The sequence below is a fragment of the Sulfurospirillum sp. hDNRA2 genome (assembly GCF_024206095.2).
In the GTDB taxonomy this organism is placed as follows: domain Bacteria; phylum Campylobacterota; class Campylobacteria; order Campylobacterales; family Sulfurospirillaceae; genus Sulfurospirillum.
The window spans coordinates 2,297,049-2,354,719 of the sequence record NZ_CP159800.1 but is presented as its reverse complement, the minus strand read 5'-3'; the positions used below and the strand labels follow the sequence as shown (position 1 = coordinate 2,354,719).

The following is a 57,671-nucleotide window of genomic DNA, read 5'->3' as shown; positions in this document are numbered from 1 at the left end:
GATCTTTCGCATTTTGCAAGATATTTAAAATCGCTTGCATAAATTCATTGGCGTTTCCTAACAGTATCGCGTCGCTTTGGATACGCAGTTGTATTTCGATACCGAGATTTTTAAAGGAGAAGGAGAGCATATTGAGCAAAATTTCCGTTTGTTTGGAGACGCAAAACGTTTGATCGTTACTTTTGGCTTTCAATAAAAATCGGTAAAAAGTATCGATCGTTTCGGAAAGGTGTTGGAGTATTTCGAAACTCGTGTCGAGCGACTCGAGAAGCGGTTGTTTTCGCACCGTATTGTGCAAAAGAAGCGAAGCTTTGACGTGTGTTAAAACGGCGCCTAAAGCATTGAGCGGTTGTCGCCATTGGTGGGTGATGTTGCCGATCGTACGGCCGATCGAGATAAATTTGGCATTAGTGAGTTGTTCTTGCTCTTTTTCACGGATGCGCATCAAAGCGCTATGGTACTGCTTTTGCGTCTGTTTGCTTTTTAAAACCAATATCCAAATAAAAAAAATCATTTCCCAAAAACTGCCGATGACGATAATACCCGTTTTTGCCAACGGGAAAAGCGGTATAAATCCCATTTGCGTTAACCAATACACAAGCATTCCCGCGTGGAAACCGAAAAGTCCGATCGTGTATAAAACGGCAAATCGGATACGCTTTAAAACGGCGAAAAAAGCGATCAAAAGGGTATAAAGCGGAATGATGAAAGCGCTTGTTGCGAAAATCGCAAAGAGCATACGGTGTGCGAGGAAAAGCGGAAATAAAAATGCAATGACAAAGCAAAAAAGATAGGTTGATTTTAGCCAGAATACGGAAAAGCGTCGCAAATCCAGTACGTGAATCGTAAAGAGCAGCATGGAAACGTATACTCCTGTAATACTGAGCGTTTTGAACCACTGATCTAAATTCTCCGACGCGTGCAGGGCATAAACGATAAAGTTATTCACGCATAAGACAAAGAAGCACACACTCATCAGGTACAGTGCATAATAGCCGTAAGCTTTCATCTTAAATTCGTAAAAAAGCATCAAATTGACAAAAAAAACCAAAACAACGCCGCCTAAAAAAAAGATGATCGGCAAGACGTTTTGATACGTTTGATAGTCCAATTCGGCTTGCGTTCCGACGAGAAGCGCAAGGATTAAGGGGCGGTGGGAGTTGATTTTAAAGAGATACGTCAGCGTTTTTTCCGAGCTGAGAAGCATAAAACGGGTAGAGGGGTATTGTACTTCTCGTTGCTCGATAGGGACGCTGTTGCCGTTGATCGACGTATGCACGAGTCGATCGTCGTCGTAAACGAAGCTTTCGACGCGGCTGAGTTGGTCGTAAAGAAATTCCAGATAAAAACGTTGCGAAGGGTTGGGCGGGAGGGTAAACGCAACCCAATACGTCGCATCGTCGGCACCGAAGCTGATCGCTTTGTTCGGTAAAGCTCGATACGTACCGTAGCGAAGGAGCATCCGTGCGTCATCGTGGGATAAAGCGGCGGTGTCGCGTAAAAAAGAGACGTTTTCAAGACGTGGGCGGGTCGGTTGCGGATTTTCAATTCCGTATAAAAAAGGTGTCAGGAAGCAAAAAAGAAAGACCCAAGAGTTCATAAAAACGGTCGCTTTTAATGTGAAGTGTTCGGCAATGAAACGCCCGCTACCCCATATCGCCGAAATACCGTGTGTCGTTGATGTTGATGCGATATCCAAGGCCTCTTTGTGAAAAAATAAGCGTATCTCCGAGCTTTTTTCGAATGCGCAAAACCAAGTTCTTTACGGCCGATTCGCACGGGATGTCACGGTTCCATAACGAGAGTTCAATGGCCTGTTTGGAGAGAATACGGTGGTGATTGTCGATTAAGAGCTCGACCAGTTCTAACTCTTTGGTACTCAGACGATAAATCGCATTATTATAATAAAATTCTTTGGTGTCGCGGTTGAAAAAGAGATGCTCGTTGAGCGTGATCATGTTGGGCGTGTTGTGCATGCGCTTGATTGCTTGCGAAAGCGTCTTCACAAGCGACGAAAATTCGACCGGCTTGATTAAATAGCCGTCTACGGCAAGATTGGCGGCTTTTAAAATGAGGTGTTTGTCGTCGTATCCGGTTAAAATCACGATAGGCGTCGCATAATCGATGCGGCGAATCTGCGTAATTAATTTCATACCGTCTTGACGAGGCATCTGAATATCCGTCAAGACGATATCGGGACGGGAATCTTCGTACATGTTAAATCCCTCTTCGCCGTTTTGTGCGCAATAAACGTTACGAAAGAGCATTTGTAGCGTGCTGGCGATATGCGTGCTTACGATAAGATCATCTTCAACGAATAAAATCGATTTATGTTTCATCATAAGAAGATTGCTTTGCACGGTAAGTCCTTGAGTCCAAATTCGGATAACAATTATAGGTGGATGCTCTTAAATTCTAGCATACGAAAGTCATATTAAAGTCATAACTCAAATAAAAATCAATGACGCTTTTGGGACGAAAGTACATGTATGATTTTTCAATGCCTTTCAGAAGAATAGCGTTTTAACATGTAAGCTTAAAAATGCGTTTTAACGTTGCAATACATGAAAAAACGACCGTTCAAACCTCTCATCGAAGGACTTCTATGCTTCAGACAATTCGTGCTAAATTGATTTTTTTGTTCTTGGTTTTTTTAGTGGCTATCGTGAGTTTAGGGTATTTGCTTTCGCACAATACCGACGGAGCCAAAGTTGCGGCGGATAAGATCAAACGCGCCGGAGAGATGCAGATGCTTAGTTCCCAACTTGCGGTGCATACGAGGGGTTATCAAATTTTTTACGAAGAGCGAATGCTCGATAATTACACCAAAACGTACCGAGCGGTTTTACAACAAGCCGAAGCTTTGCTTCCTTTATTGAAAAGCGAAGAGACGCAAAAAATGCTTCAAGACGCGTATCAAACGCTTGAGGCGTACCACAAAGTCAACCTTGCGCGTTTCGCACTGGTCGGACAGTATAAAGACGCAATTAAAACGGCGGAATTTCGTGCTTCGGCGGACGGAAAGAAGTTGGAACAAATCAATCAAGACGCCAATACGTATTATTATAAAACCTTGGAGTCGGTTAAAGCCTTAGTAGAACAAATCGAAAAACGTTCGTTTGACGAGTTGGACCAATCCAAAACAACGGGACTTTCTTTCGCGTTTGCGGTTTTTATCGTTGCGTCTTTCATTTTTTTCGTGATTAACCGAGCGATTCGTCGCGCCATCGAAAAAGCGATCGAGGGGTGTCGTTATATCGAAGAGCATAAAGATTTGCATTACGTGATCGACACGGGAAATAAAGATGAAATTTCGCACATCACCTCCGTGCTCAACCACCTTTTGAAGCAATTGGCAAAAGCCTTAGACGACGCCAAAAAGACGGCGGTCGAAAATGCGGCGGTCTCCGAAGAGCTTTCGAGTACGTCGATGCAAATAGGCGTTCGAAGCGAAGAGACCGCTAAAGACGTTGAAGAGACGACGCAAGCGACCAAAGCCGTCGCGGAGATTTTGCTTAAAAGCGAAGAGAGTTCCAATCATTCGGGATTGCTGATTACCAAAGTCGCTACCGAACTGCAAAGCTCGGCACAGGAAGTTTTAACCGTTTCGACCGATTTGCAAGAGGTCGTAGTTACGCAAATGGACTTATCGACGCGCTTAGAACAGTTGGATCGCGATGTCGAACAAGTCAAGCAAATTTTATCGGTCATCGCGGATATTGCCGAACAGACAAATCTGTTAGCACTGAATGCCGCGATCGAAGCCGCGCGTGCGGGAGACCACGGACGCGGGTTTGCGGTAGTTGCCGACGAGGTTCGTAAATTAGCCGAGCGAACGCAAAAAAGTTTGATAGAAAGCAACGCCACGGTGGCGATTATCGTTCAGTCGGTCAACACGACGGCAGAGATGATGAAAACGGGCGCGGCGCAAATCAAAGCTTTGGGCGAGAAGGCGCAAAGTGCGCAAACCATGATGCTTCAAACGGTTAACAATATGGACGAAGCAAAAGCGATGGCGCATCAGACGGTAGAAGATACCAAAACGGGACGCATCAAAACGTCCGAAGTGATCGCGCGTATCCAAAATATCAGTCAACTCTCCAACACCAACGCCCGTAGTGTTGAAGAGGTTGCTTCCGCCGCCGAACATTTGGCAAAGTTGTCCGAGGGACTCAGCGTGACGCTTTCAGAGTTTAAAACGGCGTGAGCGTGAGGCTATGACGACGCCGTATACGACGGAAAAAGCACGGCAAACAGCGTCGCTTGAAGAAACGGCGGAAGAGATCGTCGCTTCTTGCGATGCGATGCCCGAGCTCTTTTGTGAGGGTGTCTTTGTTTGCGACGAAGCGTACCGCGTGCTGGCACTCAGCCGGTCGCTTCAAGACGCTTTAGCCTCTTTTGACAAGACACGTCCGTATCCAAGCGTTCTCACGTTTTTTGCGGACGCTTGCTTGGTCTTTCATAAGGATCGTCCGCAATACTCGACCTTATTGGACCTACGGGGCGAATGCGTTCCCGTCGTCGTTTATCAAAGACTGTTGCATCCAAGCGGGTCTACTTTAATGCTTTTGATGTTGCAACAAAAGACGCAGACGCGTTTTCCTTTGAAGCGTTATTTTTTAGCGCAGTTTCCTAACCGTTTTTTATTTTTACATGCGATGCTGCAAGAAGCCATGCGTTATAACGCGTTGCATCAAAGCTTAAGTGCGTTATGTCTACTCGATATCGACCATTTTAAAACGATCAACCACGTGCACGGGTATGCAATCGGCGATGAAGTGTTGTCGCTGATAACGAAGCGCTTGGCGTCTCTGGTGAAATTTTCGGAGTTGGAGCATCTAAACGGCGACGAGTTTGCTATCGTGTTGCACTCTCAATTCGGTACTTTTGACGATACGGTAGCTCAAATGCATCGGCACGCCGCCTCATTTCTCAAAGTGCTTGCCGAACCTTTAGACGTGCAAGGGCATACGTTTCTCTTAACATCTAGCATCGGTATCGTCGTTTTCGACCAAGACGAATACACGGTCGATCAAATCATCCAATATGCTGATAACGCGTTATACGAAGCAAAAAAAGCAGGACGCAATACGATCGCTTTTTTTGATCCATCGATTCAACGCAAATTGGAAGAAAGGGTCGATTTATTGGCGCAATTGCGCGATGCGATTGCTTTGGGTCATATGCGTTTGGTGTACCAAAAACAGTGGACGAGCGACGCAAAAGACGCACCTATGAGCGTGATAGGCGCGGAGGCTTTGGTGCGTTGGTACAAAGAGGGCGAAGGCGAGGTCGCGCCCGATCGTTTTATTGCGCTCTCCGAAGAGAGCGGATTGATCGTGCCGCTTGGAAAATGGATATTAAGCGAAGCGTTTCGCGAGCTAAAACGTTGGGAAGAAGACCCTTTCAAATGCCGTTGGCAACTTTCGATCAATATCAGCGTCAAACAATTCGAGCAAGAAGATTTTATTTCCACCGTCCAAGCATTGCTTTCACATGTGCAATGTGACCCGACCAAAGTGCGTTTTGAATTGACCGAGAGCCTTTTGATTCAGGATTTGAAAAGCTCGTTGCGTAAAATTCATACGCTAAGCAAACTCGGTATTTCGTTCTCGATCGACGATTTTGGAACGGGGTACTCTTCCTTAGCCTATTTGAAACGTTTGCCGATTCATGAGCTCAAAATCGATAAAACTTTTATTCGCGATTTGACGTTTGATTCTGCCGACGTTATTTTGGTGCGGACGATTTTGGGTATCGCTCGGCAATTTCACCTCGACGTCGTTGCCGAGGGCGTGGAAACGTACGAGCAATACGCCCTCTTATGCGACATGGGGTGTCGTTTTTTTCAAGGCTATTTTTTGAGTCGCCCCGTTCCTTCGGCGGCACTTTGAGACTGCTTAATTTTTACGATCTTTTTTGGGCGCAAGCGTGCTATACTTTTCCATTTTCATCAAGGAACAAAAGATGCGCGTTGGAATTATCGGAGCGGGCGGCGTGGGCGTCGAATTGGTTAATTACCTCTTAACGTTAGGCAGTACGAGCGAGATCGTTTTGGTCAATCGCAACCAAGAAAAAGCACAAGGCGAAGTGGCGGATTTTTCGTTCGTCGAGTCGTTTACCTATGCCCGCAATACGCATTTGCATAGCGGCGATTACGTCGATTGTGCGCATTGCGACGTTATCGTCGTTACGGCGGGCATTACGCTCAAAGAGGGACAAAGCAGGGACGAGCTTTTGGGTGAAAACGCCGCGCTGATTCAAAAAATCATTCGCGAACTCTACATGTATGCGCCGCAAGCGATCGTCATTATGGTCACGAATCCCGTCGACGTCTTAACGCACATCGCTTATAAAGAGGGATTGTATCCTAAAGAGCGGTTGATCAGTGCGGGAACGTTGGTCGATACGGCACGTTTTATGAAAATCGTGAGCAAAAAAGTAGGCATCGATCCTAAAAATATCAACGGCTACATTTTAGGTGAACACGGCAAAGGAAGCACGCTTCCGTGGAGTATTTGCAATATTTGCGGACTGGACGTCGATACGTTTTGCGAACTCAACGGTTTAGCCTTGCTCGATCGCGCGCAGATTTACCAAGACGTGATTAACGCGGGATTTGAAGTTTTCAAGCATAAAGGCAACACTAACCACAGTACCGCCGCAAGCGTGTTTCGCATTATTCGCGCAATTGCCAACGACGAACATTCGGTGCTTCCTTTGGGGGTGTATTTACAAGGAGAGTACGGTTTAACTGACGTTGTGCTAAACGTGCCGGTCGTCGTGACGCGCAAGGGTGCTACGAAAATATTAAACTACAAGCTCCTCCCCGAAGAGCTTGAAGCCTTACATGTCAGCGCAAAAAATATGCAAGCGTTGGCGCGCACGGTTTTATAGGCCGATGGTTTTAAGTTCGTTTTCGCTCATCGGAGTTTTGGAGCCTTTGGCATCGTAGGCAAAGCCTTTGATCGCGACGCTGTGTTCAAACGTTACTTCGTAAGATAGCTTACCGTTTTCGTCAAAAATCTTAGCGACGCCCTCGGCTTTATTGGCGTGAAAAGGCGTTTGGCTTTGGATTTTTCCCGACTCGTAGTACAACGTGGCGATTCCCTCGGCTTGGTCGTTTTGAAACGGTGTTTCGCTTTGGAGGCGTCCGGAGGTAAAATAGCTCTTTTTAACGCCTTCGATCACGTCGTTTTTAAAAGGTGCTTCGCCTTGTAATTCGCCGCTTTCGTAATACGTTTTTCCCATTCCTTCGCGTTTACCGTCTTTAAAGGGCGTCTCACCGCGGAGTTTTCCCGAAGCGTAGTAAAATTTTCCGACGCCGTTGGCAAGGTTGTGGGTTTTAACCTCGATTAAAAGGCCGTCGTGTCGCTCTTCCAAATCGCCGTATTCGTAACTTTTATCGGCGGCGAAGAGCGTTAAAAAGGCAAAAAGCAGTATAAACATTGATCTCATCGTGTATCCTTGACGTGTTTTGAAGAGCGTATCGTAGCATATAACATTAAAGTTCTTGCAAAAACGCAAAAACTTTTGACACGCCTTTAGAGCTAAGCTCCAAAGACTACGTTAACACTGGGTTCTCTTCGGAAGAGTGCCCACGCACCTTCGGTGCTTTTTTATCTTTGACACGCCTTTGAAGCAAAGCTCCAAAGACTACGTTAACACTGGGTTCTCTTCGGCAGAGTGCCCACGCACCTTCGGTGCTTTATCTATTAAAGGTAAGGTTTCCATTGCCATTCTCGGATTTCGGGCATATCTTGACCGTACGTTTGGATGTACTCTTTATGACATGTCAGTTTTGCGTGCATCGACGCTTTGATTGTTTCGGCGTAAGGGTGCATTTTATCGACGCGTTCCATGACGTCCATGACCAAATGAAATCGATCCATATCGTTTAAAACGACCATATCAAAAGGCGTCGTGGTTGTTCCCTCTTCTTTGTAGCCTCTGACATGTAAGTGGTCGTGAAACGCTCTTTTGTACGTTAGGCGGTGAATCAACCACGGATAGCCGTGATACGCGAAGATGCACGGTATGTCTTTGGGGAAAAGCGCATCGAACGCCTCGTCGCTAAAACCGTGAGGATGCTCTTTTTGCAGGCACATCAAATCGACGATATTGACCACGCGCACGATCAATTCCGGCACAAGCGTTCGTAAAAGCGTCACGGCGGCAAGCGTCTCTAAAGTAGGAACGTCTCCGCAACACGCCATCACGACGTCGGGTGTTTGGTTGGCGTCGTTGCTAGCCCATGCCCAAACGTCCATTCCTTTTTCGCAATGAAGCACCGCTTCTTCGATGCCCAGCCATTGCAATTCGGGTTGTTTTCCGGCGACGATGACGTTGATGGCATCGTAACTGCTTAAGCAACGCGAGGCGACATGTAAGAGCGTGTTGGCGTCGGGCGGAAAGTAGACGTTGATAATATACGCTTTTTTATTGACGACGACGTCGATAAATCCGGGGTCTTGGTGCGAAAAGCCGTTGTGGTCTTGTCGCCAGACGTGTGAGCTCAAAAGGTAGTTCAGCGATGCGACGGGTTTGCGCCACGCAATTTCGCGGCTCGTGACTTTTAGCCATTTGGCGTGTTGGTTGAACATCGAGTCGATAATGTGAATAAACGCTTCGTAACATGAGAAAAAACCGTGCCTTCCCGTGAGCAAATAGCCCTCAAGCCACCCTTGACATGTATGTTCGGAGAGTATTTCCATTACCCGTCCGTGCGGTGCTAAATGATCGTCGGTGTCGAGGCGTTCCGCCATCCATGTGCGTTCGGTAACTTCAAAGAGGGCACTGAGACGGTTCGATGCCGTCTCATCGGGGCCGAAAACGCGAAACGTGTCGGAATTGCCTTGCATAACGTCACGTAAAAAGTTGCCCAAAACGCGGGTGGATTCGGCGGTCGTCGTACCGTGTGCGTCGATGGAAACGCCGTAATCTTTAAAAGGAGGCAGGGCTAAAGGTTTTAAAAGTAAGCCGCCGTTGGCGTGCGGATTGGCTCCCATGCGTCGCTTGGCTTTGGGGGCTAAGGCGGCAAGTTTTGCTACGAGCGTGCCGTTTTTGTCGAAAAGCTCTTCGGGGCGATAGCTTTTGAGCCAGCGTTCAAGAAGAGCGATATGTTCGGGATTTTGATCGAGATTGGCAAGCGGGACTTGATGTGAACGCCACGACCCTTCGGTTGGAAGTCCGTCCACTTCTTTGGGACCGCTCCAGCCTTTGGGCGTTTTGAGCACGATCATAGGCCACATAGGACGCGCCGTTTTGCTTTCGTTTCGTGCTTCATGCTGAATCGTTTTAATTTTTAGCGTAACGGTTTCGAGGATGTGCGCCATTTTTTGATGCATGCTCATAGGCTCGTCGCCTTCAACGAAAAAAGGCTCGTACCCGTAGCCGATAAAAAGCTTTTCAAGTTCATCGTGCGAGATGCGTGCCAAAACGGTCGGATTGGCGATTTTGTAGCCGTTGAGATGTAAGATCGGAAGAACGGCACCGTCGCGTTTGGGGTTTAAAAATTTGTTCGAGTGCCATGCGGTCGCTAAGGCTCCCGTCTCCGCTTCGCCGTCGCCGACCACGCAACACGCGATCAGATCGGGATTGTCGAAAACCGCTCCGTAGGCATGCGAAAGCGCATAACCCAATTCACCCCCTTCGTGAATGGAACCGGGCGTTTCGGGTGAGGCGTGGCTGGGAATACCTCCGGGAAAGGAAAACTGTTTAAAAAGCTTTTGAAGTCCCTTTTCGTCACGAGTAATATCGGGATAAAATTCACTGTACGTGCCTTCCAAATAGGTATTGGCGACGAGGGCGGGACCTCCGTGTCCTGGACCTGCGATAAACAGGACGTTAAGGTCGTATTTGAGGATCAGTCGGTTCATATGCGCGTAGATAAAATTGAGTCCCGGCGTCGTTCCCCAATGCCCCAAAAGGCGCGGTTTGATATGCTTTGACGCTAAAGGCTCTTTTAAAAGCGGGTTGTCCAAAAGGTAAATTTGTCCGACGGAAAGGTAGTTTGCCGCGCGCCAATACGCATCGATAGCTTCTACTTCGGATAAAGAAAGCTCGTGATCGTTCATCGTATCTCCTTTATGTTCACGCGTCTGTATGCTACTTCGATTCGGCTTAAAAGAAAAAGAGCGTGAGGCTTTAAAGCTATGCTACAATGCTTTTTTTGATTTAAACGGAAAGGGTCGGCATGGGAATTAGCAGGAAAAATCTTGAGGCATTGGTAGACGATGTGGTTTTACCTTTTGAAAAATTTATTATCGAAGATCCGAGGCTTTCGGAGTACCTTTTAGATCCCGAAGTCGCCAAAGTTCATAATCTTGCCGTGTCGAAGCTGACCGTTTATATTTACGCGAATCTCAAAAGAGCGCGGGCTTACATCCAAGAGGGTGCGCTCAGGCATAAAGAGAAGTTTATTCCGGTTGAAAACCTAAGAGAGTTTTATTCGCTCTATTTTACGTTGTGCAAAGAGTGGAACCAAAAGCATTTCGAAAACGAAGACCGCTTCGGAAAAAATATAGAGAGCATCGAGCAGTTCGTTTACGAATCGTTCGCCAAAGAAAACGAGAGCAAAGAGGAGTTTTTCATCTACGATTCGGAAGTGCTCTCTTCGGATATGCAAAAGATGCACTACGAAGACGCGGTGAAAATAAGCGCCGTTGATTTTTGTGCCGAGGGTAGCATCGACGAGTTGGATATTGAAGATATCTTGGAAAGTTGCGACGATCTTGCTCAAAGCGTACAAGACGAAACGATTGCGCATGATGAGGCGTATTTCTTACATGTCAACGAACGATTTCAATCCTATGCCGCCGTTTTGGAAAAAAATATGGAATTTCGCGACTTGGGATTCACCCTCTCGAAACTTTCTGCGTTATTGTCGGTGCATATGCCTTTGTTGGCGACGCACGGCGATCAAAAGAAAATTATGGTGATATTAAACGCGATCGTCGAGGATTTAATCGCGTGGACGGACGCGGTGTTGAAAGAAAAAACCGCCGTGGATATTCACTATCTAGACGCATCGCTTTTTTCGAGCATTATTCAATTTGAGATGCTGCTCACGCCTTCGAATGATGAAGAAGAATTGGAGTTTTTTTAATGTTTTACGCCATAACGCACCTACCTTCCCCAAAATTGCAAAACTGTGAACTCACGTTTTTACAAAGCGAACCCATCGATATGCCAAAAGCGACCGCCCAACATGCGGCGTATTGCGCGATGTTAGAGCGATGCGGTGCAACCGTCGTCGTTTTGGACGAAAATCAAGATTGTCCCGACAGCGTCTTTGTGGAAGACCCCGTTATCGTCTTTGACGAGATCGCCGTTTTGACCTCCATGGGCGTGGCGTCGCGAAGAAAAGAGAGTGAAGCGATGGCACGAGTTTTTGCGAAGTATCGCACGGTTAAACGCATCGAACTTCCCGCCAAAATCGAAGGCGGCGACGTGCTTAAAGTCGGCAAGAAGATTTTCGTAGGGCTTTCGCCTCGCACGAATAAGGAAGGTATCCAAGCCTTGGAGTCCATCATTAAACCTTACGGCTACAGCGTCATTCCCGTCAACGTCACGGGGTGTTTGCACCTCAAAACCGGATGCACCGCGCTCGATGACAAAACCGTACTGATCAACGCCGCGTGGGTGGACGCTAATGCCTTTGAAGGTTTTACGCAAATCGCCGTGCCAGAGGATGAACCTTTCGGCGCAAACGTCCTTAAAATGGGCGGCGTCCTTTGCATGAACGAAGCCTTCCCCAAAAGCATCGCCCTTGTAAAATCGCTCGGCTACAACGTCGACTCCTGCGACATCACTGAATTTGTCAAAGCCGAAGCGGGGCTTACATGTATGAGTGTACCGTTTAACGGTTGAGGTGGTTGAAAAGAAAAGGATTTTGGTTTCTTACATGTAGGGATTTAGGGTTGAAAAAAATTAGAAATTTGGCTCCGAGTCTTTTTTATTTAAAAGATTAAGTTATTTCTTTTATAATGATAAAAATGAATTGTTTTGTATTTTTTTGACATGAAATCAATTATACTACACTAATAAAAAGGCCAAAAGAATGAATGAGCTTTCTGTAAAAGACATCAAAACGCAATGTTTTAATGACAGTGATCTAGTAAGACTTATAAAGTTAATAGCATCGGGTAAAGCCATTTTATTCGCAGGTGCAGGATTTTCAACGGGAGCTATCAATATTCAAAACGATGATGTACCAATAGGCAATGTACTGGCAAATAAGATTGATCAAATGACAGGAGAAGAATCACATCAAAATCTTTTAGTAGCATCTCAATATGCTATTGATAATGACATGTCAAATGAACTCATTGAACTTATGAAAGATACATTTACCGTAAAAGAGATCAAACCTTACCATAAAACAATTATTGCTCTACCGTGGAGAAGATTTTATACAACAAATTATGATTTTGTCATTAGAGATGCTGGGGTACAAAATGGTAAAAGAATAAAATGCGTTACAACTTTCGATAGCCCAACGGAACATCTGAAAGAAAAAAACTTATGTGTTCATATTAATGGACATATTGATTGTCTCAATAATGAAACATTGAACACTAGCTTTAAGCTAACAGATTCTTCTTACTTATACAATGATGCACTCAATGATTCTATATGGGTTGATCACTTTCAAAAAGAATTAGCCTCATCTTCAGCAATCGTATTTATAGGTTATTCGATATATGATTACAATATCGAAAAATTACTTTTCAAAAATAAAGATGAGCTAAAAAATAAAATATATTTTATTACGCGAGAAAAGCCGTGCGATAAAATTAAAAAAGAACAACAATACGGTAAAGTCATTAATATAGGGATAGAAAAATTTGCTGACTATATTTCTTCACAACAAGCTTTGATTAAAGAGTATTCTCTAACAAAGGAAATCATCTACGAAAGTCTCAAAAAATATTCTATATCGGATGATCTAGAAGAAATTTCTCATGATATGATAAGAGATTTTTTAATTTTTGGGAGATGTAATGAAAATTATATTGACCAAGCTATTCAAAACTGTCAAAAGAATAAGCATTTAATTATTCCCGATTGGACTGAAAAGGTGCTTGGCATAATGAGTCAACATAATTATGTGCATATTACGGGAGATTTAGGCACCGGTAAAAGTATTGGTATGAAGATAATAGCTAGTAAACTAGCGAACCTTGCCGAAACTGTTTTTATAGTACATGATAGATGCGGTGATTATATAGGTGATGTAGAAAAAATATTAGAACACTATAAGCAAAAAGTATATATTTTGGTAGACAATGCAGAACAAAATTATGAAGTGCTAGAACATATATATACTATCAATAGCCCTATAATTCATTGTGTAAGCTTTAGTCGTAGAGGCATAAAACAGATAATTAACTGTGATATACCCTCACAAGCAAAACTTTTTTCACTTGACAAGATGGGCGATTCTGATGTGGAGCAGCTTATTAAGATTGTAGAAAATATTGGTATTGTTGGAAACTATTCTACTAAAAGTTTAAAATCATTAATTGAGGTAGAGTGTGGTTTTTCTCTTCCTAATTTTTTATTAGAAATTTTAAAATCAGATCAAATTGCTAAGCTTATTAAAAAAGATTTTACAGAGTTGAATAATCTTGGTAACGGGAAATATAGAGATACTTTTATTGCGCTTTGTTTACTTGGAGTATTAAATTGTGAACTCTCTTTCTCCACTATTGGAATATTAACAAATAATAGTAATATAAGAGATAGTATATTGTTGGAACACAAGGTATTTAAGAACTTTTTTTCGATTGACGGAGATACTATAGAAGCTAAATCACCAATATTTTTGATTTATTTAGTGCAAAATCATTATTTAGATAGTATTAAAAAAGAGGTGTTTTTAAAGTTTGCAGTAATAGCTGATTATAATAAACAGAAAGAAAATCTAAATGATAAAGCTCTCAATCTTGAATTTGAAAAAATATTTAAAGAGTTAGTCAAATATGTGTCGCTATCTAAGCTTTTTACAAAAGATAATTATGATGTGCTTGTGCATTATTTTGAACAACTTAAAAATGATCTCAGTTGGCAAGAAAATGAACCGAATTATTGGGTACAGTTGGCTATTTTAAATTTAGCAAGAAAGCGTTTTGATACAGCTAAAGAAATGATAGGTATGGCAAGGAAAAAAGCAAAAAATATCAGTGAAAAATATATACTTAATTATATCGATACTGTTGAAGCAAGATATGATTTAGAATTGGCTTTGAAAAGCACTACCTCGATTCCCGAATGTTATGATTTATTTTTTGAAGCAGATAATTTACTCAAAAATATAGAAGCTTCAGATCAGAAATATAGAAGGGTAAATCAGTATATTGGTATTTTTAAAAAACTTAACGGTTCTATCTCTCAAGATAAATTAAAGATTTTTCTAGATCGTATTAAAACTCAATTATGTAGAATAGAAGAATTAGAGTATGAAAATTATGCTGGAATAGAAAGAATTCATTTTGTGCATAATTGCGAAGCAAATCTTAAAAAAATTTTACAAGATGCAAATCAATAATGTGGGTTTTATAAAGTCAATCAATAAAAAAGAGTACAATTTAATGAGTCTATCTCATTCGCAACTTCGATCAGATTGCCGTCGGGGTCGCGAAAATAGACGGAGAGGAGTTTTGCTCTTGCGCCCGTTCGTTTGACGGGTCCTTCGATGCACGCGACATTGCACGTTTTGAGATGAGTTAAAATTCCGTCGATGGGTTTTTGGGTGATAAAACAAAGATCGCTTGAGCCTGCGGTGGGGTGTGCGGCTTTGGGCTCAAACTCATGTCCGATTTGATGAAGATTGATTTTGCTATGTCCAAATTTTAAGGCTTTACGACCTTTAAAATTTACCTCTTCCATCCCCAAAACACGCGTGTAAAATGCCACGCTTGCGTCGATGTCGGCAACGGTTAAAACCAGATGATCTAAATGCGAGATAAACGACATCAACGCCTCCGAGCCTCCGATTATCCGTTTTGCGTCCAGTCGAATTCCAACTGGCGTGCCGTTTTTTCGGCTAAATCGTTATCGACAAGGCGACGCACCAAATGCAAGCTCATATCGATGCCCGCCGAGATACCCGCAGATGTGACGATATGCCCTTCATCGACCCATCGGACATTTTCGACGACGTTCGTGTGGGGAAACATCGCTTTTAAATCATCGATGTCTTCCCAATGCGTGGTCGCTTTTTTCCCTTCAAGCAATCCCGCTCGTGCCAATAAAAAAGCACCCGTGCAAATGGAAGCACTGAGTTTCGTCGTCGGTACGACGGTTTGAATCCACTCGCACAACGCTTGGCTTTTGAGTTCTTCGTCCACGACGCCGCCGGGAATCAAGAGCGCATCGAGTTTCGGATGGTTATCGATCGTAAAATCGGGAGCAATAACCAATCCCGCGCGTGCGCGAATCGCCGCTTTCGTACGTGCGATCGTGACGACTTCAAAAGGAGCATTTGTACCTTTTGCATGCTTTAAAAACACGCGCGTCGCCGTCGTAAAAACCTCAAACGGTCCGGCAAAATCGAGCACTTCGACCTGATCGAAGATATAAATGCCTATACGTAACATACCGGTTTTCTCCTTTTATCGTTACTTTCAAGACGTTTTAACGTCGTTGTGTAAGAAAAGAGACGCTCTTCTCTTTTCTTACATGTAAAGATTACAAGGTGATTTTCGTACCTAAAACCTCTAAAAATTTGGCGATCCATTGCGGATGGGCGGGCCAAGCGGGTGCTGTGACGAGATTGCCGTCAACTGCGGCTTCGGTTACTTCGATGGACGCGTACGTGCCTCCCGCTTTGGTGACTTCGGGAGCGCATGCGGGATACGCCGAGCAGCTTTTTCCGCTCAAAACGTCGGCGGCGGCTAAGAGTTGCGCGCCGTGGCAGATGGCGGCGATAGGTTTATGGGCAGTTGCGAAGTGACGTACGCACTCTAAGACTTTTGGATTGAGCCTTAAGTATTCGGGTGCTCTGCCTCCTGGAATGACCAAAGCGTCAAAATCGGCGGCATGGATCGCATCAAACGTACCGTTGAGCGTAAAGTTGTGACCGGGTTTTTCGCTGTAGGTTTGGTCTCCCTCAAAATCATGCACGGCGGTACGCACGAATTCGCCCGCTTTTTTGTTAGGACAAACGGCGGTAACGTGATGACCTACGGCCGCAAGCGCTTGGAAAGGCACCATAATCTCGTAGTCCTCTACGAAATCTCCGACGATAAACAAAATCTTCTTTGCCATGATGTCTCCTTTAAAGTGGTGATGATTAGATTATAACCGATTTTTATCAATGAAAAGATTTTATTTGACGTTTAATCAAAAATAACCTCATACGTATGTTCGGGGATCTGCCGTAGATAAAAAATCATCTTGGCGGGTTTGCTAGGGCATGAAACGCTCGTGCTCTCTTTCATAAACGGGAAAGAGGCAGTCGTTAAAACATCGCCATGAGCGTTTATCAGGCGAAAATCGTGCAAACCGCATTTGTTGCGACTGTCGCTTTCACATTCGACGGTAACGCTTTGGCGGGCATCGTCATAAGCGACTTTGAGGTTGATCGTATAACTGACCGGGTGTGCGAACAGAGCTGTCGTACACGCCAATACAAAAAATAATCGTTTCACGGCGTTACTCCTAAACAAAAATCGACATCGCTTTTTTGCACTTCGTAGGCATAGAGGCTTTGCACATTGCGAAGTGCGTAAGCGATGTAAAGCGTTGCGTCGATCGTACAGAGCGTAGAAGGCTTGCTTAAGGCGTTTTGCGTTACGAAAGCGACGATAATGCGCTTTTTTTCCACCGTCACGTTAACGTCGCTAGGTTTGACGAGGAGTTCGTTTTCAGCGCTTTGCAAAACGATATTGTAACGATTGGCTTCCAAAGGATAAAAGTGTGCCTTCAAAAATCGCGAAGCTTCTTCGTGATCTAAAACACCGTTCTTGTCGCTATCAAACTCAAAAAGTAACAGTTTTGAGTTTAAAGCGTCGAAAGTCCAACGATGCAGGATGTGCGTTTTTTCAATCGTTACGTCGGTGTCGATAAAAAAATGCGGATGCGCCCATAAGCTTACATGTAAGCCTATCCAGAAGAGCAACGGTTTCATAGCACCAGTGCGATTCCAAGGCACAAAAGCAGTCCGACGCCCGCATAACTCAGCACTTGAAATAGGGTTTCATAACGATTGTGCGCCACGGTTTGTTTGAAACGCGTCGAAGCGATTGCCGCCAAAGACATCGTAATGCCCATCCCAAGGCTCATACTCATCGCACTTGCGATACCTAAGGCGTAGTAACCCAGTATCATCGCAAATAAAACGATACTCATCACGCCGGGACAGGGTACGATACCTACGGAAAAAGCAATTTTTAAAAGTGAAGAGGGTTGTGTGTCGGGACACTCTTCCCGATGTATTTTACGTATTTCAAACCATAAGAGACATGCAATGACGATAATTAAAGCACCGGAGAGTTTGTACATGTACGTGTTAATCAGTGTGAAATGGCGCATGATCGTCTGTTCAAAGAAAAGATAGAGCACCAGCGTCACGCTCAGTGCCGAAAGCGTATGCACAAGGGAGGTGAGAAAAGCTGCTTTGAGCGCGTCGCGCATTTTAGAACCGTGCACTAAAAAATAACTTGCGATAACCATTTTCCCGTGACCCGGTCCTAACGCATGAACCAAGCCGTACACAAAAGCACTGAGCACGATCGTCACGTAAATATCGAGGCTCGGTTGTGCTTCAAGCGTTTCAAAGGCTTGTACGATGCTATCGTTGATCGTTTTTTGCCATGCAACGATGATCCCTAAAAATTCATGATACGGCATTGTTTAGTGCTCTATTTTTTCAAGGTGCGTCATTTGTTTGGATTTTACTTCCCGATGCACGTTGGTTACGGGTGTGACATGTGCGTCTCGACCGTAGCGAAAACTTTGCTCTTCGACAATGATTTTGTAAGCTTTATCGAGCGTTAGCGCACGAGGGAGAGAGGGTAAAAGTAAGTACGATATATCGTTTTGCAAGCGTTTGATCGCCTCTTTTTTGAGCTTCCAAAATGCGTCTAGGCGCACGTTGGGGTTTTCGAGTTTGGCCAGCAACTCTTTTTGAACGTTCGCTTCGTCTTTTTCCCATCCTTGAACGAAAAACTTCTCCATAATCTCACGATTGTCTCTAAATTCGTCGCCGGCGTTGTTGTTTTTGAGGTAGCGGACGTACTCGCTTTCGCCGTTAGGTAGTATTCGATCGCGAATATTTTTAAATCCTTTTTGGCTCCAATGGTACCACCCGTTTTGATACGTTCCTTTTTCGAATTTTCGTTGAAACACAAAGGTACTATCGGCAATCGCTCCGATATTGCTATGGCATCCCATGCAAAAAAGCGTCTCTTCATAACTTTGCGGGCGTAGTTCACCTCGGGCATCTTCGATGAAACCTTGATAGTACCAACCGAGTTTATTGTTCAAACCCGTTTCGATGTTCCCGACGTATTTGTCGACGTTATCGGGGGAGCTTTCTTTCTCTTTGACCTCTTCCATTCCGGCGTTTGAGAGCTGGAAGTAAGGATACCAAAAGAGTTTTTTGGCGTAGCGAAGCTCTTTCATGCGGGGAGCTAAGACGATTTCGCCTTTTGGATTGACGTCGATATAGCGAACGGAGTGGAGAAATTCCGTGTTTTTCGGGTAAAGCCCCGGCGCGATGAGGTAGTCGTTGGACTCCAATAGGGCTTTGGCTTTTCCGACGTAACTCATGCTAAAGTTGGAAAGTTTCATCGCGGTAGCGTCGTACGCCGGTTGTTCCCAACGAAAGACGATTTCACGTGCGGTATCGAGAATGCCGTTTTGGTTCAAATCAACGCCGTAACGTCTTTCGTCTACAGGGTCGATCGCAAGGCTTTTTTGTTTGATTAACGCTTCGACGATTAAAAGATTGAGCGTGTAAACTTCTTTATTAAACCTTCCGTTTTCGTCTTGCCGAAAAGGCGAATCAAGGCGAATCATCACGTCATCGGTACTACCGTTTGTCGGCCAAAACGTTCCTAAAAAAGGGTAATAGGCAAAAGCCCTCCAACCCGTGTACGCACCGCTTGGGTCTTTATCAAAACCTTCGTGATCGAACGTAAAATAACAATCGGGAATATACCCGTCCCAAACGCCGTTATCGTCGGCGTCCCAAGCCGAAGGGAGATGCGTGAGCTTTTCTTTCAAAATGATTTGACCGTTTCTTCGGTAGTTGTCTTCCCTGACGTAGCGCAAGATTTCTTCATCGGTGATGTTATGCACCGCTTCGCTTCGGTCTAAAAAGAGATTGGTCCACGGGTTTTTCAGTGCGGAAGAAGGAAAGTCGTAAGCAAGTTGTAAATCGTCGTCGTAAAGCGTGTAATTGGGAATTTTATTTTTAATATGGCAACTAAAACAGGGGTTGTGCAGGATATTTTTGTGGTGTTCGTCCTCGGTTTTTGTGTAACACTGGCTTGTAATATACGCCGTTTCGTTAACAAGGTGCGTGTTTTTTAGATCGACCTCGTCGGCAGTCAGTAGAAGTGCGCAAAAAGTGCTTAAAAAAAGAGATGGCTTTAGCATCGTGTCGCTCTTGTGTTGGGATGGCTTCATTATAAAGTGCAAGGGTTTCGATTTGATTACGCCTTTGAGACTGTAAAATGTCACACGTTTGTAATAGAGCCGTAATGAATTGATTTTAAGATTACACAGTAAACTTTATTACGATTGAAAGGAAAGAACTATGGCTTACACCGTTTTAAAAAGCGTTACCGGTGCGGCGTTGCTCGGCTTGGTTTTCACGGCCTGTAGCACGACTCAACCCTCCGTCTCGTCGCAATCCTTGAACGACATTGCGTTCAAATCCGTCGACGCACCGATTAGCGATGCGCAAAAAAGGCAAATCCTAACCTCCGAAGAGGTGACGATTAACGGCAAAAGTTATAAAATCGGTTGGCATACGATTGCTCGAACAGGTCAAGTTTTACCGAGTTTAGACGGCAAAACAACCGAGATTTTCGGTCAAATCAAAAATGAAGCGGGTGTGCCGATCAACCACAAAGACGGAAGCCCTTTCGTCTGTAAAACGAGTAAAGACGGTTCAGGCCCCGATCATACGACCTTGCATGAACGCAACGGACAATTGTACGCGATTACCCAATTTGAATGCGGACCGGGCGCGATGTACATTTCCAGACTCGAAAAAACGGCTGAGGGCGGCTTAAAAGCCGTTGCAACCAGCCCTATTTCCCAAGCAGATTATTACGGCGGTTGGGTTCACTGTGCAGGTATGAAAACGCCGTGGGGAAGCCATCTCGGTAGCGAAGAGTATGAACCTAACGCGAGAGCTTTAGCTAAAGACGAATACTACTTTAACTTCACGCTTTACTTTAAAGAAGGCGAAAAAGCGCTCAATCCTTACTATTGGGGTTGGATGCCCGAAGTGACCATCACCAGCGACAAAGGCGACACGAAATACGTCAAGCACTATGCGATGGGACGCTTTGCGCATGAGTTAGGTTACGTTATGCCCGATGAAAAAACCGTCTACCTAACCGATGACGGCGTGAACGGCGCACTGTTTATGTTTATTGCCGATCAGCCCAAAGATCTTAGTGCCGGAACGCTTTATTCGGCAAAGTTGGAACAAAAAAGCGATCGTAACGGAGGTGCTTTTAACCTCACGTGGATCAATCTCGGACATGCAAGCGACGCCCAAATCAGAAGTTACGTCGATAAAAAGCTCTCCATCGACGCTATGTTTGAAGTCGCCAAAGACATGAACGGCAAATGTCCGGCGGATTTTCGTTCCGTCAATACTTCATGGGGTTTTGAATGTTTGAAACTCAAAGAGGGCATGGAGATAGCCGCTTCACGCCTCGAAGCGCGACGTTATGCGGCATACCTCGGTGCGACGACGGAGTTCAATAAAAAAGAGGGCATTACGTTCAATCCAAAAACCAATCAGCTCTATATCGCGATTAGCCGCGTACTTTACGGGATGGAAGACTACAAAAAAAGCGGTGAAGCAAGCGATAAGTACGACCAAGGCGGCGGTAATCACATCAAACTTCCGCGTAACGACTGCGGCGGGGTTTACCGTTTAGATATCGTCTCCGGACAAAAAGATACAAACGGTGCGCCGCTTGCGAGTGCGATGGTTGCGACAACGTTCGTCGGCGAAGTAATGGGCGAAATGAAGACTTATCCTAAAGGGAGCGATTACGAGGGCAATAAATGCTCCGTCGACGCGATTGCCGAGCCGGACAATCTGACGTTTATCAAAAACTCCAACCTTCTCATTATCGGAGAAGATACGAATCTACGCCAAATCGATTACATGTGGGCGTATAACGTCGAAACGAAGAAGCTAACGCGTATTTTTACGACCCCTTACGGTTCTGAAACAACCTCTCCGTTTTGGTATCCTAACATCGGCGGTAACGCTTATTTGACTGCGGTCGTGCAACATCCTTACGGCGAGAGCGATAAAGACAAAAAAAGCTCGCCGCAAGACATTGAGTCGTGGGTTGGCGTCGTAGGACCGTTCCCGGCGTTTGAATAAAATTGAAGCTTCGGGGAGAGATCTCCCCGAGTTTCGAAAAGGTATGTTTTTTGCTTGCTTTTAACGAAGAACAAGGAGCAGATCATGGACAGCCGACTTTTCGAGATTGACCCGTACGCTGGTGCAAGTTATGCACTTTACACTTCCGTCAAAGGCGAAGATGCAAGCTTTGAAGACTTTTTATTGCACTACGATTCGACGGGTGCGAACAAAGGCGATAACGCGTGGCTAAGCCGTCTTGCGGTCGAAAAAACGACGCAGGCTTTCAGTACTCCTGAAGTTTGGGAAGCCATGCATGCATTGGGCATAAGCGGACTTGATTTTGGTACGTCTATGACCTATTTTGATTCACAGGTGTATGCGGCAAAAATGCAACTGATGGAAGTGTTTAGCAAACGTGACGATTACGCTCAAATGAAACCGCTTTTACAACAACTGCTCTCTTAACGGCAAACGTAAGCGATCATATCCGATTCGATCGTTCTAAGCGGAGGCGCGATCCAAGGAGAAGGATTGTCGGTATTGATGTCGCGTACGGATTTGACACTTTTCCCGAGCAAGCGAATCACTTTTCCCGCGCAATTGATCTCGACGATACCGTAGTCAAACGAGCTTGCACCCACGCGTTTATAAATCACTTGAAAATTAGTAGCTTTCTTGCTTTCTTCAAGGACGTAATATTTATAAATATCTTGATACGCCGTTCTAGGCACCTCGACTTCTTTTGTTCTAGGCGCGGCATAGGCGTTGAGGAGAAAGAAAATCGTCATCATTAGACATAAACGTTTCATAGTTTTTCCTTGATGTTTTTAGCAATGATTCTAGCAAAACCTTTCGTAAAATACGATAGCAAAACGGCACGCTTTAAATTTCTCTCTTTTTCGGTACAATTATAAGCGAATCTCAAAAAATGCCATAAGGTCATGTGATGAATAGGGATGTATCGAGCGCAACGGCGTTGCAAGACAAAGTCAAACTTCTTAGTCGCGAACTCCACGTCATGCAAAAAAGCCTTATCGAGCAATTTTATATCGACCCTTTGACGGGACTTCCCAACCTGTACCAATTGCGACACGATCTTGAAGAGGCGACACGCTTTACGTTAATCATCGCTAATATCGATAACTTCAAACTTTTAAACAATTTTTACGGTTTTGTCGTGGGTGATTTTATCTTAGAGTCATTTGCAAAAACACTGAAAAGCGAGCTAAGCGATACGCGCGTTTACCGCATCGCCGGAGACGAATTTGCGATCTTGCTTTCGGAAAAAATGAATTTTTACACGCTGAAAGCCTACGTTAGCCAATTGTGCAAAAAACTAACGCACATCAAGTATGCGTACGCACAAACGGAAATTTACGTCGATTCGACCTTGTCTTCCAGTGCAAGCGAGAGCAACGACGATATTTTTTCCAAAGTCAGCATGGCGCAAAAGTTTGCGAAAAAGAAACAACTCAAATACTGGATTTTCGAAGACTCGATGCCGTTTGCGCAAGAGTACGAAAATAACCTCAAATACGCAACCAAAGTGCGCAAAGCCATCGTTGATTGCTCGGGCATCGTTCCTTATTTTCAGCCGATTATCGACAACGAAACGGGCGTCGTGGTCAAGTTCGAGTCGCTTTCGCGTATGATCGACGAAGAGGGCATTATTCACACGCCGCACAACTTCATTCCCGTTGCCAAAATGATCAAAGTTTACGACAAAATTACGACGACGATCATCGAAAAAACCTTTGAGATTTTCGAGCACAATAGTTATGACTTTAGCATCAACCTTTCTTTTGAAGACATCGTCAATCAAGACATTTACGATTTTATTATCCAAAAACTTCACGATTCCCGTATGGGAGAGCGTTTGACCTTCGAGCTTTTAGAATCGGAAAAAGTAAACGATTTTAATAAAGTCGTCCATTTTTTCAACGAGATCAAACGCTACGGTGCCAAAGTCGCCATCGATGATTTTGGAAGCGGCTTTTCCAACTTTTCCTACATCATCAAGCTCAATCCCGATTTTATCAAGATCGACGGAAGCCTCATCAAAGACATCGACAAAGACAAAAATGCTCAAATCGTCGTCGAAACCATCGTCGCGTTTTCCAAAAAAATGGGCATTAAAACGGTCGCGGAGTTTGTGCACTCTAGCACGGTTCTTTCCACCGTCAAACAGCTCGGCATCGACTATTCGCAAGGCTATTTCATCGATATGCCGTCCCCTCAAATCAACCCGTAAAATCGTGACATGTAAGTCCTAAGCGACCTCGCTATCCCATACAATACTCACGCCATATTCGGGATCGGGGATGACGTATTTAAAATACTCTCCTGTGCCTTTTCGCCCATGCAACCGCACCGCGATCTGCCCCTCCTTTAAAAGCTGTTTCATCTCATACTCGCTCAAACTTCGCTTGTTCCAGCGCAAAAAGGTGTTTGAGTAAACCCGAAACCGACACGTTGCCTCACTGCTAAACACATAATCATCGTTGATGTCCCGCTCTTTTTTCGCATGCTCACACGCATAAAGATTGACCTTTTGACCTTGTATAGTCAACTTTTGCGAGATGACACTACCGCCGCAATACGGACATTTGCCAAGAACCATCATGCACCTCAGTTTTGATTTATAAGAGTATGGTAGCAAAGTGGGAGTTGAGGCGTTAAAAATATTTCAGAATGAAAGATAATGCACAAAAAACTCTTTTTTTGATACAATAGAAGCACTAAAAAGAGGAAGTGGCTTATGACCAAAGAGTTGATTTTAGACTATCTCAAAACGCACAAACCTTTCTTACAAGAGCAGTTTAATGTCAAAAAGATAGGGCTTTTTGGAAGTTACGCCAAAGAGCAGCAAACCCCACAAAGCGACATCGACATCATCGTCGATATGCCCTCAAGTTTTGACAACTACTATGCGCTTAAAGAACTTCTCGAAAAAGAGTTGGGAGCGAAAGTCGATTTGGGGCTTGAAAAGTCCATACGCAATCTCATCAAAGAGAAAATTGCCCGCGAAGTGCTCTATGTCTAACCGCGATATAAGCCTTTACATCGTCGATATTTTCATCGCTATCGACAAAATTTCCCGCTTTACATGTAAGATTCAAAACGGAGCTGAACTGCTCTCTCATGAAATGGCATGGGATGCGTGCATTAGAGAACTTGAGATCATCGGCGAAGCTACCAAAGCGCTGTTAAACAGTGGACTTCTAAAAAGTGAATACCGTCGCATCGTCGATTTTCGCAACCAAATCAATCATGGCTATTTTGGCATTGATGAAGAGATCGTTTGGGAAGTAATCGCACATAAATTGCCTGAATACAAGGCAGAGTTGATTTCTCTAGTCACAACAGAAAAGATTATGCTTGAAGATGCCATAGCGCACGCTAAAGTAGAGAATGTGAAGAACGAGCAGGTTTTGAGATTTTTAACGAATTTTGAAGTTTAGGATACAAAATAGAACTTGCAGAGATCAAGAAAAAATTGGCAGAGCCTTTAAGCACAACATTTTGAATAGCCTTTTTATCTGTCCGTATTTCTTACATGTAAGCAACTAAGCTTACATGTAAATTACAAAAACCTCTCCACAAACGCATCCAAATCTTCATCGCTCATCGCACCACTGACACGCTCTATCTCTTTGCCGTCTTTAAAAACGATTAAGGTCGGGATAGAGCGGATTTTAAAGCGAGAGGCTAAAAACTGCTCGGCTTCGGTGTCCACTTTGGCGAACAAAACGCGAAGCGGGTAAGCGCGGGCGGCTTGTTGGAATGTGGGGGCGAAGGCTTTGCAAGGTCCGCACCACGGCGCCCAAAAGTCGACGATGACGGGTACGTCGGTACTTTCCAAAATCGCATCGATCGTATCGCTTGAGAGGGCGATGGGATGAGGGTCGAGCAAACTCTCTTTGCATTTGCCGCAATTGGCTTTTTTATAGACTTCGAGTTTGGGAACGTTGTTGGTTGCCAAGCAGTTGGGACAGATGACTTTCATCGTTTATCCTTTCGTAGCGTACTCTTTGAGTGCTTGAAGTATTTGGGGTTCTATCGACCATTCTTTACCGTCCACGGACATGGTGGATTCGCGCTTGATGCCGTCCACCGAGCCTTTTGAAACGATAAATGCAAGGTAATTTTCAACCTCTTCAAAGCTAGGTAAAACGTTTACATGTAAGACTTTTTCAAGCTCGGCGATAAAGCCGTATCCGCCCCAGTTGGAGACCGAAGCAATCATCGGGTAGTCGCAAGCAATGACGCAATAGTCGTAAAAAAATTCTTTGTTTTGGAGCACTTCGGCGAAGCTTCCCATACCGATTTCGTTACCGCCGTCGCCGATACCGAAACTCGGAGCGGTTTTCGAGCCCAGTTTGAAGAGTTCGTCTACGGGTGCGGTAAACTCCTTAATATCGACGCCGCGCGCATTGAGGTACTGGCCCTCTTTGTTTTGTCCGCAACGTTCGATCGCAAAATGGCATACGGGTTTGTAGGTGTTGAGCAAGAGTTCGTATTGCTCTTTAAACAGTCCCTCAAGAGGGATGTAGAGCGTTTTAAATTCAAAAAAGTAGTCTTCGCAAAAGTGGTCGGTAATGATGACGGGCGTGAAACCCAACGTCTGAAACGTCTTTGCGAGAAAATAAGCACCTATGGGCCCGTCCGTTTCGGCGAAGCCCGCAACGTAAAATCCCGTGTAAATAAAAACGACCCCTTTATCGAGTTTTACAAAAGCTTCAACGGCTTTTTGCGTGTGTGCTTGGGGAAATTGCGCTTGAATCTTATCCATATGGCGAGTGGAGTGTTGAAGCGTAATCGCCTCAATCGAAGAAAATGCGTTCATAAAAACCTTTTTATTTTCAAAATCTTGTCGTGAAAAATTGTACCTAAAAATTGGGTACAATGCGATTAATCAATAGCGTTCTTGCAGAACTTTAGGGCAAAACGTCAGAGCCTCCGTTAACACCGAGTCGTCCTTGGCGCGATGCCCATGCACCTTGAGTGCTTTTTCTTCGTGAAAAACGAGTTTGACGAGAAGTTTGATGCAAAGCCTTTGACGCATTGCGCGTTTGAGGGCAAATTTGTCGAAAAGAAGGAAAGCGATGACTCCTAAAGAATTACGTGCCAAAATCGCAAAAGGCGAATTTTCAAGACCTACGGCGGGCGAATGTCCGGGATACATTCAGATGAATATGGTGGCGTTACCGAGACAGTACGCCGAAGGCTTTGAAGCGTTTGCCAAGGCAAACTCAAAAGCGATTCCCGTTTTGGAGATCGTCAAAGAAGGGCATCATACCAAGATTTTAGCCGACCGTGCCGATCTTTTAACCGAGATTCCCAAGTACAATATTTTACGTGAGGGCGTTTTGGTCGAAACGGTGAAGGACATTACGCCTTATTATACGCCCGATCTGGTTTTTTTTCTGATCGGATGCAGCTTTTCGTTCGAGACGGCGCTCATCGAAAACGGTATGCCGCTTCGTCACGTCGATATGCAAAAAAACGTTGCTATGTACAACACCAACGTTCGGCTGACGCCGGTTGAGGGGTTTGAGGGAGAAATGGTCGTGAGCATGCGCCCGATCAAGCGTGAAAAGGTCGCCGACGCCTATGAAGTGACGGGGCATTTTCCGCAAATGCACGGTGCGCCCATTCACTCGGGAACGCCGGAAAGTATCGGCATCGGCGATATTACCCGTCCCGATTACGGCGATCCTATCGAGATTAAAGAGGGTGAAGTCCCGCTTTTTTGGCCTTGCGGCGTGACGCCCCAAAACGTGATTACGAAGATGAAACTGCCGTTTGCGATTACGCATGCGCCGGGCCATATGTTCGTGACCGACCGCAAAGACAGCGAATACTACGAATAATTAAGGCACAAACGCTTCTTCGATCGCTTGAAAGCCATAACGTTTCAGCAGATCGGGAAGCATGTGTTCTAACATGTCGATTCCCAAAGGTTCGTTTTTATTGCCGTGAATCAAGATCAAACTTCCGTTTTCGGGATGTTGGTTTTTTGCGATCCACGCATCGGCGGAGAGCGGAATCAAAAAGTAGTGCTCACGCAATGCCCGCATCAAGCCTTCATCGGCAATGAGACCGGGAAAACGGAAAAAAACCGAAGGCGTTACGCCTTTTTCGATCAAGCGTTGTTCGACGTTTAAAATCTCGGCTTGAACGTCTATACCTTGATGCAACATAAAGTTTTTTCGATCCGGTAAAGCTCGATCGTAAAAATGCGTATGCGTGTGATTGACCCACGTGATGCTAAGATCTGGGTTGTTACGCAGTGCCTCAAACTCCGCTTCGTGATGCTCCAACCACGCCGAGCTGATCGCTACGGCGATCGGCGTTTTGCCGTTTTGCCGCGTTAGCGTACGAAGAAACTCGCTTTCGTAGCCTTTTTTGGACGAAGGGCATAAATCCATCGTTAAAAACAGCGTTGCATCGAGTCTCCTCGACGCATGATCGATACCGCCTTTTTGCCAAAGTGCCGTAGCGGCGTTCAGGGTTTGGGCAAAAGGCGTTTGGGCTAAAGCGTGAGGCGCAATCGGCTCTAGCATACTTTCGTCCAAGCTCATAAGCCGTGTTTGTAGGGTTTGGGTATTGAGCGTGAGGTAACGTATGCGATCGTTTTGCTCGAAACGACGAATAACCAAAAAAAGGGTTTTGTCTTTCCAAAATTGCCGCGCATCAAGCGTGTAGTTCTCCAGCGCGAAGAGATGAAGTCCCGCGCACAGTACAAGAAAAATCGTTTTGAGCATGTTCGAATCCTTTCAAAAGAATTTTAGCTATTTTTTGAAAAAAAATGATTATAATTTCGTACCTGTATGACACGGCGGTGTTTGAGCTTTCAAACCAAATTGGAAACTTAAGCGATAAGTTCAATGTTTTGACGAGAATAGAGTATGACGGCTAACGAAGCAGTTTTAGAAATGCGTTACAGCGGAATTCCCGAAGAAGATATTGAGGCGATTCTTGATGCATGCAAGAAAAAGGGGATTACCCCGCAAAATATAGACCAAGAACTTGAAAAGCGAGGCTTGGATAAAGTCTTCGAATTTGAGTACGATGCAAGCGAAAGTTGGTATGACCAAAATTCTGCCGCTTCCCATAAAGCACCTGCGAAACAAGGGCTTGAAAAGGATAAGAAATAGATGGCAAAGCAGATACGACAGTTGGTTGAAGAGTATTACGACGTGCTCTGGAACGAGAAAAAACTCGATCAAGCACACCGCTTTTTCGACCCTTCGTTTAATTTTAGAGGTTCTTTAGGGATGCGTGTGGATAGCATCAACGGTTTTTGCGATTATGCGAAAATGCTTTTTAGCGCATTTCCCAATTTGTACCATGTCATCGAAGACATCGTCGTTGAGGGCGATAAAGCCGCAGTGAGACTCGTGTATACGGGAACGCACTCGGGTAAGCTTTTCGGGTTTGAACCCACGGGCAATCGTATTCGGTATTCGGGCGCGTGCTTTTTTAAATTTGAAAACGAAAAGATCGTCGATGCCTGGGTTTTGGGCGACTTAAACGCACTTTACGGACAAATTAACATCGCTAATTCGAACGCAAACGACGCGTAGCGTCTTGATGCGCTTTGAGCGAGTGAAGCACGAGCGTGATTAAAATAATCACGCCTCCGATCAACGTATTGGGATGCGGTTTTTCGTCGATAAAACACCACACCCAAACGGGGGCTAATACCGGCTCGATAATCGTTAAAAGTGCTACTTCCACAGAAGGAAGCACTTTCGTTCCCGTGCCGATAAACGCGCGGGATAAAGGTGTTAGCACGCCTCCCATAAAGACGATAATGCTTAACGAATAAGTATCGGGCAGAACGACGGGCGCGCTTAAGAGTGCTAAAAGCGACGCCATGAGCGTGCCTGTCCCAAAACACGCCAAGCGGTTCACCTCTTTGTCCCTCTCCAAGATAAACAGCATCGAAATAAACGCAAAAACGCATCCGAAAGCGTAAAGATTTCCCTCCATATTGCCTAATCCCAAGTCGTTAAACAGAATAATAAACAGACCGACAAAGACAAAAAAGATTGCAACAAACGTACGAAGCGGCGTTTTAGTGCGAAACAAGAGAAACGAAAAGAGCGCGCTGATCAACGGACCGGTACTCAAAATAAAAACTGCACTTGCGACGCTGGTATGTTTGATGGCGAGGATAAACAAAAAATTGCTAAGCGCGATGCAAAACGCGCACGCCAGAATCGAAACGACATGTCGGCGATACAGAGCAAAAATCGCCGTTTTGTACTGAAAAAGTAAAACGGTATTGAGGCTTAGAAACATACAAAGACCGAAATAAAACGTGAAATTTTGTGCGCTCACGTGCGTCATTTTGATCAGCGGCGATTCAAAGCTCATCAAAAACATACCCAAAGAGGTAATCCAAAATGCTTTCGTATACGACATCGTGTTACCGGGAAGTTTTGCGAAAATCGAGGTAGAGCTTTTCAAGTTTAGCTCTTGCCCACGGCGTTTTACGGAAAAATTTAAGGCTTGAAGCAATGCTTGGATTGTCGTGAAAACAGTTGACGCGCATCATCTCATCCAGTTTTTCCCAGCCGTAGTGCGATTGGAGCTCTTTAAGCATTGCTTCTAGGGTGATGCCGTGTAAAGGGTTGTTCGGGTGTTGATTCATGGGTTCCTCAAAGAATAACATGTAAGGTTTTGAGGCTTACATGTCACGATATCCATTAGCGTCGTTCGACGAAGAGTCCGCCGCAGCTTTGCATCGTCGGCATAATTTCGATGCGGTTGACGTTGACGTGCGGCGGCAAGTGCGCCAAGGTAAAGATCGTATCGGCGATGTCTTCCTTATCGAGTGCTTTCGTGCCTTCGTAGACTTTTTTGGCTTTGGTTTTGTCGCCTTTGAAACGCACGTCGGAAAATTCCGTTTCGGAAAATCCCGGTTCGATATTGGTCACGCGTACGTTGGTGCCGCGAAGATCGGTGCGTAGGTTGAGTGAAAATTGTTTTACGAACGCTTTGGTCGCTCCGTAAACGTTTCCGCCTTCATACGGCCAGTTTCCGGCGATGGAGCCGAGATTGAAGATGTAACCGCTTTTGCGCTCGACCATAATCGGCAAAACGGCACGTGTCACGTAAAGTAACCCTTTGATATTCGTATCGACCATCGTCTCCCAATCTTCGATATCGACTTCGTTCGCGTGCCCGAGTCCCAAGGCAAGTCCGGCATTATTGACGAGAATATCGATGTTTTTATACGCTTCGGGCAAGGAAGCGATGGCGTCGAAAACCGCTTTTTTATCGCGGACGTCAAAGCAAATCGGTAAAATATCGCATGTGGGAAATTTGGCTTTGAAAGCATCTAACCGTTCACGCCTGCGCCCCGTAATAATCACTTTATAGCCCGAAACGGCAAATTTTTCGGCGGTTGCTTCGCCGAATCCCGAAGTTGCTCCCGTAATTAAAACGACTTTTGACATGTACGTCCTTTCTCAAAAAAGATAAGCGTATTATAATCTTTCAAGCCATAATGATACCTTTGGTAACTCTTTAAAAAAACCGTTCGTCGGTTCATTTATTCTAAATATAGCCTTAAAATAGCCGTTTTGGACGTTAAAATTCAACCAAATCATACATAATGTATAAAATTTCATCATCCGAAATTGACGCAATATTCCAAAAATATATTAAGATTTTCATGTCGGTTAAAAGGTACTACTTTTAGTATTCCAAAATTTTACTAAAGGACGCACGTGGCAAAACAGAAGCTCGGACGAGACGTCATTCAAAGCGTGATCGAAAAGCATCAAACCAAAAAACGCGAAATTGCGCAACTGACGATTAAGATCGATGCCAATTTGGACAATGCTTTGGGAAAACTTGCCAATGCGCTCAACATCTCCAAAAATCGCTTGATCGAAGATATTCTAACCGAAAGCGGCATCGTGCAAGAGGTCGAGGAGAATTATTATGAGTAACTTTCCAAGCCAAGAGCGCGTCGTTCAAGCCGTCTTAGAGGGTATTACGCAAGCGGAGAAAAATTTTTTATTTTGGACGAATAACCGTTTGAGCCTCTCCAGCGGTCCTCAAAAAATCCTCTGTATTCACGTCGCACAAGCACTCGGCTTAATCGAAAACGCCCCCGAAGTCTTTATCGATGCGAGCGTTTCGGATATTTTACGCTGTTCGCTTCCCAATCGTAAAGCATTTAAAACGTTTATGGAAAAAAACGCGCTTTCTCAAGGGGCGTTTAGCATTACGCTCGATGAACGTTTCGTTCACCACAACCACAACGATTCGATTTCACGCGTGATTATGACGCTTAAAAACGGTGTGTGTAACGCAAAAGCCGAGTATACTTTCGAAATCGAGCGTTTGTGCAAGATGCTTCAGCGCAAAAGTAAAAACGAATCGCTGCTTGATTACGGTATTTTTGCGTTTTATGCGGATATTTCGACGCAAGCGCGTAAAAAACTTGCCAAGCGTATTCCCGAAATCGTGCACAGTTTCGATGAGGTCGTCAACCGTTTTCCTTCGCTTTCGTCAAATTTTTACGCCACGCCGATTACGCAAGTGGAAGAACTCGGAGAGTGGGCGGCGGGATGTTACGTCATTTTTCCAAAGTAAAAACGAGTTTTGAACGCTTACATGTAAGCCTTTAAAAGTCGTTTCAAAATTTTTAAAAGGAGAAGGGATGAAGAAAATGTTACCAAAAATTGCCGCTTCGCTAGCGGTTTGTTCTATTTTAGCCGGTGCGAGCGTTGCCGCAGACGTTATTAAAATCGGGGTTCAAGCACCGATTACGGGATCGTACGCTAGCGAGGGACAAAGTATCGATAACGGCGTTAAATTGATCGTTGAGCAATACAATGCCAAAGGCGGCATACTCGGTAAAAAAATCGAAGTCGTAACATGTGACGATCAAGGTACGGCGCAACAAGCGGCGATTTGTGCTAAAAAATTGGTCAACGAAGGCGTGAAAGCGGTCATCGGTTCTTACACTTCGGGAGCGACTGAAGCGGCGCAGACGACCTATTTTAGAGCCGGCGTTCTTCAAACCAGCGACGGTACGAGCGACTCGTTGATCGCGCATAAATATTGGACGTTTTTTAGAAACTCCTTCCCCAACAGTGCGGAAGCCGATTTTACGGCAAAATATTTCGTTGACGGTAAACAGTACAAAAAAATCGTCGTTCTCTCCGATTATTCAAGCTATTCGACCGACTTAGGCGATGCGACGATTAAAGCGTTAAAAGCGAAAAACGCCAACATCGTTTACGAAGGAAAAATCAAATCCGGCACGCAAAATTTCACCGCCACGCTAACCAAAATCAAAGCGATGGAACCGGACGTCATCTACTTTAGCGGTTACTATACCGACGGAGGATTGCTAAGGGCGCAACAACAACAACTCGGTATTAAAGCCGATTTCGTCGGCGGCGACTCGAACGACAACCCTGATTTTATGAAACTAGCGGGAGAGAGTGCGAAAGGAACGTTTATGATTAACGTGCCGACTCCGGACATTTTACCTTACGACATCGCTAAGACGTTTTTAGTCGATTACAAAGCCAAGTATAACGCGATGCCCGCTTCGATTTGGTCTTTGATGAACGTGGACGGCTTGCGCGCGATTTTACATGCGATGGAACAAACCAAATCCGAAGATACCAAAGTGGTTGCCGAAGCAATGCATAAACTCAAAGATTTCCCCGGCATCACGGGTCCTGTGACGTTTAGAGAAGACGGCGAGCGTATCGGCGGCGGTTATATGACCTATGAAGTTCAAGCGGACAAAAGCTATAAAATCGTTTACCAATAAAAAGGTAACATGTAAAAACAGGCTTGTCGCGTCATGCTTTTCAAGCACGCCGATGCAGGGTTTTTTCGATTAAACCTTGCATTTTCGGCACTTTTGCTTCGTGCAAACGCGTGTTTTGTACGAAGTTTCATACTGTGAAAAGGATAGAGTAACGTCCATGGATATTTTTCTTCAACAAATGGTCAACGGTTTAACGATCGGAAGCTTATACGCTTTAGTCGCTTTAGGGTATACGATGGTGTACGGGGTGATGCGTCTCATCAACTTTGCGCACGGTGACCTCGTTGCCTTTTCGGCTTTTGTCGGTTTGAGCGTTTACGGTTCGCTCTTTTCGGAAGGAACGACGTCGCTTTTAGCGGTGGTGTCGGTATTTCTTTTAAGTGCGTTGGTCGTCGCGTTCGTGGGCGTTTTACTCGAACGCTTGGCGTATCGGCCTTTGCGAACGGCTCCGAGGCTAAGTGCCGTTGTTTCGGCTCTCGGCGCGGGTTTAGTGATCCAAAATTCCGTGATGTTAATTTGGGGACCCAATATGAAGATTTTCCCGACCGACTTTTTTCCCTCGACGCTTTGGAGCGTAGGCGGAATCGTCATTACATTTACGCAAGTGATGATTTTGAGCCTCTCCTCGGTTTTAATGGTCGGACTGTACTTCTTTATCAATCAAACTAAAATCGGAACGGCGATTCGTGCGGTTGCTATCGATCAGGACGCGGCTAAATTGATGGGAATTAACGTCAATCGTATCGTTATGATTATTTTCATCATCGGCTCGGCACTCGGTGCGGTTGCGGGACTTTTTATCGGAGCGTATTACCGCGGCATTACCTTCGATATGGGATGGATGTACGGACTCAATGCGTTTGTCGCCGCCATTATGGGCGGTATCGGCAATATTCCCGGAGCTATGCTCGGAGGTCTTTTGTTAGGACTTTTCAATGCCATGATTACCGGTTATATTTCGACGCAGTGGGCAGAGACGTTTACCTTTGTTTTGTTGATCGTTATTTTGGTTTTTAGACCGACCGGAATCCTCGGCGAAAAAGTAGCGGAGAAAGTATGATGAATAAAACCAGTCTGATCGCTCTTTTACTTTTAGGGTTCGCGGGCTTGTATCCGCTCTTTGTCGATTCGGCGTGGTTAGCCGTCGGAACGACCTTTTTGGTGTTCGCCTGCGTCGCATTTTCGCAAGATATTATCTTAGGACGGGCGGGCGTTTTTCACATGGGACACGCCATGTTTTTCGGTTTGGGTGCGTATACGACCGCGATTTTGAACGTGCAGTTCGGATGGGCGATTTTAGCGACGTGGATTCCCTCGGTTGTGATTCCGATGGCATGCGCGTTTGCCTTGGTTGCGCCGATTATTCATCTCAGAGGCGATTATCTTTTGGTCGCGACGATCGGATTTAACATCATCTTTATTCAAATATTGGAAAACGACGTTTTCGGGTTGACCGGAGGTCCAAACGGACTGTTCGGAATCGACGTGGTGCGCGTTTTCGGTTACGATTTTTCAAGTCAAATTCACATGTACTATATGGCGTTTATTTTGCTCGGTATCACACTGTTTATTATGCGGAGTCTGGATCGCAGTAAGTTCGGACGCGCGATGTTTTACATTCACAAAGACGATATTGCGGCGCAAAGTATGGGAATCAGCTTGCGCTATTATAAATTGTACGCATTTATTTTGGGTGCGGGCATTGCGGGGGCTGCCGGGAGTATGTTTTCCGTGCAGTATTCCGCGGTTAGCCCCGAAGCCTTTAACGTGACGCAGTCGATTATGTTCTTTACGATCGTATTGGTCGGAGGCTCGGCATCGTTGCCCGGCGTTTTAATCGGAACGTTCGTGATGTTTGTTTTGCCCGAGGTGTTCAGGGAATTTGAAACGGCACGCTATTTGGTGTTCGGCGTCGCGATGATTTTAACGATGATTTTGAGACCTCGAGGTATTTGGCCGGTGAAATTCGGCAATATTCCAAGCTTCCTTAAAAAGGGGGCGAAATGAGCGAGTATCTTTTAGAAATTAAAAACGTCAGCAAACTTTTTTCCGGTCTCGTGGCAATCGACAACCTTTCGATGAAAGTGAAAAAAGGGCAGATTTACGGGATTATCGGTCCCAACGGAGCAGGAAAGACCACGTTGTTTAACTGTATTACGGGCATTTATACGCCCGAAATCGGACAGATTTTATGGAAAGGCAAAGACATCAAGGGCATCAGTCCGTATAAAATTGCGGGATTGGGCATTTTACGTACGTTTCAGACGATTCGGCTCTTTTCCGAAATGAGCGTTGCGGAGAATATTATGTCCGGACGCCACATCAAATCCAAACAACGCTGGTACAACGGCATCATTCCTACACCCGCGTATTTTAAAGACGAAAAATACCAATGGACGAAAGTGGGCGAGTTGATGGAGTTTTTCAATCTATCGCTCTATGCGACCACGCCCGCGGGCGATTTGTCGTACGGTATTCAACGACGTATCGAGATGGCGCGCGCTTTGGCGGCTGAGCCTGAACTTCTGATTTTGGACGAACCCGCCGCCGGACTCAACGAAAACGAGACGATCGAGTTGACCGAGATGATACGTAAAATTCAGGCAATGGGCGTGACGATCATGATGATCGAGCACGATATGGAGATGGTGATGAGCCTTAGCGAGTACATCACGGTGATCAACTTCGGTGCGAAAATCAGCGAAGGCGTCCCCTCTTTCGTGCAAGCCGATCCGAAAGTCGTCGAAGCGTACATCGGAAGCGACGAGGAGGACGAAGATGCGTGATATGCTTCTTGAAGTGAAAGACTTACATGTCAATTACGGTGCGATTGCCGCGATTAAAGGTATCGATCTTCACGTCGCGCGAGGCGAAGTCGTAACGATTTTAGGCGCGAACGGTGCCGGAAAAACGACCACGCTCCGAACGATCAGCGGCTTGCTTAAAGCCGCTTCGGGAAGCATCGTTTTTGACGGAAGGGAACTGAGCAAACTCCAAGCGCACGAAATCGTTGCGTTGGGTATGAGCCATTCGCCCGAGGGCAGGCGCGTTTTTAGTACGCTCAGCGTCGAAGAAAATTTGATGATGGGTGCTTATACGTTGAAAAAATACGATCAAGCGACCTTGGATTGGATTTACGAGATTTTGCCGCGTTTGAAAGAACGACGCAAACAGCTTGCCGGAACGCTAAGCGGCGGCGAGCAACAGATGCTTGCTATCGGTCGGGCGATCATGAGCAAGCCCAAACTTTTAATCTTGGACGAACCGAGTTTAGGGTTGGCTCCCGTTTTGGTCAAAGTGATTTTCAAGGCGATTAAAGCGATTGCTAAAAGCGGCGTGACGGTCTTGCTCGTCGAGCAAAATGCCAAAGCCGCGCTTAAACTTGCCGATCGAGGGTATGTTTTGGAATTAGGAAAGATTACGCATACGGGAAGCAGTGAAGAGCTGCTCAATTCCGAAGTCATTCAAGAAGCATATTTGGGCAAGAAGAAGTAAGGTGTCGTGACCGTCTGCTTTTGGCAGGCGGTTTTTTTTGGCCGATTTTCTTATGGTAAAAAAAGTAGTACAAATAGGAATACTAAAAATAGATTTCATACAAAATGCGTTTTGCAAGCATTAACATCAATTATAAACCGCTAAAGGAGCGAACATGCAACCAGATACCGAAGTGATTCAACGTGCTATTGCCTTGGCAGAGATATGGCAAAACCGAGCAAGCGAGCTTGTCAGTGATTTTGATCGCAATTTTGCCCTCAAGATGAACACGATGCTCAGCCATCCCAAAGACAAAGTTTTTTTAATCGAACTGATGGATCAGAGCTTTCGCAGCGCGAATCCCGCACGCGTGGCCAATCAGATCGAATACCTGTTCGACAAATACGGTATGGCGTCGTTTTTTACGACGAGCGAGCGATTTTTAGTCTTTTTATTTTTACATGCAGGGATTTATCTGCCGCAAATTTCCGTACCGCTTTTTGTGAAAAACGTTCGCGAAGATACCAAAACGGTCGTCTTAAAAGGCGAAGACGAGGCGTTGAACGCGCACCTTGAAAAACGACGTGCCGAGGGAACGCGCGTGAATATCAACTTGATCGGCGAAATCGTTTTGGGCGAAGACGAAGCGCAAGAGCGCATTGAAAAATACCTCAAAGTGCTTGAAAATCCCAACGTCGATTATATTTCCATCAAAATCTCGACGATTTTTTCGCAAATCAACGCACTTTCGTTCGAAGACACGATCGACGAACTGGTGAAACGTTTGAGCCTCATTTATGCGCAAGCAAAAAAATACAGCTTCACCAATGCCAAAGGCGAAAAAGAAAATAAATTTATCAACCTCGATATGGAAGAGTATCGCGATTTGGCGTTAACGTTCTATGCGTTTACCAAAACGCTCGAACTGCCTGAATTTCAAGATTTTTACGCGGGTATCGTTCTTCAGGCGTATTTACCCGATTCGCATTTGTGGCAACAAAAATTGGTCGAATGGGCACGTAAGCGGGTTCAAGCGGGCGGAAAACCCGTGAAGATGCGTTTGGTGAAGGGTGCGAATATGGAAATGGAAGAGACCGAAGCGGCGCTTCGCCATTGGGAGATGGTCACGCATACGAAAAAAATTGACACCGACAGCAACTACAAAATCATGGCGGAGTTTGCTTTACGTCCCGAAAATGCGCCGTTTGTCAATATCGGAATCGCTTCGCACAACCTCTTTGAGCATGCCTACGGATACGAATTGGCGAAACAATACGGTACCGGCGAATACTTTACGATGGAGATGTTGGAGGGTATGAGCGAGTCGGCACGTTTGGCGATTAAGCAAATCAGTCAAGAGATTATTTTGTACGCGCCGACGGCAAAAAAAGAGCAGTTTACCAACGCCATCGGCTATTTGGTGCGCCGTTTGGATGAAAATACGGGCACGGAAAACTTTATTCGTTACTCGTTCGGATTGAAAGTCGGCACTCCCGAATGGGAAGCGCAAAAAGAGCGTTTTATCGCTTCGTTTGAAAATGCCAAACAGGTGTTCATCGGTTCAAAACGTCGCCAAAATCGTTTGGAAGAGCAATGGAACGATTTTAAAGGCGGTAGTTTTTACACCGGAACGTTTCACGGAGAGAGCGATACGGACTTTATCTTAAGCCCCAACAAAGAGTGGGCAAAACAGATTCGAACGCGTTGGATGAAACAAGCAGCCCAGACGCTAGAGACGACGCCTGTTATCGTCGGCGGCGAAGCGTTGTGCGATCGTCCTCTCAACGACGTCATCGATAAATCGCAACTCAAAGAGGGCGTGCTTTGCGGAAGATACGCTACGGCGACGCCCGAAGATTTAAAACGTGCGGTTGAGGTTGCCGCGCAAGATGCGGACGGCTGGCGAACGCTTAGCCATGCGGCTCGCCATGAAATTTTATGCAAAGTCGCCAATAACGTACGTGCCAGACGCGGCGATTTGATCGGTGTCGCGGCGGCTGAAGTGGGTAAAGTGTTTAGCGAAACCGACGTTGAAGTCAGCGAAGCAATCGACTTTTTAGAGTTTTACCCTCACGCGGTACGTTTTTTTGAATCGTACGAAAACCTTTCCCTTCGCGGAAAAGGCGTAGGCGTTATCACGCCTCCGTGGAACTTCCCGATCGCCATTCCCACAGGCGGTATCGTTGCGGCTTTGGCGGCGGGCAATTGCGTTATCGTTAAACCTGCCAGCGCGGCGGCCTTGTGCGCGTATGAGTTGTGTCGATGTTTTTGGGATGCGGGAATCAGCCAAAATACGCTTCAATTCGTTCCGTGCTCGGGCGCATTGGCGGGTGAGAACCTCGTCAAAAACGCAAAAGTCGATTTCGTGATTTTAACGGGCGGCGAAGAGACGGCGTATGCCATGCTTAAAGACCGACCGAATCTTTTCTTAAGCGCGGAAACGGGAGGGAAAGACGCGACGATCGTTACGGCGATGGCGGATCGCGATCAGGCGATTAAAAACGTGATCCATTCGGCGTTTTCCAACAGCGGTCAAAAGTGTTCCGCAACTTCGCTTTTGGTTTTGGAAGAAGAAGTCTACCATGATCCGCATTTTAAAAAAGGGTTAATCGACGCCGCGAAAAGCTTACATGTAGGTTCCGTCTGGGATTTTAAAAATCGTTTAGGAACGCTTGCCAACCAACCAAGCGGCGCACTCAAACGTGCATTGGAGAGTTTGGAAGCCGGCGAGAGCTGGGCCTTGGCACCCGAATACGTCGAGGGTAATCCTTACATGTTAAAACCTGCGATTAAGTGGGGCGTCAAAGAGGGCAGTTTTTGCCATATGAACGAACTTTTTGGACCGGTACTGTCCGTGATGTGTGCCAAAGACCTTAAACACGCAGTCGATATCGTCAATGCGACGGGATACGGTTTGACTTCGGGGATCGAATCTTTGGATGAACGGGAAGTAGCGTATTGGAAAGCGCATCTTCAAGCGGGCAATCTTTACGTCAATCGCGGAACAACGGGTGCAATCGTGCTTCGCCAACCTTTCGGCGGTATGGGAAAATCCGCAGTAGGTGCGGGACGCAAAGCGGGTGCGTATAACTACGTGACGCTTTTTATGGACGTCGAAGAGGTCGGTACGCCGAAGATCAAAGGTGGACTCAAACACGCATGGAGCGATTTGGTCGGCGAATGGGCTCTCCAAGCCGAACACGGAACGCACGGTGCTTTTAAAGAGACGTTTGAAAAACTCTCTTTCGCTACGGCAAGCTATCTTGAAAATTATGAAGAGGTTTTCGCCAAAGAGGTCGATTTTGCCAAGGTACGAGGTGAAGACAATATCTTTAAATATTTACCCTTACGTAAAGTCGCCCTACGCGTCTGCCAAGAAGATAGCTTATTTGATGTTTTAAGTCGTATCGTAGCGGCGAAAATCGCTCAAGTACCTTTACATGTCAGTATCGCTTCGGAGGCGGAAAACAGTGTGGTTTCATTTATGTATGAAACCAAAGAGCGTTGGCTTGGTGCGCACGATACGCTCATACGCGAAAACGAAGCCGAGTTTGCGCAATGCTTCGCTTCGGTACAAAAGATTTTCTACGCCGATGCGGCACGTATTTCGCCGTTCGTATTTGAAGAAGCGGCAAAAAGTGCCACGTTTATCGTTCGGGAAAAACCGTTGATGGAAGGACGCTTGGAGTTGTTGCATTATTTTATGGAACAAAGCATTTCTCACAGTTACCACCGTTACGGCAATCTCGGCGCACGCGGCATTAAAGCGTGAAAATACCTTAGGGGCGAAACCGCCCCTTTGCGTGACATGTAGCGTCAATAAGCATCGGCATGCAAGAATCTTTTGAACCGCGTTATTCTCGAAACGGCGAAAGGTTTGAAAAGAGATACCGATTTGCTACATGTATATATAGGGATGATGTTTGATCGTCAGTATTTCAATAAAATTTTAGGATAGGTTTGTAAAATGATGTGACTAAGATGTGACGAAATGATGAAAATCGTCGGTGCATTATTTTCCCAAAGGCTATCATACAACCATGTCCATGCTATCTCAAGACCAACGCCACCTTCTGTTTGATACGATTCTTCAAAAAATCCCCGATTTTCCGTTTATGAAATGTTACGCTTCCAAAGCCTCTCCCAAATGTGCGCTTCCTGTTGTGCTAGATCATCTGGGCGAAGCGATTTTTTTAACGTATCAAGAGAGCCCTCATTTTTTATACGTGAACGAAACGGCGGCAAAAATGTTAGGGTATTTACGGGATGAGTTGACAAACGGCATGAGCCTTTTCGACATCGATCCGAGTTGGACGCCCGATATAGCCCAAAAGTTTTCTATAAAAATGGAAGCGGAAAAAACGATTCGTTTTACGACGCGCCATAAAACGAAAAACGGGCATACGATCCCGATAGACATGAGTATCAGCCGTTTTGATTTTGAAGGCAAGTCGTATCATTTAGCGGTCTGTCGAGAAATTGCCGATCAAAAAAGCTTTGTGGAAGAGATACTCGGTAAAGAGACCTGTTTTAAGTTTAAAGACGTCGTCGATAACTCTCCAAACAATATCGCATGGTACGATTCACAGTGCAGGGTTGTTTATTTGAATCATCAAATCCAAAAATATTTTGACGTGCCGATCGAAACTTTGATCGGGAAAGAGGTAAGTGTAGATACTTTCGGAGAAACGTACGCCGAGTATATCGAAAAGCTACACTCCGTTATTCAAACGGGCAAAGGGATGGAATACGACCAGACGTTTCGATTTAAAGACGAAGAGCATGTCCATCACATCCAAATGGTTCCCGAATTCGATAAATTAGGAAACGTCGTCGGCATCATCGCGATAGGGCGTGACGTGAGTATGCAAAAAAAGGCGGAAAAAAAGGTTGAATTTTTAGCCTACCACGATCACCTAACGGAACTACCCAATCGCATACGCGCAAAATTGGAAGTGGAGCAAGTCCTTTTGCATAAACCCGAAACGGAACATACTCATCAAATGGCTGTTTTATTTATCGACGTGGACGACTTTCAAACCGTCAACGACTCTTTTGGGCATGCCATCGGAGATATGCTGTTAAAAAGCGTGGCGCAAAGGCTTCAGGAAAATCTTCGGGATAACGATATTTTAGCAAGGCATAGCGGAGACGAGTTTTTGATTATTTTAAACAATATCCGTTCAAATGAAGATATTACGTCGGTATGCGAACGCATCGTGGAAAGTTTTCAAACTCCTTTAACCGTTGATACGCATCACCTTACGTCTTCCGTTTCGATCGGCGTTGCGGTTTATCCGATCGAAGGAGACGACTTTGACGCACTGGTACGAAAAGCCGACATTGCGATGCACAAAGCCAAAGAACTCGGTAAAAATATGTTTTATTTTTTCGATGCTTCCATGAACGAAGAGACGATAGAATATTTTCGAATCTTACACGATATGAAAAACGCGATCACCAATCGAGAGTTTATTTTGCATTACCAACCGCAAATCGACATTCAAAGTCAAACGATTACGGGTGCCGAGGCTCTCCTTCGATGGGTTCACCCGACGCAAGGGCTGATTGCGCCTTCTAAGTTTATACCGATTGCCGAAAATAGCGGTTTAATTATTAAAATCGGCGAATGGGTAATCAACGAGGCATGCAAACAAGCGGTACTTTGGCATCGACAGGGAATTCAAATCGTCGTGGCGGTTAATATTTCGACCGTACAGTTTAAACGAGGAAATTTAGAAGAAATTGTCAAAAAAGCACTTGCAAGCTCGGGACTTTCGCCTGAGTTCTTTGAAATTGAACTCACGGAATCCGCAATGATGTACGATACGGAAAAAATACGAACGACGATCCAAAATCTCAAAGCGATCGGGGTTAAACTTTCCATCGACGATTTTGGAACGGGATATTCGTCTTTGTCGTATCTGAAAAAATTTGCCGTAGATAAACTGAAAATCGACCAATCGTTTATTAAGAATTTATTGCACGATCAAGAAGACGCCGCCATTGTCAAGGCCGTTATCCAAATGGCAAAGAGCCTGAATCTCAAAACGATCGCCGAAGGCGTCGAAGAGGGCGAAACGTTGATAGTGTTAGGCGGACACGGATGCGATGAGGTTCAAGGATTTCATTTCGCCAAACCGATGCCGCAAGAAGAGTTTCGGATATTTGCCGAATCTTTTTAAAGAAGAGAAGGAATTCTCGGATTGTTTGGCATGTCGTCTATCCAAGAATCAAGAGCGGTATAGCTCTTTGATTCTTAGACTATTCGATCGGATTATTTGAGTTTTTCGATAATCGCTTGGTTGAGATCAAGCTTTTCTTTATTTTTCGCGACGCCGTCGGCATTTTTTGCAATATTCTCTTTATTGCGGTTAATCTCTTCGCGGTTCAGCTCGATAAGACGAGTCAGTTCATTGACGCGTTGTTCGTATTTGTTAATAAGATAGTAGATCGTATAAACCAATACGCCGATGACGATCCATTGTAAAATATCCATAGCGTCTCCTTACCTAAATGATAGATTTGCGGCTAATTGTACCTTTTTTATTCTAAATCAATCAATAATCTCGTAAACATATTCGTGTTTTAGTTTTTTACGGTGTATTTCGACGATACGAAGATGTTCAAAAGCAATCGTTTGCAGTGCCGCATCATCGACGGGTTGTTCGTAAGCAATCTGTCGTAAGACCTTACCGCGGTATGCTTTGGCAAAATGGCTTATAACCTTTCCTCCTTTGAGAAACTTCATCGTAATATAAGGTTTTTGTGGCATGTAAAACTTTTCGTAAAATCCGGCGCGTAAATCTAAGAGCGTCTCGTTCGCAATCCAATCATCAATGGCCTGTGAAAAAAAAGAATGATAAAACGTTTCGGGTTTAAAGCCCTCAAGTGATGCACCTTGATGAACTCGGTAGTTGGGAATTTCGTCTTGCGCCAAAATCGGTCCGAAAAGATTGGAAAAAATCATTACGTTTTGATCGAGAAACGTTTGGGACGAAGGATTCAAAGAAGCATAATCTAAATAATCGTAAGCGACGCCGCTATAACGTTCGATTGCTTTACATGTCGGAGCTTCGAATAAAGGTGTTTGCGTCCACTCTTTGCAAAGCGAAATATCTTTGAGTCCGAAAAGCGAACGAAGGCTTGCCTCGTTTGCGGTTTTGAGTAACGATTGATAGCGTTCTAAGACTTCCAAACGTCGTTTATAAAGATCGGGGAAGATAAAACTATCGGGATTCAAAGGGGGTGTTTTGCGAAAAAGTGTTTTTGTTTCGCTCGGTGAAAAAAGAATTTTCATGCGATAAATCTCCTCAGATAAAGATACCGATTATTTTAGCGTAGAATAGTATTGACTTTGCTTGTCAATTAAGATATACTTTCACCTCACAATCACGGGTGCTGGTGTAGCTCAGTCGGTAGAGCAACTGCCTTGTAAGCAGTAGGTCGGCGGTTCGACTCCGTTCACCAGCTCCACTTTTTTGTGAAAGACAGTGTTTGACCAGAAGTAAAATGGTATAGATACGGTGAGATACTCAAGTGGCCAACGAGGGCAGACTGTAAATCTGCTGACTATGTCTTCGAAGGTTCGAATCCTTCTCTCACCACCATTTGCGGGAGTAGCTCAGTCGGCTAGAGCATTAGCCTTCCAAGCTGGGGGTCGCGGGTTCGAGTCCCGTCTCCCGCTCCAACGATTTTGTAACATAAACTGGGAGCTGTTGAATTTCTTCTGCATTAATGCACTACAGAACAAGTTCAGTAGGCTTACCTTTCTTACGTTCTATGAAATCAGATTGTTACAGTTTTTAGATATCATGTCGGTTCCCTTTTATGTCGTCGGCTCATATGGCTCAGGGGTAGAGCACTTCCTTGGTAAGGAAGAGGTCGAGGGTTCAAGTCCCTCTATGAGCTCCATTTACTATAAAGTTTTAAAAACTTTGCAAATTGAACATGCATTAAAAACAAAAACTCATTACGGAGGAAAAAATGGCAAAAGAAAAGTTCTCTAGAACCAAGCCACACGTTAACATCGGAACTATCGGTCACGTTGACCATGGTAAAACTACGCTCACGGCAGCAATTTCAGCAGTTCTTGCAACCAAGGGTCTTGCTGATTTTAAAGATTATGATGGTATTGATAACGCTCCTGAAGAGAGAGAGCGCGGTATTACTATCGCAACCTCACACATTGAATACGAAACAGAAAATCGCCACTACGCTCACGTAGACTGCCCAGGCCACGCCGACTATGTTAAAAACATGATCACCGGTGCCGCTCAAATGGACGGCGCTATCCTTGTTGTTTCTGCAGCAGACGGCCCAATGCCGCAAACTAGAGAGCACATCCTTCTTTCTCGCCAAGTCGGTGTTCCATACATTGTTGTATTTATGAACAAAGCCGATATGGTTGACGACGAAGAATTGCTTGAGCTCGTTGAAATGGAAATTAGAGAACTTCTTAGCTCATACGACTTCCCTGGCGACGATACACCAATCGTAGCAGGTTCTGCGCTTAAAGCTCTTGAAGAAGCTAAAGCGGGTAAAGTTGATGCATGGGGTCAAAAAATTCTTGATTTGATGGCTGCCGTTGATGCTTATATCCCAACTCCAGAGCGTGAAATCGATAAAGATTTCTTGATGCCTATCGAAGACGTATTCTCAATTTCAGGTCGTGGTACCGTTGTTACGGGTAAAATCGAAAGAGGCGCCGTAAAAATCGGTGAGACTATCGAAATCGTGGGTATTAAAGATACAAAAACAACAACCGTAACCGGTGTTGAAATGTTCCGTAAAGAGATGGAACGCGGTGAAGCAGGCGATAACTGCGGTATCTTATTACGCGGTATCAAAAAAGAAGAAGTTGAGCGCGGTATGGTTCTTTGTAAACCAAAATCAATCACTCCGCACACTGATTTTGAAGCGGAAGTATACGTACTAAGCAAAGAAGAGGGCGGTAGACATACTCCATTCTTCAACAACTATAGACCACAATTCTATGTACGTACAACTGACGTAACAGGTTCTATCACATTACCTGAAGGTACTGAGATGGTTATGCCTGGCGATAACGTAAAAATCAAAGTTGCTTTGATTGCACCGATCGCTCTTGAAGAAGGTACTCGTTTTGCAATCCGTGAGGGTGGTAGAACCGTCGGTGCCGGTGTTGTTGCAAAAATTATCAAGTAAGTAAGTTTCACATGTAAGGGGAAACCCTTACATGTCAATTCGTTAAGGAAAGTCAAATGACCGTTAAAATCGGATTAAAATGTTCAGAGTGTGGTGATATTAACTACACGACGACAAAAAACAGTAAGACAAATACCGAGAAAGTAGAACTCAGTAAATATTGTCCACGTTTGAAAAAACATACCGTTCACAAAGAAGTGAAGTTAAAAAGTTAAGTCGAATTTTTTGACTTAACTTTATATGTAGGGTAGTAGCTCCAACGGTAGAGCGTCGGTCTCCAAAACCGCAGGTTGGGGGTTCGAGTCCCTCCTACCCTGCCACTAGTCGAGGTAATGCAATGGAAAAATTAAGAGCTTATTATCAATATTCTAAAGCTGAGTTGTCAAAGGTTATTTTCCCGATTAAAGAGCAGATTCGAAATGCCTTTATTTCTGTCTTTGTCGTCGTAACCGTTATATCACTTTTTTTAGCATTGATTGACGCTGTTATGTCTTTTTCTTTGTCCTCTTTAATTTAAGGAGAGAAAATGGCACATCGATGGTATGCAATTCAAACGTATGCAGGAAGTGAGCAAGCAGTTAAAAAAGGAATTATCACTCTTGTTAATGATCATGGTATTGCCGATAAGTTAGAGCAAATTCTTGTTCCGACAGAAGATGTCATTGAAGTTAAGAATGGTAAAAAAAAGATTAGTGAGCGAAGCTTGTATCCGGGTTATGCGTTTGCAAAACTCGATTTAGATACGGCACTTTGGCATTTAATCCAATCGTTGCCGAAAGTCGGACGATTTATCGGAGAGGCTAAAAAACCTACACCGTTAAGCGAAAAAGACATCGCGTTGATTTTGGAAAAAGCCGAGAAAAAAGGTGCGCCTAAGCCGAAAATTTTCTTTGAGACGGGCGAGAGCGTTAGGATCACGGAAGGTCCTTTTGCAAACTTTACCGGCTCAGTCGAAGAATACGATATGGTTCACGGCAAACTCACACTCAATGTTTCAATTTTTGGTCGAAGTACACCCGTTGAGATTCTTTATTCTCAAGTTGAAAAAATAGTTTAAGCGTAAAGGAAAAGAAATGGCAAAAAAAGTCATTGGCGAAATTAAATTACAAATTGAAGCCGCTAAAGCAAATCCATCACCACCGGTTGGTCCGGCTCTTGGTCAAAGAGGCGTAAATATTATGGAATTTTGTAAAGCATTCAATGAAAGAACAAAAGATTTAGCTGGATTTAGAATCCCTGTCGTGATTACGGTTTATGCGGATAAAAGTTTTACGTTTATCACAAAACAACCGCCTGCAACGGATCTCATTAAAAAAGCAGCCGGCATTAAAAGCGGCTCAAGTAACCCGCTTAAAAACAAAGTCGCTACTTTGACAAAAGCACAAGTTCTTGAGATCGTTGAGAAAAAAATTGCCGATCTTAATACTAACGATCGCGAGCAAGCGGCGAAAATTATTGCCGGATCTGCTAGAAGTATCGGTATTAACGTCGTCGATTGAAAACACCCCTCTACCGCTAGGGATATAATAAGCGGAAGCAAAATTATGCGGAGATAAGTATGGCAAAAAGAGTAAATAAACGTTTTCAAGAATTATTGAAAAAAGTAGATAAAGAGAAAAAATATTCCGTCGACGAAGCATTGGCAAACATTAAAAACCTTGCTTCCGCAAAATTCGACGAAACCATCGAAATTGCACTTAAACTAAACGTCGATCCAAGACACGCGGATCAAATGGTTCGCGGTTCGGTTGTTTTACCTGCGGGTACGGGTAAAACTGTTCGCGTTGCGGTTATCGCAAAAGACGAAAAAGCCGATGAAGCAAAAGCGGCAGGTGCGGATATCGTAGGAAGCGACGATTTAATCGAAGAGATTCAAGCAGGTCGTATTAATTTCGATGTTTTGATCGCTACGCCTAATATGATGGGTTTGGTCGGTAAAGTCGGCCGAATTCTAGGACCAAAAGGTATTATGCCGAATCCAAAAACCGGTACCGTTACAATGGATGTTGCCAAAGCCGTTGAAAATAATAAAGGCGGTCAAGTCAATTTCCGTGTGGACAAACAAGGAAATATCCACGCAGGTATCGGCAAAATCAGTTTTAGCGATGCGCAAATTCGTGAAAACTTCGAAGCGTTCGTAAAAGCGATTAACAAACATAAACCGGCTGCCGCAAAAGGTAAGTATATTAAGAGTGCGGCTCTTTCATTAACGATGAGCCCGTCAATGAATCTTGAAAACCAAGAGTTAATCGACCTTCGATAACTCTTCCTTAAATATCGTACGTTAATCTTTGATTGGAGATAGTAGAGGTCGCCAGACTTAATGCGGAGTGCCTCCGCCTCTACTTGAAATCGCCAGTTGGAAAGGAGAAAAATTGACAAGAACAGAGAAAGCGGAATTTATCAGTACGCTAGCTTCAGAGTTTAAAGCTTCCGACGGTTTAATTGTGTGTGACTACAAAGGTCTTAATACGAAATCCCTTGAAGCATTACGAAACAACTCAAGGCCGGAATCCGTAAAAGTAAAAGTTATCAAAAATACTTTGGCATCGATTGCTATGAAAGATGCGGGCTTAGATGGTTTGGAACTCAAAGACTCCAACATTTTTGTTTGGGGCGAAGATCAACTAGCCGTCACTAAAGTTGTTGCAAACTTTGCCAAAACGAATCCGAATTTTGTCGTGAAATTCGGTTATGCAGGCGGCGAAGTTGTTGATGCTGCTAAAGTTGAAGCACTTTCTAAAATGCCGTCTCGCAACGAGCTTATTGGAATGCTTCTATCAACTTGGATGGCACCGATTACAAACTTTACGATCGGTCTTGATGCACTTCGTGCTAAAAAACAAGAGTCAGAATAAAAAGTTTGTAAGGTATAAGCTTTACATGTAAAATGCAAGAGCGAGACTCTTGTAGAATCATTTATAACTATAAAATCATCAGGAGATTTGAAATGGCAATTTCAAAAGAAGACGTATTAGAGTATATTTCAGGTCTTAGCGTACTTGAATTAAGCCAATTGGTTAAAGATTTCGAAGAGAAATTCGGTGTATCTGCCGCTCCGGTTATGGTAGCGGGCGCTGGTGCTGCGGTTGCGGCTGAAGCGGTTGAAGAGAAAACTGAGTTTGACGTTATCCTTAAAGACGGTGGCGAGAAAAAAATCAACGCTATTAAAGTCGTAAGAGAGATTACGGGTCTTGGTCTTAAAGAGGCTAAAGACGCAGTTGAGGGCGCACCTACAACGATTAAAGAAGGCGTATCTAAACAACTTGCAGAAGAAATTAAAAAGAAACTTGAAGAAGCCGGCGCTGTCGCTGAAATCAAGTAATCTGATTTTCGAGAGAAACTTCGGTTTCTCTCATTAACTTTCCTAGGATATTTTTAGTCGTTATACATTCTATCCAGCGATAGATGAACCTACTGCCCTTTTCAAACAACTACACGAGGTAGACTCATGTTAAATAGCTTAAAATCAGGAAATCGCTTACGAGTCGATTTTTCTAAAGTTCCGAAAAAAATTGATGTACCCAACCTATTACAACTTCAGCAAAAGAGTTATGAACAATTTTTAAATGTCGAAAACCTTCAAGATGAAAGCGGTGTAGAGAAGGTTTTTAAATCCATTTTCCCCATCCACGATCCCCAAAATAGACTTACTTTAGAATACGCAGGATCAGAAATCGGCAAACCAAGATACACGGTTAGAGAGTGTATGGAGCGAGGACTGACGTATTCGGTTAGCATCAAAATGAACATTCGTCTTATCCTGTGGGATAAAGATGAAAAAACCGGTGAAAAAACCGGCGTGAAAGATATTAAAGAACAAGCCATTTTTATTCGTGAAATTCCTTTAATGACGGATCGAACGTCGTTTATTATTAACGGCGTCGAGAGAGTCGTCGTCAACCAGCTTCACAGAAGCCCCGGTGTTATCTTTAAAGAAGAAGAGAGTCCGACGGTTGCCAATAAACTCATCTACAACGCTCAAATTATTCCCGATCGCGGATCGTGGTTATACTTTGAATACGATGCCAAAGATACGTTGTTCGTCAGAATCAATAAACGTAGAAAAGTACCGATTACGATCCTTTTTAGGGCATTAGGATACAGCAAACAAGATATTTTAAAACTTTTCTACCCCGTATTGAATATTTTAATTCGTGATAACAAATTTTTGATTGAATTTTCGGCAGATAACTTTTTAGGTCGTGTCGATTTTGACCTGAAAGATGAAAACGGTACGCTTCTTTTAGCGGCCGGTAAACGTTTGGCACGAAAAAAAGCGGAAAAATTGATTGAAGACGGTGTCAAATATATTGAATATCCGGTTGAAATTTTGGTCAATCGTTTCCTCTCTTCCCCGATTATCGATCAAGAAAGCGGCGAGATTTTATACGACACGCTGACGCAGCTCGATGAGGGTAAATTGACCAAAATTATCGAGCAAAAATGTACGACGATTGAGATTGCGAACGATCTTGCCAGCGGTGTAGACGATGCGATTATCAACTCGTTTATCGCCGATAACGAAACGTTGAAACTTTTACGTCAAACCGAAAGTATCGAAGATGAAAACGATCTTGCGGCAATTCGTATTTACAAAGTAATGCGCCCCGGCGAGCCGGTAACGAAAGAAGCTGCGAAGCTCTTCGTAAAAGACTTATTCTTCAATTCCGAGCGTTACGATTTAACCAAAGTCGGTCGTATGAAGATGAATCACAAACTAGGACTTACGGTTCCTGAGTATGTGACGATTATGACCAGCGAAGATATTATTAAAACCGCAAAATATTTAATTAAAGTCAAAAACGGACAAGGTCATATCGACGACCGCGACCACTTGGGTAACAGAAGAATTAGAGCCATCGGTGAGCTTTTGGCAAATGAACTTCATTCAGGCTTGATCAAAATGCAAAAAGCGATTCGCGATAAGTTTACGGCACTTAGCGGAAGCGTCGAAGAGTTAATGCCACATGATTTGATTAACTCTAAAATGATTACGTCTGCGATTGCGGAATTCTTTGCTAGTGGTCAGTTATCGCAGTTTATGGACCAAACGAATCCACTCAGTGAAATTACGCATAAGCGTCGTTTATCGGCACTCGGTGAGGGCGGTTTGGTAAAAGAACGTGCAGGCTTTGAAGTGCGCGACGTTCATCCGACGCATTACGGTCGTATCTGTCCGGTTGAAACCCCAGAGGGGCAAAACATCGGTTTGATCAATACGCTTTCAATGTATGCGAAAGTCAATGATTTGGGTTTCGTGGAAGCACCGTATCGCAAGGTCGAAAACGCACGTATTACGGACGAGATTATTTACATTACTGCAACCCAAGAAGAAGGACTCGTTATTGCACCTGCCAGTACGAAAATCAATGAAAACAACGAAATCGTTGAAGATTTGATCGAGGTTAGGGTTGACGGCGAAACCGTCTTGATCGAGAAAGAGAAAGTTGACTTAATTGACCTTTCTTCGATGATGATCGCCGGTGTTGCGGCTTCGTTGATTCCGTTCTTGGAACACGATGATGCCAACCGTGCGTTGATGGGTTCAAACATGCAACGTCAAGCCGTTCCTTTAGTTAAATCGGATGCTCCAATCGTCGGTACGGGTGTTGAAAAAATTGCGGCACGCGACTCATGGGAAGCGATTAAAGCCAAACGTGCGGGAATTGTTGAAAAAGTCGATAATAAAAATGTTTATATTTTAGGCGAAGACGAAGGCGGTGCATTTATCGATCATTACGCACTTCAAAAAAATCTTCGTACCAACCAAAATACGACGTTTACGCAAAAAGTGATCGTGAAAAAAGGCGATTTTATCGAAAAAGGTGGCGTAATCGCAGACGGTCCAAGTATGGATCAAGGCGAGCTAGCTATCGGTAAAAATGCGATGGTTGCCTTTATGCCCTGGAACGGTTATAACTACGAAGATGCGATCGTTATTTCCGAGCGTATGATTCGCGAAGACGCATTTACGAGCGTTCATATTTATGAAAAAGAGATTGAAGCGCGCGAACTTAAAGACGGCGTAGAAGAAATTACCAAAGATATTCCCAACGTCAAAGAAGAAGAGTTAGCACACCTTGACGATAGCGGTATCGTCAAAATCGGTACGTACGTAACTCCGGGTATGATCTTGGTCGGTAAAGTTTCACCCAAAGGCGAAGTAAAACCAACTCCCGAAGAGAGACTTTTACGTGCCATTTTCGGTGAAAAAGCGGGACATGTCGTAAATAAATCGCTTTATGCAACGCCTTCTTTGGAAGGTATCGTCGTCGACGTGAAAATTTTTACGAAAAAAGGCTACGACAAAGATCCTCGTGCGGTTCAAGCGTATGAAGAAGAAAAAGAAATTTTAGATCGCGAACACCACGATAAGCTTTTAATGCTGGATCGTGAAGAGATGCTTCGTATCAATGCGTTGCTTTTGAAAAACCCGTTGCACGAAGATCAAGAAATCAACAAGCACGCCTATAAAAAAGGCGATATGATTAAAGCCGAAGACCTTCACAACGTCAATCGTTTTTCGATTAACTCGATCGTTAAAGCGTTTTCGGACGAGGTTCAAGATGCTTATAAAGATTTGAAAGCTTATTTCCAAAACGAGAAGAAAAAGCTTAAAGAAGAGCATGACGAGAAACTTAACATTATCGAAAAAGACGACATTCTGCCAAGCGGTGTCGTGAAGCTTGTCAAAGTCTATGTGGCTACCAAACGTAAGCTGAAAGTCGGCGATAAAATGGCGGGACGTCACGGTAACAAAGGTATCGTTTCTAACATTGTACGCGAAGTCGATATGCCGTACCTTAAAAATGGCGAAATCGTGGATATCGTTTTGAACCCTCTTGGTGTTCCAAGTCGTATGAATATCGGACAAATTTTGGAAGTGCATTTAGGTTTAGCAGGTAAGCGACTCGGTACTCAAATTGAAGAGATGTTTAAAGAGAAACAAGAGGGCTGGATTAAAGCACTTCGCGCAAAAATGATCGACATCGCAAATGTCGCTAAGTTGATGAATGCGGCTGGTTTTATTGAAACCTTGAGCGACGAAAAATTGATCGACTATGCTCGCGATTGGAGCAAGGGCGTTAAATTTGCAACGCCTATTTTTGAGGGTGTTAATGTTGAAGAGTTTGCCAAACTTTTTGAAATGGCAAAAATCGATACGGACGGAAAGACAGACCTTTATGACGGTATGACGGGTCAAAAAATGCATGAAAGAGTTAACGTGGGTTACATGTACATGTTAAAACTCCACCACTTGGTTGACGAAAAAGTGCATGCGCGAAGTACCGGACCGTACTCCTTAGTTACACAACAACCGGTGGGCGGTAAAGCGCTCTTCGGCGGTCAAAGATTCGGAGAGATGGAAGTATGGGCACTCGAGGCTTACGGCGCGGCACATACCCTACGAGAGATGTTAACGGTCAAATCAGACGACGTCGAAGGACGTATTTTGGCGTATAAAGCACTTACACGAGGGGAAAATGTCCCTCAAACGGGAATTCCGGAAACATTCTATGTTTTGACGAATGAGTTGAAGTCTTTGGCTTTAGATGTTGAGATTTATGACGAGGTGGAAGAAGATGAAACGATTAGAACCAATTGAGATTCACGAAGAGAGTCGTCCGAGGGATTTTAAAGCATTTCAATTACGACTTGCAAGTCCCGAGAAGATTCGCTCATGGAGTTACGGTGAGGTTAAAAAACCCGAGACGATCAACTATCGTACCTTAAAACCGGAGCGTGACGGCCTTTTTTGTGCCAAAATCTTTGGACCCGTCAGAGATTATGAATGTCTGTGCGGAAAATATAAAAAGATGCGTTATAAAGGTATCAAATGCGAAAAATGCGGCGTTGAAGTTACCAGCACCAAAGTTAGACGTTCACGTATGGGACATATCGAATTAGTAACGCCCGTAGCACATATTTGGTACGTTAACTCGCTTCCAAGCCGTGTGGGAACGCTACTTGGCGTTAAAATGAAAGATTTAGAGCGCGTACTTTATTATGAAGCATACATCGTCGAACAAGCCGGCGATGCGTTTTACGATGCCGAAAATAAAAATAAAGTGGCGGCATACGACGTTTTGAACGAAGAACAATACCAAGCTTTGCAGCAAAAATTCGGTGATAGCGGTTTTGTGGCAAAAATGGGCGGCGAAGTCGTTCGCGATATGTTAACCAACCTTGATTTAGTCGAGCTTTTAGGACAACTCAAAGAAGAGATCAATCAAACTAGCTCCGAAGCCAAGAAAAAAACCATCGTCAAACGTTTGAAAGTCGTTGAAGCATTCTTAAATAGCGGCAACAGACCTGAATGGATGATGATTACGATGTTACCGGTGCTACCTCCTGATTTAAGACCGCTTGTCGCACTTGACGGCGGAAAATTTGCGGTCAGTGACGTGAACGATTTGTATCGTCGCGTAATTAATCGAAATGCTCGTTTGAAGCGTTTGATGGAATTGGATGCGCCTGAGATTATTATTCGCAACGAAAAACGTATGCTTCAAGAAGCCGTTGATGCGCTTTTTGATAATGGTCGTCGTGCAAATGCCGTCAAAGGTGCGAACAAACGTCCTCTTAAATCACTTTCTGAGATTATCAAAGGTAAACAAGGACGTTTCCGTCAAAACCTACTCGGTAAACGGGTTGACTTTTCAGGTCGTTCGGTTATCGTTGTAGGACCCAACTTGAAAATGGATCAATGTGGTCTTCCAAAACAGATGGCACTTGAGTTGTTTAAGCCGCATTTGTTAGCACGCCTTGAAGAAAAAGGGTATGCGACAACGGTCAAACAAGCCAAAAAAATGATCGATATGAAAACCAATGAAGTGTGGGAATGCCTTGCCGAAGTGGTTAAAGGTCATCCGATTATGCTTAACCGTGCGCCAACGCTTCACAAACTTTCCATTCAGGCGTTTCACCCTGTTTTGATAGACGGTAAAGCAATTCGTTTGCATCCTCTCGTATGTTCTGCGTTTAACGCGGACTTCGACGGCGACCAGATGGCGGTTCACGTTCCATTGTCACAAGAGGCGATTGCTGAGTGTAAGATTTTGATGCTAAGTTCTATGAACATCTTGCTTCCGGCTTCGGGTAAAGCGGTAACGGTTCCAACACAAGATATGGTTTTGGGACTTTATTATCTAACGTTGGAAAAACCGCATGCTATGGGAAGTAACAAAATTTTTGCAAACATTAATGAAGTTCATATTGCCATCGACGCTGGATTTTTGGATATTCACGCCAAAATTAAAACGCGTATTAACGAACGTGTTTTATTTACCACAGCAGGTCGTTTGATTTTAAAATCGATTCTACCGGATTTTGTTCCCGAAGAACTATGGAATCGCGTTTTGAAAAAGAAAAATATCGGCGGATTGGTCGATTATATCTTTAAAGAGGGCGGTATCGGTATTACGGCAAGCTTTTTGGATAACTTGAAAAATCTCGGTTTTAAATACGCGACGCAAGCGGGTATTTCGGTATCCATTGACGATATTCGCGTGCCTGAAGCAAAAATTAAAAAGATTAAAGAGGCGAAAAAACGCGTTCGTGAAATCCAAAAGCAGTTCAGTTCGGGTTTGTTGACCGAGCAAGAACGTTACAATAAAATTATCGATATTTGGACGGATACGAACAACGAAGTGGCGTCGGAGATGATGAAGCTCACCGAGAGCGACAAAGGCGGGTTTAACTCGATTTACATGATGGCAGATTCAGGTGCGCGTGGTTCTGCGGCACAGATTCGTCAGTTGGCCGGTATGAGGGGTTTGATGGCAAAACCGGACGGTTCGATTATCGAAACGCCGATTATTTCAAACTTCCGCGAAGGTCTAAACGTATTAGAGTACTTTATTTCAACGCACGGTGCGCGTAAAGGTCTTGCCGATACCGCGCTTAAAACGGCGAATGCAGGTTACTTGACCCGAAAATTGATCGATGTTGCGCAAAATGTTAAAGTCACGATGGATGATTGCGGTACGCACGAAGGCGTCGAGATTACCGATATTAGCGAAAGCGGCGAGTTGGTCGAATCGCTTTACGAAAGAGCTTTGGGACGTGTTTTAGCCGAAGACGTGATCGATACGATTACCAACGAGGTTCTTTTTACCGAAGGAACGATTATCGATGAGAAAAAAGCGCAAGCCCTAAAAGAGGCCAGCATTAAATCGGTCGTCATTCGTACACCGATTACATGTAAAGCTAAAAAAGGCGTATGTGCGAAATGTTACGGTACAAACTTGGCGGAGGGTACGTTAGTCCGTCCGGGCGAAGCGGTGGGTATTATCTCCGCACAATCCATCGGTGAGCCCGGTACGCAGTTGACGCTAAGAACGTTTCACATCGGTGGTACGGCATCGACTGAATCGCAAGATCGTCAGGTTATCGCACAAAAAGAGGGTTTTATCCGTTATTACAATGTAAAAACCTATACGACGAAAGAGAATAAAAATATCGTTGCTAACCGTAGAAATGCGGCAGTTTTATTGGTTGAACCAAAAATCAAAGCTTTGTTTAAAGGACGCATCGAAATTGATACCGCGCATGAAGAGACGGTTATTTCTATCATCGGTGCTAACGACGCTAACGCTCGATACACGCTTCGTAAAAGCGACTTTGCGAAACCAAACGAGCTTGCCGGCGTGAGCGGAAAAATTGAAGGTAAGTTTTTTATTCCGTATAACAGCGGCGATATTGTTGAAGAAAACGAAAGTATCGTTGAAGTCATTCGCGAGGGTTGGAACGTACCGAGTCGTATTCCGTATGCGAGTGAATTGAAAGTCAAAAACGGCGAGCCGATTATTCAAAAAATTCACGCCGACGCTAAGGGAATCGTGAAATATTATAAGCTTAGAGGCGATTATTTAGAGCGTATTCATGAAATCGTCAAAGGGCATATCGTTAAAGAAAAAGGTATTTTTGCGGTTGTTGCGGATAAAGACGACCGAGAAGCGGTTCGCCACTATATTCCGCGCGATACGATTATCGATATACCGGATAATAGCGTCGTCGAAGCAAAAACGTTAATCGGGTATCCGTCCACGAGCGAACAAATTACGATTGCCGAATGGGATCCGTATTCAACGCCGATTATTGCCGAAGATGCGGGTACGATTACGTTTGAAGATATCGAACCGGGCATTAGCGCGACCGAACAATTTGACGATATGACGGGTCAAAGCAGACTTGTGATCAACGAATACTTACCGAGCGGTATGAAGCCGACGATTATTATCGTCAATAAAAACGGCGAAGTGATCAAGTACCAATTAGAACCGAAAACGGCGATTTTCGTTCAAAACGGTACAAGCGTAGGTCTTGCCGACTTAATTGGACGAACGCCGAAAGCAATTGCAAAATCGAAAGATATTACCGGAGGTCTTCCGCGTATTAGTGAACTTTTTGAAGCACGCCGTCCAAAAAATGCAACGGTGATTGCTGAAATCGACGGAACGATTCGCTTCGGCAAACCGCTTCGTTCGAAAGAACGTATTATCATCGAAGCCAAAGACGGAACAAGTGTTGAGTATTTGGTCGATAAAAATACTCAAATCCACGTACAAGCGGGTGAGTTTGTGCATGCGGGTGAACGTTTGACCGACGGCGTTATTTCAAGCC

54 protein-coding genes and 5 tRNA genes (2 of these 59 cut by a window edge) are annotated in these 57,671 nt (G+C 44.4%); 38 read left to right on the top strand and 21 right to left on the bottom strand.

The window, feature by feature from the left end; translation table 11 throughout:
- Together NL930_RS11590 and NL930_RS11585 are read right to left on the bottom strand one after the other, a co-directional pair.
- On the bottom strand, positions 1-1,699 hold the 5' portion of the coding sequence (locus tag NL930_RS11590) for a sensor histidine kinase (RefSeq protein ID WP_254376773.1). Its footprint begins 278 nt before the window's first position; only the first 1,699 of its 1,977 coding nucleotides appear in the window; it begins with the start codon at positions 1,697-1,699; its stop codon lies off the left edge, out of view.
- A complete protein-coding gene (locus NL930_RS11585) occupies positions 1,647-2,360 on the bottom strand; it encodes a response regulator (protein ID WP_254376772.1) in 714 nt (237 codons plus the stop codon). Before NL930_RS11585 ends, NL930_RS11590 begins: the two co-directional genes overlap by 53 nt.
- A 245-nt stretch (positions 2,361-2,605) precedes the next feature.
- Between NL930_RS11585 and NL930_RS11580 the strand changes: the two genes are divergently transcribed.
- From NL930_RS11580 to NL930_RS11570, 3 genes are all read left to right on the top strand, one after another.
- Positions 2,606-4,207 (top strand): methyl-accepting chemotaxis protein, encoded by a 1,602-nt coding sequence (locus tag NL930_RS11580; RefSeq protein ID WP_254376771.1) that lies wholly within the window; start codon positions 2,606-2,608, stop codon positions 4,205-4,207.
- 10 nt (positions 4,208-4,217) lie between these two features.
- Entirely contained in the window at positions 4,218-5,894 is a 1,677-nt protein-coding gene (locus NL930_RS11575) for a bifunctional diguanylate cyclase/phosphodiesterase (RefSeq protein WP_254376770.1), read from the top strand.
- Positions 5,895-5,967: 73 nt separating this feature from the next.
- Complete coding sequence (locus tag NL930_RS11570) at positions 5,968-6,897, top strand: NAD(P)-binding domain-containing protein (RefSeq protein WP_039672084.1); 930 nt, start codon at positions 5,968-5,970, stop codon at positions 6,895-6,897.
- Here NL930_RS11570 and NL930_RS11565 read toward each other — a convergent pair.
- Complete coding sequence (locus NL930_RS11565; RefSeq protein WP_254376769.1) at positions 6,892-7,458, bottom strand: toxin-antitoxin system YwqK family antitoxin; 567 nt, start codon at positions 7,456-7,458, stop codon at positions 6,892-6,894. The genes NL930_RS11570 and NL930_RS11565 overlap by 6 nt on opposite strands.
- Before the next feature lie 257 nt (positions 7,459-7,715).
- Complete coding sequence (locus NL930_RS11560) at positions 7,716-10,076, bottom strand: phosphoketolase (RefSeq protein ID WP_254376768.1); 2,361 nt, start codon at positions 10,074-10,076, stop codon at positions 7,716-7,718.
- Positions 10,077-10,195: 119 nt separating this feature from the next.
- Between NL930_RS11560 and NL930_RS11555 the strand changes: the two genes are divergently transcribed.
- The 3 genes from NL930_RS11555 (at position 10,196) to NL930_RS11545 (ending at position 14,551) form a co-directional block, all read left to right on the top strand.
- Complete coding sequence (locus tag NL930_RS11555) at positions 10,196-11,107, top strand: hypothetical protein (protein ID WP_254376767.1); 912 nt, start codon at positions 10,196-10,198, stop codon at positions 11,105-11,107.
- A complete protein-coding gene (locus NL930_RS11550; protein ID WP_254376766.1) occupies positions 11,107-11,871 on the top strand; it encodes a dimethylarginine dimethylaminohydrolase family protein in 765 nt (254 codons plus the stop codon). Before NL930_RS11555 ends, NL930_RS11550 begins: the two co-directional genes overlap by 1 nt.
- 190 nt (positions 11,872-12,061) lie before the next feature.
- A complete protein-coding gene (locus NL930_RS11545) occupies positions 12,062-14,551 on the top strand; it encodes an SIR2 family protein (RefSeq protein WP_254376765.1) in 2,490 nt (829 codons plus the stop codon).
- Between the two features lie 20 nt (positions 14,552-14,571).
- On the opposite strand, the gene NL930_RS11540 is transcribed toward NL930_RS11545, so the two are convergent.
- The 7 genes from NL930_RS11540 to NL930_RS11510 all read right to left on the bottom strand — a co-directional run bounded on the left by NL930_RS11540 (position 14,572) and on the right by NL930_RS11510 (position 19,608).
- Complete coding sequence (locus tag NL930_RS11540) at positions 14,572-14,979, bottom strand: VOC family protein (protein WP_254376764.1); 408 nt, start codon at positions 14,977-14,979, stop codon at positions 14,572-14,574.
- Between the two features lie 20 nt (positions 14,980-14,999).
- Positions 15,000-15,602 (bottom strand): DJ-1/PfpI family protein, encoded by a 603-nt coding sequence (locus NL930_RS11535; RefSeq protein WP_254376763.1) that lies wholly within the window; start codon positions 15,600-15,602, stop codon positions 15,000-15,002.
- A gap of 91 nt (positions 15,603-15,693) precedes the next feature.
- On the bottom strand, positions 15,694-16,272 hold the full coding sequence (locus NL930_RS11530; RefSeq protein WP_254376762.1) for a DJ-1/PfpI family protein: 579 nt from the start codon (positions 16,270-16,272) through the stop codon (positions 15,694-15,696).
- 71 nt (positions 16,273-16,343) lie between these two features.
- The gene (locus NL930_RS11525; protein WP_254376761.1) at positions 16,344-16,655 is read right to left on the bottom strand and encodes a hypothetical protein; all 312 of its coding nucleotides are present in this window, start codon (positions 16,653-16,655) and stop codon (positions 16,344-16,346) included.
- Complete coding sequence (locus NL930_RS11520; protein ID WP_254376760.1) at positions 16,652-17,134, bottom strand: DUF1007 family protein; 483 nt, start codon at positions 17,132-17,134, stop codon at positions 16,652-16,654. Before NL930_RS11520 ends, NL930_RS11525 begins: the two co-directional genes overlap by 4 nt.
- Positions 17,131-17,856, bottom strand: coding sequence for a nickel/cobalt transporter (locus tag NL930_RS11515; RefSeq protein WP_254376759.1), 726 nt, complete (start codon positions 17,854-17,856; stop codon positions 17,131-17,133). The genes NL930_RS11520 and NL930_RS11515 overlap by 4 nt, the downstream gene beginning before the upstream one ends.
- 3 nt (positions 17,857-17,859) lie before the next feature.
- Positions 17,860-19,608 (bottom strand): hypothetical protein, encoded by a 1,749-nt coding sequence (locus NL930_RS11510; protein WP_254376758.1) that lies wholly within the window; start codon positions 19,606-19,608, stop codon positions 17,860-17,862.
- Positions 19,609-19,768: 160 nt separating this feature from the next.
- Between NL930_RS11510 and NL930_RS11505 the strand changes: the two genes are divergently transcribed.
- Positions 19,769-21,589, top strand: a complete 1,821-nt coding sequence (locus NL930_RS11505) for a PhoX family phosphatase (protein WP_254376757.1) — start codon at positions 19,769-19,771, stop codon at positions 21,587-21,589.
- An 84-nt stretch (positions 21,590-21,673) separates the two neighbouring features.
- On the top strand, positions 21,674-22,036 hold the full coding sequence (locus tag NL930_RS11500) for a hypothetical protein (protein ID WP_254376756.1): 363 nt from the start codon (positions 21,674-21,676) through the stop codon (positions 22,034-22,036).
- Here NL930_RS11500 and NL930_RS11495 read toward each other — a convergent pair.
- Entirely contained in the window at positions 22,033-22,380 is a 348-nt protein-coding gene (locus NL930_RS11495; protein ID WP_254376755.1) for a hypothetical protein, read from the bottom strand. The genes NL930_RS11500 and NL930_RS11495 overlap by 4 nt on opposite strands.
- A 137-nt stretch (positions 22,381-22,517) precedes the next feature.
- On the opposite strand from NL930_RS11495, the gene NL930_RS11490 reads away from it, so the two are divergent.
- Positions 22,518-23,822, top strand: a complete 1,305-nt coding sequence (locus NL930_RS11490) for an EAL domain-containing protein (protein ID WP_254376754.1) — start codon at positions 22,518-22,520, stop codon at positions 23,820-23,822.
- A gap of 18 nt (positions 23,823-23,840) precedes the next feature.
- On the opposite strand, the gene NL930_RS11485 is transcribed toward NL930_RS11490, so the two are convergent.
- The gene (locus NL930_RS11485) at positions 23,841-24,191 is read right to left on the bottom strand and encodes a hypothetical protein (RefSeq protein WP_060826666.1); all 351 of its coding nucleotides are present in this window, start codon (positions 24,189-24,191) and stop codon (positions 23,841-23,843) included.
- Positions 24,192-24,329: 138 nt separating this feature from the next.
- On the opposite strand from NL930_RS11485, the gene NL930_RS11480 reads away from it, so the two are divergent.
- Together NL930_RS11480 and NL930_RS11475 are read left to right on the top strand one after the other, a co-directional pair.
- Positions 24,330-24,614, top strand: coding sequence for a nucleotidyltransferase family protein (locus NL930_RS11480; RefSeq protein WP_254376753.1), 285 nt, complete (start codon positions 24,330-24,332; stop codon positions 24,612-24,614).
- Complete coding sequence (locus tag NL930_RS11475; RefSeq protein WP_254376752.1) at positions 24,607-25,032, top strand: DUF86 domain-containing protein; 426 nt, start codon at positions 24,607-24,609, stop codon at positions 25,030-25,032. Before NL930_RS11480 ends, NL930_RS11475 begins: the two co-directional genes overlap by 8 nt.
- Positions 25,033-25,154: 122 nt before the next feature.
- Here the strand turns inward: NL930_RS11475 and trxC are convergent, their stop codons facing one another.
- Both trxC and NL930_RS11465 read right to left on the bottom strand, forming a co-directional pair.
- Positions 25,155-25,577: a thioredoxin TrxC gene (gene trxC / locus NL930_RS11470; RefSeq protein WP_254376751.1), complete on the bottom strand. Its 423-nt coding sequence runs from the start codon at positions 25,575-25,577 to the stop codon at positions 25,155-25,157.
- Positions 25,578-25,580: 3 nt separating this feature from the next.
- Positions 25,581-26,417 (bottom strand): DUF4392 domain-containing protein, encoded by an 837-nt coding sequence (locus NL930_RS11465; protein WP_039672104.1) that lies wholly within the window; start codon positions 26,415-26,417, stop codon positions 25,581-25,583.
- Positions 26,418-26,643: 226 nt separating this feature from the next.
- Here NL930_RS11465 and NL930_RS11460 point away from each other — a divergent pair, with 226 nt between their 5' ends.
- Positions 26,644-27,444, top strand: a complete 801-nt coding sequence (locus NL930_RS11460) for a putative hydro-lyase (protein WP_306808581.1) — start codon at positions 26,644-26,646, stop codon at positions 27,442-27,444.
- On the opposite strand, the gene NL930_RS11455 is transcribed toward NL930_RS11460, so the two are convergent.
- Positions 27,445-28,338: a hypothetical protein gene (locus tag NL930_RS11455; protein ID WP_254376749.1), complete on the bottom strand. Its 894-nt coding sequence runs from the start codon at positions 28,336-28,338 to the stop codon at positions 27,445-27,447.
- A gap of 144 nt (positions 28,339-28,482) precedes the next feature.
- Here NL930_RS11455 and NL930_RS11450 point away from each other — a divergent pair, with 144 nt between their 5' ends.
- The gene (locus NL930_RS11450) at positions 28,483-28,731 is read left to right on the top strand and encodes a hypothetical protein (RefSeq protein ID WP_039672106.1); all 249 of its coding nucleotides are present in this window, start codon (positions 28,483-28,485) and stop codon (positions 28,729-28,731) included.
- Positions 28,732-29,160 carry an ester cyclase gene (locus NL930_RS11445; protein WP_041962934.1) on the top strand — a complete coding sequence of 143 codons (429 nt, stop codon included), beginning with the start codon at positions 28,732-28,734 and terminating at the stop codon, positions 29,158-29,160.
- On the opposite strand, the gene NL930_RS11440 is transcribed toward NL930_RS11445, so the two are convergent.
- The 3 genes from NL930_RS11440 to NL930_RS11430 are packed head-to-tail and all read right to left on the bottom strand — an operon-like array spanning position 29,135 to position 31,041.
- Positions 29,135-30,049, bottom strand: a complete 915-nt coding sequence (locus NL930_RS11440) for a DMT family transporter (protein ID WP_254376748.1) — start codon at positions 30,047-30,049, stop codon at positions 29,135-29,137. The genes NL930_RS11445 and NL930_RS11440 overlap by 26 nt on opposite strands.
- Positions 30,009-30,233, bottom strand: coding sequence for a VF530 family DNA-binding protein (locus tag NL930_RS11435; protein WP_039672108.1), 225 nt, complete (start codon positions 30,231-30,233; stop codon positions 30,009-30,011). Before NL930_RS11435 ends, NL930_RS11440 begins: the two co-directional genes overlap by 41 nt.
- 55 nt (positions 30,234-30,288) lie before the next feature.
- A complete protein-coding gene (locus NL930_RS11430; protein ID WP_254376747.1) occupies positions 30,289-31,041 on the bottom strand; it encodes an SDR family oxidoreductase in 753 nt (250 codons plus the stop codon).
- Positions 31,042-31,314: 273 nt separating this feature from the next.
- Here NL930_RS11430 and NL930_RS11425 point away from each other — a divergent pair, with 273 nt between their 5' ends.
- From NL930_RS11425 to NL930_RS11385, 9 genes are all read left to right on the top strand, one after another.
- A complete protein-coding gene (locus tag NL930_RS11425; protein ID WP_039672110.1) occupies positions 31,315-31,539 on the top strand; it encodes a hypothetical protein in 225 nt (74 codons plus the stop codon).
- Entirely contained in the window at positions 31,532-32,188 is a 657-nt protein-coding gene (locus NL930_RS11420) for a hypothetical protein (RefSeq protein WP_039672111.1), read from the top strand. Before NL930_RS11425 ends, NL930_RS11420 begins: the two co-directional genes overlap by 8 nt.
- A gap of 67 nt (positions 32,189-32,255) precedes the next feature.
- Entirely contained in the window at positions 32,256-33,383 is a 1,128-nt protein-coding gene (locus tag NL930_RS11415; RefSeq protein WP_039672112.1) for a branched-chain amino acid ABC transporter substrate-binding protein, read from the top strand.
- Positions 33,384-33,540: 157 nt separating this feature from the next.
- Positions 33,541-34,443, top strand: coding sequence for a branched-chain amino acid ABC transporter permease (locus NL930_RS11410; RefSeq protein ID WP_041962930.1), 903 nt, complete (start codon positions 33,541-33,543; stop codon positions 34,441-34,443).
- Entirely contained in the window at positions 34,443-35,390 is a 948-nt protein-coding gene (locus NL930_RS11405) for a branched-chain amino acid ABC transporter permease (RefSeq protein WP_254376746.1), read from the top strand. The genes NL930_RS11410 and NL930_RS11405 overlap by 1 nt, the downstream gene beginning before the upstream one ends.
- Entirely contained in the window at positions 35,387-36,169 is a 783-nt protein-coding gene (locus tag NL930_RS11400) for an ABC transporter ATP-binding protein (protein ID WP_039672115.1), read from the top strand. Before NL930_RS11405 ends, NL930_RS11400 begins: the two co-directional genes overlap by 4 nt.
- Positions 36,162-36,878, top strand: coding sequence for an ABC transporter ATP-binding protein (locus tag NL930_RS11395; protein ID WP_039672116.1), 717 nt, complete (start codon positions 36,162-36,164; stop codon positions 36,876-36,878). The genes NL930_RS11400 and NL930_RS11395 overlap by 8 nt, the downstream gene beginning before the upstream one ends.
- 154 nt (positions 36,879-37,032) lie before the next feature.
- Positions 37,033-40,629, top strand: coding sequence for a bifunctional proline dehydrogenase/L-glutamate gamma-semialdehyde dehydrogenase (locus NL930_RS11390; RefSeq protein WP_254376745.1), 3,597 nt, complete (start codon positions 37,033-37,035; stop codon positions 40,627-40,629).
- Positions 40,630-40,897: 268 nt separating this feature from the next.
- Positions 40,898-43,042 carry a bifunctional diguanylate cyclase/phosphodiesterase gene (locus tag NL930_RS11385; protein ID WP_254376744.1) on the top strand — a complete coding sequence of 715 codons (2,145 nt, stop codon included), beginning with the start codon at positions 40,898-40,900 and terminating at the stop codon, positions 43,040-43,042.
- 92 nt (positions 43,043-43,134) lie between these two features.
- On the opposite strand, the gene NL930_RS11380 is transcribed toward NL930_RS11385, so the two are convergent.
- Both NL930_RS11380 and NL930_RS11375 read right to left on the bottom strand, forming a co-directional pair.
- Complete coding sequence (locus NL930_RS11380; RefSeq protein WP_039672117.1) at positions 43,135-43,356, bottom strand: hypothetical protein; 222 nt, start codon at positions 43,354-43,356, stop codon at positions 43,135-43,137.
- A gap of 57 nt (positions 43,357-43,413) precedes the next feature.
- The gene (locus NL930_RS11375; RefSeq protein WP_254376743.1) at positions 43,414-44,157 is read right to left on the bottom strand and encodes a YaaA family protein; all 744 of its coding nucleotides are present in this window, start codon (positions 44,155-44,157) and stop codon (positions 43,414-43,416) included.
- Between the two features lie 100 nt (positions 44,158-44,257).
- On the opposite strand from NL930_RS11375, the gene NL930_RS11370 reads away from it, so the two are divergent.
- The 15 genes from NL930_RS11370 to rpoC form a co-directional block, all read left to right on the top strand.
- A tRNA-Thr gene (locus tag NL930_RS11370) sits at positions 44,258-44,333 on the top strand.
- Between the two features lie 49 nt (positions 44,334-44,382).
- Positions 44,383-44,467, top strand: a tRNA-Tyr gene (locus NL930_RS11365).
- 3 nt (positions 44,468-44,470) lie between these two features.
- A tRNA-Gly gene (locus NL930_RS11360) sits at positions 44,471-44,547 on the top strand.
- Positions 44,548-44,696: 149 nt separating this feature from the next.
- Positions 44,697-44,771, top strand: a tRNA-Thr gene (locus tag NL930_RS11355).
- 72 nt (positions 44,772-44,843) lie between these two features.
- On the top strand, positions 44,844-46,043 hold the full coding sequence (tuf, locus tag NL930_RS11350) for an elongation factor Tu (RefSeq protein WP_039672119.1): 1,200 nt from the start codon (positions 44,844-44,846) through the stop codon (positions 46,041-46,043).
- Positions 46,044-46,099: 56 nt separating this feature from the next.
- On the top strand, positions 46,100-46,258 hold the full coding sequence (gene rpmG / locus NL930_RS11345) for a 50S ribosomal protein L33 (RefSeq protein ID WP_039672120.1): 159 nt from the start codon (positions 46,100-46,102) through the stop codon (positions 46,256-46,258).
- A gap of 29 nt (positions 46,259-46,287) precedes the next feature.
- Positions 46,288-46,363 (top strand) — tRNA-Trp (locus NL930_RS11340).
- A 17-nt stretch (positions 46,364-46,380) separates the two neighbouring features.
- Positions 46,381-46,560, top strand: a complete 180-nt coding sequence (secE, locus tag NL930_RS11335) for a preprotein translocase subunit SecE (RefSeq protein ID WP_082006872.1) — start codon at positions 46,381-46,383, stop codon at positions 46,558-46,560.
- 9 nt (positions 46,561-46,569) lie between these two features.
- Positions 46,570-47,100 carry a transcription termination/antitermination protein NusG gene (gene nusG, locus NL930_RS11330; RefSeq protein WP_039672121.1) on the top strand — a complete coding sequence of 177 codons (531 nt, stop codon included), beginning with the start codon at positions 46,570-46,572 and terminating at the stop codon, positions 47,098-47,100.
- A 16-nt stretch (positions 47,101-47,116) separates the two neighbouring features.
- Complete coding sequence (gene rplK, locus NL930_RS11325) at positions 47,117-47,542, top strand: 50S ribosomal protein L11 (protein WP_039672122.1); 426 nt, start codon at positions 47,117-47,119, stop codon at positions 47,540-47,542.
- A 59-nt stretch (positions 47,543-47,601) separates the two neighbouring features.
- Positions 47,602-48,306 (top strand): 50S ribosomal protein L1, encoded by a 705-nt coding sequence (gene rplA, locus NL930_RS11320; RefSeq protein WP_039672123.1) that lies wholly within the window; start codon positions 47,602-47,604, stop codon positions 48,304-48,306.
- A 112-nt stretch (positions 48,307-48,418) separates the two neighbouring features.
- Positions 48,419-48,901 (top strand): 50S ribosomal protein L10, encoded by a 483-nt coding sequence (gene rplJ / locus NL930_RS11315; protein WP_039672124.1) that lies wholly within the window; start codon positions 48,419-48,421, stop codon positions 48,899-48,901.
- Between the two features lie 92 nt (positions 48,902-48,993).
- On the top strand, positions 48,994-49,368 hold the full coding sequence (rplL, locus tag NL930_RS11310; protein WP_039672125.1) for a 50S ribosomal protein L7/L12: 375 nt from the start codon (positions 48,994-48,996) through the stop codon (positions 49,366-49,368).
- Positions 49,369-49,494: 126 nt separating this feature from the next.
- Complete coding sequence (gene rpoB, locus NL930_RS11305) at positions 49,495-53,652, top strand: DNA-directed RNA polymerase subunit beta (protein WP_039672126.1); 4,158 nt, start codon at positions 49,495-49,497, stop codon at positions 53,650-53,652.
- Positions 53,630-57,671 carry the 5' portion of a DNA-directed RNA polymerase subunit beta' gene (gene rpoC / locus NL930_RS11300; protein ID WP_254376742.1) on the top strand. It continues 485 nt past the right edge of the window, so 4,042 of the gene's 4,527 nt are visible here — the first part of the coding sequence; its start codon is at positions 53,630-53,632; its stop codon lies off the right edge, out of view. Before rpoB ends, rpoC begins: the two co-directional genes overlap by 23 nt.

What these genes read in the sequence shown, in the direction of transcription:
- NL930_RS11400 (WP_039672115.1), top strand. Translation starts at nt 35,387, where the DNA reads ATGAGCGAGTATCTTTTAGAAATTAAAAACGTCAGCAAACTTTTTTCC.
- NL930_RS11535 (WP_254376763.1), bottom strand. Translation starts at nt 15,602, where the DNA reads ATGTTACGTATAGGCATTTATATCTTCGATCAGGTCGAAGTGCTCGAT.
- tuf (WP_039672119.1), top strand. Translation starts at nt 44,844, where the DNA reads ATGGCAAAAGAAAAGTTCTCTAGAACCAAGCCACACGTTAACATCGGA.
- NL930_RS11505 (WP_254376757.1), top strand. Translation starts at nt 19,769, where the DNA reads ATGGCTTACACCGTTTTAAAAAGCGTTACCGGTGCGGCGTTGCTCGGC.
- NL930_RS11550 (WP_254376766.1), top strand. Translation starts at nt 11,107, where the DNA reads ATGTTTTACGCCATAACGCACCTACCTTCCCCAAAATTGCAAAACTGT.
- NL930_RS11395 (WP_039672116.1), top strand. Translation starts at nt 36,162, where the DNA reads ATGCGTGATATGCTTCTTGAAGTGAAAGACTTACATGTCAATTACGGT.
- NL930_RS11390 (WP_254376745.1), top strand. Translation starts at nt 37,033, where the DNA reads ATGCAACCAGATACCGAAGTGATTCAACGTGCTATTGCCTTGGCAGAG.
- NL930_RS11430 (WP_254376747.1), bottom strand. Translation starts at nt 31,041, where the DNA reads ATGTCAAAAGTCGTTTTAATTACGGGAGCAACTTCGGGATTCGGCGAA.
- NL930_RS11540 (WP_254376764.1), bottom strand. Translation starts at nt 14,979, where the DNA reads ATGTCGTTTATCTCGCATTTAGATCATCTGGTTTTAACCGTTGCCGAC.
- rplL (WP_039672125.1), top strand. Translation starts at nt 48,994, where the DNA reads ATGGCAATTTCAAAAGAAGACGTATTAGAGTATATTTCAGGTCTTAGC.
- NL930_RS11570 (WP_039672084.1), top strand. Translation starts at nt 5,968, where the DNA reads ATGCGCGTTGGAATTATCGGAGCGGGCGGCGTGGGCGTCGAATTGGTT.
- rplK (WP_039672122.1), top strand. Translation starts at nt 47,117, where the DNA reads ATGGCAAAAAAAGTCATTGGCGAAATTAAATTACAAATTGAAGCCGCT.
- NL930_RS11530 (WP_254376762.1), bottom strand. Translation starts at nt 16,272, where the DNA reads ATGGCAAAGAAGATTTTGTTTATCGTCGGAGATTTCGTAGAGGACTAC.
- NL930_RS11575 (WP_254376770.1), top strand. Translation starts at nt 4,218, where the DNA reads ATGACGACGCCGTATACGACGGAAAAAGCACGGCAAACAGCGTCGCTT.
- NL930_RS11515 (WP_254376759.1), bottom strand. Translation starts at nt 17,856, where the DNA reads ATGCCGTATCATGAATTTTTAGGGATCATCGTTGCATGGCAAAAAACG.
- NL930_RS11490 (WP_254376754.1), top strand. Translation starts at nt 22,518, where the DNA reads ATGAATAGGGATGTATCGAGCGCAACGGCGTTGCAAGACAAAGTCAAA.
- NL930_RS11465 (WP_039672104.1), bottom strand. Translation starts at nt 26,417, where the DNA reads ATGAACGCATTTTCTTCGATTGAGGCGATTACGCTTCAACACTCCACT.
- NL930_RS11410 (WP_041962930.1), top strand. Translation starts at nt 33,541, where the DNA reads ATGGATATTTTTCTTCAACAAATGGTCAACGGTTTAACGATCGGAAGC.
- rpoB (WP_039672126.1), top strand. Translation starts at nt 49,495, where the DNA reads ATGTTAAATAGCTTAAAATCAGGAAATCGCTTACGAGTCGATTTTTCT.
- NL930_RS11380 (WP_039672117.1), bottom strand. Translation starts at nt 43,356, where the DNA reads ATGGATATTTTACAATGGATCGTCATCGGCGTATTGGTTTATACGATC.
- nusG (WP_039672121.1), top strand. Translation starts at nt 46,570, where the DNA reads ATGGCACATCGATGGTATGCAATTCAAACGTATGCAGGAAGTGAGCAA.
- NL930_RS11415 (WP_039672112.1), top strand. Translation starts at nt 32,256, where the DNA reads ATGAAGAAAATGTTACCAAAAATTGCCGCTTCGCTAGCGGTTTGTTCT.
- NL930_RS11520 (WP_254376760.1), bottom strand. Translation starts at nt 17,134, where the DNA reads ATGAAACCGTTGCTCTTCTGGATAGGCTTACATGTAAGCTTATGGGCG.
- NL930_RS11555 (WP_254376767.1), top strand. Translation starts at nt 10,196, where the DNA reads ATGGGAATTAGCAGGAAAAATCTTGAGGCATTGGTAGACGATGTGGTT.
- NL930_RS11495 (WP_254376755.1), bottom strand. Translation starts at nt 22,380, where the DNA reads ATGAAACGTTTATGTCTAATGATGACGATTTTCTTTCTCCTCAACGCC.
- NL930_RS11500 (WP_254376756.1), top strand. Translation starts at nt 21,674, where the DNA reads ATGGACAGCCGACTTTTCGAGATTGACCCGTACGCTGGTGCAAGTTAT.
- NL930_RS11510 (WP_254376758.1), bottom strand. Translation starts at nt 19,608, where the DNA reads ATGCTAAAGCCATCTCTTTTTTTAAGCACTTTTTGCGCACTTCTACTG.
- NL930_RS11405 (WP_254376746.1), top strand. Translation starts at nt 34,443, where the DNA reads ATGAATAAAACCAGTCTGATCGCTCTTTTACTTTTAGGGTTCGCGGGC.
- NL930_RS11375 (WP_254376743.1), bottom strand. Translation starts at nt 44,157, where the DNA reads ATGAAAATTCTTTTTTCACCGAGCGAAACAAAAACACTTTTTCGCAAA.
- NL930_RS11435 (WP_039672108.1), bottom strand. Translation starts at nt 30,233, where the DNA reads ATGAATCAACACCCGAACAACCCTTTACACGGCATCACCCTAGAAGCA.
- NL930_RS11450 (WP_039672106.1), top strand. Translation starts at nt 28,483, where the DNA reads ATGACGGCTAACGAAGCAGTTTTAGAAATGCGTTACAGCGGAATTCCC.
- rpmG (WP_039672120.1), top strand. Translation starts at nt 46,100, where the DNA reads ATGACCGTTAAAATCGGATTAAAATGTTCAGAGTGTGGTGATATTAAC.
- NL930_RS11445 (WP_041962934.1), top strand. Translation starts at nt 28,732, where the DNA reads ATGGCAAAGCAGATACGACAGTTGGTTGAAGAGTATTACGACGTGCTC.
- trxC (WP_254376751.1), bottom strand. Translation starts at nt 25,577, where the DNA reads ATGAAAGTCATCTGTCCCAACTGCTTGGCAACCAACAACGTTCCCAAA.
- NL930_RS11580 (WP_254376771.1), top strand. Translation starts at nt 2,606, where the DNA reads ATGCTTCAGACAATTCGTGCTAAATTGATTTTTTTGTTCTTGGTTTTT.
- secE (WP_082006872.1), top strand. Translation starts at nt 46,381, where the DNA reads ATGGAAAAATTAAGAGCTTATTATCAATATTCTAAAGCTGAGTTGTCA.
- NL930_RS11455 (WP_254376749.1), bottom strand. Translation starts at nt 28,338, where the DNA reads ATGCTCAAAACGATTTTTCTTGTACTGTGCGCGGGACTTCATCTCTTC.
- NL930_RS11485 (WP_060826666.1), bottom strand. Translation starts at nt 24,191, where the DNA reads ATGGTTCTTGGCAAATGTCCGTATTGCGGCGGTAGTGTCATCTCGCAA.
- NL930_RS11545 (WP_254376765.1), top strand. Translation starts at nt 12,062, where the DNA reads ATGAATGAGCTTTCTGTAAAAGACATCAAAACGCAATGTTTTAATGAC.
- NL930_RS11565 (WP_254376769.1), bottom strand. Translation starts at nt 7,458, where the DNA reads ATGAGATCAATGTTTATACTGCTTTTTGCCTTTTTAACGCTCTTCGCC.
- NL930_RS11385 (WP_254376744.1), top strand. Translation starts at nt 40,898, where the DNA reads ATGTCCATGCTATCTCAAGACCAACGCCACCTTCTGTTTGATACGATT.
- NL930_RS11480 (WP_254376753.1), top strand. Translation starts at nt 24,330, where the DNA reads ATGACCAAAGAGTTGATTTTAGACTATCTCAAAACGCACAAACCTTTC.
- NL930_RS11560 (WP_254376768.1), bottom strand. Translation starts at nt 10,076, where the DNA reads ATGAACGATCACGAGCTTTCTTTATCCGAAGTAGAAGCTATCGATGCG.
- NL930_RS11475 (WP_254376752.1), top strand. Translation starts at nt 24,607, where the DNA reads ATGTCTAACCGCGATATAAGCCTTTACATCGTCGATATTTTCATCGCT.
- rplA (WP_039672123.1), top strand. Translation starts at nt 47,602, where the DNA reads ATGGCAAAAAGAGTAAATAAACGTTTTCAAGAATTATTGAAAAAAGTA.
- NL930_RS11420 (WP_039672111.1), top strand. Translation starts at nt 31,532, where the DNA reads ATGAGTAACTTTCCAAGCCAAGAGCGCGTCGTTCAAGCCGTCTTAGAG.